This is a genomic window from Streptomyces sp. NPDC054975, assembly GCF_053609105.1.
In genome coordinates this window covers 1-44,014 of sequence record NZ_JBSGWV010000052.1, presented here as the reverse complement: position 1 = coordinate 44,014, position 44,014 = coordinate 1, and the positions used below count along the sequence as shown (strand labels likewise).

Annotated in this window: 31 protein-coding genes and 1 rRNA gene; 16 read left to right on the top strand and 16 right to left on the bottom strand. The window is 71.9% G+C overall.

Annotation, left to right across the window (positions count from 1 at the left end):
• Window positions 1-106: 106 nt before the first annotated feature.
• From prfB to ACWF79_RS29735, 3 genes are all read right to left on the bottom strand, one after another.
• Window positions 107-1,213, bottom strand: a complete 1,107-nt coding sequence (prfB, locus tag ACWF79_RS29745; protein ID WP_453731260.1) for a peptide chain release factor 2 — start codon at window positions 1,211-1,213, stop codon at window positions 107-109.
• 43 nt (window positions 1,214-1,256) lie between these two features.
• Complete coding sequence (locus ACWF79_RS29740; RefSeq protein WP_453731259.1) at window positions 1,257-2,507, bottom strand: serine/threonine-protein kinase; 1,251 nt, start codon at window positions 2,505-2,507, stop codon at window positions 1,257-1,259.
• A gap of 107 nt (window positions 2,508-2,614) precedes the next feature.
• Window positions 2,615-4,291, bottom strand: a complete 1,677-nt coding sequence (locus tag ACWF79_RS29735) for a protein kinase domain-containing protein (RefSeq protein ID WP_453731258.1) — start codon at window positions 4,289-4,291, stop codon at window positions 2,615-2,617.
• Between the two features lie 434 nt (window positions 4,292-4,725).
• Here ACWF79_RS29735 and ACWF79_RS29730 point away from each other — a divergent pair, with 434 nt between their 5' ends.
• The 4 genes from ACWF79_RS29730 (at window position 4,726) to ACWF79_RS29715 (ending at window position 12,387) form a co-directional block, all read left to right on the top strand.
• Window positions 4,726-8,508, top strand: coding sequence for an FHA domain-containing protein (locus ACWF79_RS29730; protein ID WP_453731257.1), 3,783 nt, complete (start codon window positions 4,726-4,728; stop codon window positions 8,506-8,508).
• Between the two features lie 144 nt (window positions 8,509-8,652).
• Window positions 8,653-10,053, top strand: coding sequence for an ABC transporter substrate-binding protein (locus ACWF79_RS29725; RefSeq protein WP_453731256.1), 1,401 nt, complete (start codon window positions 8,653-8,655; stop codon window positions 10,051-10,053).
• A 4-nt stretch (window positions 10,054-10,057) separates the two neighbouring features.
• The gene (locus ACWF79_RS29720) at window positions 10,058-11,386 is read left to right on the top strand and encodes a carbohydrate ABC transporter permease (RefSeq protein WP_453731255.1); all 1,329 of its coding nucleotides are present in this window, start codon (window positions 10,058-10,060) and stop codon (window positions 11,384-11,386) included.
• 197 nt (window positions 11,387-11,583) lie between these two features.
• Window positions 11,584-12,387 carry a carbohydrate ABC transporter permease gene (locus ACWF79_RS29715; protein WP_453731262.1) on the top strand — a complete coding sequence of 268 codons (804 nt, stop codon included), beginning with the start codon at window positions 11,584-11,586 and terminating at the stop codon, window positions 12,385-12,387.
• Window positions 12,388-12,581: 194 nt separating this feature from the next.
• Here ACWF79_RS29715 and ACWF79_RS29710 read toward each other — a convergent pair whose 3' ends face one another.
• A complete protein-coding gene (locus tag ACWF79_RS29710) occupies window positions 12,582-13,187 on the bottom strand; it encodes a TetR/AcrR family transcriptional regulator (protein WP_453731254.1) in 606 nt (201 codons plus the stop codon).
• Between the two features lie 148 nt (window positions 13,188-13,335).
• On the opposite strand from ACWF79_RS29710, the gene ACWF79_RS29705 reads away from it, so the two are divergent.
• The 3 genes from ACWF79_RS29705 to ACWF79_RS29695 all read left to right on the top strand — a co-directional run bounded on the left by ACWF79_RS29705 (window position 13,336) and on the right by ACWF79_RS29695 (window position 16,462).
• Window positions 13,336-14,277: an ABC transporter permease gene (locus tag ACWF79_RS29705; RefSeq protein ID WP_453731253.1), complete on the top strand. Its 942-nt coding sequence runs from the start codon at window positions 13,336-13,338 to the stop codon at window positions 14,275-14,277.
• A complete protein-coding gene (locus ACWF79_RS29700; protein WP_453731252.1) occupies window positions 14,270-15,073 on the top strand; it encodes an ABC transporter ATP-binding protein in 804 nt (267 codons plus the stop codon). The genes ACWF79_RS29705 and ACWF79_RS29700 overlap by 8 nt, the downstream gene beginning before the upstream one ends.
• Window positions 15,074-15,337: 264 nt before the next feature.
• Window positions 15,338-16,462: a glycosyltransferase 87 family protein gene (locus tag ACWF79_RS29695; RefSeq protein ID WP_453731261.1), complete on the top strand. Its 1,125-nt coding sequence runs from the start codon at window positions 15,338-15,340 to the stop codon at window positions 16,460-16,462.
• A 73-nt stretch (window positions 16,463-16,535) separates the two neighbouring features.
• On the opposite strand, the gene ACWF79_RS29690 is transcribed toward ACWF79_RS29695, so the two are convergent.
• Window positions 16,536-21,500 (bottom strand): NAD-glutamate dehydrogenase, encoded by a 4,965-nt coding sequence (locus ACWF79_RS29690; RefSeq protein WP_453731251.1) that lies wholly within the window; start codon window positions 21,498-21,500, stop codon window positions 16,536-16,538.
• 383 nt (window positions 21,501-21,883) lie between these two features.
• Here ACWF79_RS29690 and ACWF79_RS29685 point away from each other — a divergent pair, with 383 nt between their 5' ends.
• Window positions 21,884-22,438, top strand: a complete 555-nt coding sequence (locus ACWF79_RS29685) for a DJ-1/PfpI family protein (RefSeq protein WP_453731250.1) — start codon at window positions 21,884-21,886, stop codon at window positions 22,436-22,438.
• A 217-nt stretch (window positions 22,439-22,655) separates the two neighbouring features.
• Here ACWF79_RS29685 and ACWF79_RS29680 read toward each other — a convergent pair whose 3' ends face one another.
• Together ACWF79_RS29680 and ACWF79_RS29675 are read right to left on the bottom strand one after the other, a co-directional pair.
• On the bottom strand, window positions 22,656-23,318 hold the full coding sequence (locus tag ACWF79_RS29680; protein ID WP_453731249.1) for an HAD family hydrolase: 663 nt from the start codon (window positions 23,316-23,318) through the stop codon (window positions 22,656-22,658).
• A gap of 40 nt (window positions 23,319-23,358) precedes the next feature.
• Complete coding sequence (locus tag ACWF79_RS29675) at window positions 23,359-23,865, bottom strand: DUF6912 family protein (protein WP_453731248.1); 507 nt, start codon at window positions 23,863-23,865, stop codon at window positions 23,359-23,361.
• Between the two features lie 275 nt (window positions 23,866-24,140).
• On the opposite strand from ACWF79_RS29675, the gene ACWF79_RS29670 reads away from it, so the two are divergent.
• Window positions 24,141-24,755 (top strand): Rv3235 family protein, encoded by a 615-nt coding sequence (locus tag ACWF79_RS29670; protein ID WP_453731247.1) that lies wholly within the window; start codon window positions 24,141-24,143, stop codon window positions 24,753-24,755.
• 153 nt (window positions 24,756-24,908) lie between these two features.
• On the opposite strand, the gene secA is transcribed toward ACWF79_RS29670, so the two are convergent.
• The gene (secA, locus tag ACWF79_RS29665; RefSeq protein ID WP_453731246.1) at window positions 24,909-27,716 is read right to left on the bottom strand and encodes a preprotein translocase subunit SecA; all 2,808 of its coding nucleotides are present in this window, start codon (window positions 27,714-27,716) and stop codon (window positions 24,909-24,911) included.
• Between the two features lie 402 nt (window positions 27,717-28,118).
• Here secA and ACWF79_RS29660 point away from each other — a divergent pair, with 402 nt between their 5' ends.
• Both ACWF79_RS29660 and ACWF79_RS29655 read left to right on the top strand, forming a co-directional pair.
• Complete coding sequence (locus ACWF79_RS29660; protein ID WP_453731245.1) at window positions 28,119-28,712, top strand: GNAT family N-acetyltransferase; 594 nt, start codon at window positions 28,119-28,121, stop codon at window positions 28,710-28,712.
• Window positions 28,713-28,742: 30 nt separating this feature from the next.
• Complete coding sequence (locus ACWF79_RS29655; RefSeq protein ID WP_453731244.1) at window positions 28,743-29,906, top strand: winged helix-turn-helix domain-containing protein; 1,164 nt, start codon at window positions 28,743-28,745, stop codon at window positions 29,904-29,906.
• On the opposite strand, the gene ACWF79_RS29650 is transcribed toward ACWF79_RS29655, so the two are convergent.
• From ACWF79_RS29650 to mtrA, 6 genes are all read right to left on the bottom strand, one after another.
• Window positions 29,899-30,654 (bottom strand): response regulator, encoded by a 756-nt coding sequence (locus ACWF79_RS29650; RefSeq protein WP_453731243.1) that lies wholly within the window; start codon window positions 30,652-30,654, stop codon window positions 29,899-29,901. The genes ACWF79_RS29655 and ACWF79_RS29650 overlap by 8 nt on opposite strands.
• 215 nt (window positions 30,655-30,869) lie before the next feature.
• Entirely contained in the window at window positions 30,870-31,550 is a 681-nt protein-coding gene (hpf, locus tag ACWF79_RS29645) for a ribosome hibernation-promoting factor, HPF/YfiA family (protein WP_453731242.1), read from the bottom strand.
• 330 nt (window positions 31,551-31,880) lie between these two features.
• Complete coding sequence (locus ACWF79_RS29640; protein ID WP_453731241.1) at window positions 31,881-32,636, bottom strand: ComF family protein; 756 nt, start codon at window positions 32,634-32,636, stop codon at window positions 31,881-31,883.
• A gap of 72 nt (window positions 32,637-32,708) precedes the next feature.
• Window positions 32,709-34,571: an LpqB family beta-propeller domain-containing protein gene (locus ACWF79_RS29635; RefSeq protein ID WP_453731240.1), complete on the bottom strand. Its 1,863-nt coding sequence runs from the start codon at window positions 34,569-34,571 to the stop codon at window positions 32,709-32,711.
• Window positions 34,561-36,579, bottom strand: a complete 2,019-nt coding sequence (gene mtrB / locus ACWF79_RS29630) for an MtrAB system histidine kinase MtrB (RefSeq protein ID WP_453731239.1) — start codon at window positions 36,577-36,579, stop codon at window positions 34,561-34,563. The genes ACWF79_RS29635 and mtrB overlap by 11 nt, the downstream gene beginning before the upstream one ends.
• Before the next feature lies 1 nt (window position 36,580).
• Window positions 36,581-37,258, bottom strand: coding sequence for a two-component system response regulator MtrA (mtrA, locus tag ACWF79_RS29625; protein WP_055539974.1), 678 nt, complete (start codon window positions 37,256-37,258; stop codon window positions 36,581-36,583).
• A gap of 472 nt (window positions 37,259-37,730) precedes the next feature.
• Here mtrA and ACWF79_RS29620 point away from each other — a divergent pair, with 472 nt between their 5' ends.
• From ACWF79_RS29620 to ACWF79_RS29600, 5 genes are read left to right on the top strand one after another with little or no spacing between them, the layout of a single operon-like run.
• Window positions 37,731-38,957: a hypothetical protein gene (locus ACWF79_RS29620; RefSeq protein ID WP_453731238.1), complete on the top strand. Its 1,227-nt coding sequence runs from the start codon at window positions 37,731-37,733 to the stop codon at window positions 38,955-38,957.
• Between the two features lie 4 nt (window positions 38,958-38,961).
• Complete coding sequence (locus ACWF79_RS29615) at window positions 38,962-39,651, top strand: DUF4129 domain-containing protein (protein WP_453731237.1); 690 nt, start codon at window positions 38,962-38,964, stop codon at window positions 39,649-39,651.
• On the top strand, window positions 39,648-40,856 hold the full coding sequence (locus tag ACWF79_RS29610; protein WP_453731236.1) for a DUF4350 domain-containing protein: 1,209 nt from the start codon (window positions 39,648-39,650) through the stop codon (window positions 40,854-40,856). Before ACWF79_RS29615 ends, ACWF79_RS29610 begins: the two co-directional genes overlap by 4 nt.
• A complete protein-coding gene (locus ACWF79_RS29605) occupies window positions 40,853-41,836 on the top strand; it encodes an AAA family ATPase (protein WP_453731235.1) in 984 nt (327 codons plus the stop codon). Before ACWF79_RS29610 ends, ACWF79_RS29605 begins: the two co-directional genes overlap by 4 nt.
• Before the next feature lie 12 nt (window positions 41,837-41,848).
• Complete coding sequence (locus ACWF79_RS29600; RefSeq protein ID WP_453731234.1) at window positions 41,849-43,159, top strand: DUF58 domain-containing protein; 1,311 nt, start codon at window positions 41,849-41,851, stop codon at window positions 43,157-43,159.
• 70 nt (window positions 43,160-43,229) lie between these two features.
• On the opposite strand, the gene ACWF79_RS29595 is transcribed toward ACWF79_RS29600, so the two are convergent.
• Together ACWF79_RS29595 and rrf are read right to left on the bottom strand one after the other, a co-directional pair.
• Window positions 43,230-43,733, bottom strand: a complete 504-nt coding sequence (locus ACWF79_RS29595) for a hypothetical protein (protein ID WP_453731233.1) — start codon at window positions 43,731-43,733, stop codon at window positions 43,230-43,232.
• Between the two features lie 194 nt (window positions 43,734-43,927).
• A 5S ribosomal RNA gene (rrf, locus tag ACWF79_RS29590) occupies window positions 43,928-44,014 on the bottom strand; the annotation flags it as partial.

Below are 44,014 nucleotides of genomic sequence, written 5' to 3'. Positions count from 1 at the left end.
CGGGCCCCCCCCCGCCCTCCGCGCGCGGCGGGCGGGGCGCCCCCCCCGCGGCGGCGGCCCCCGGGGGGGGCGCCCGGGGGGCCCCGCCCCCGGGACGAGCGGAAGGCTACTTCTCCTGCTGCTTGCGCCAGCGGATGCCCGCCTCCAGGAAGCCGTCGATCTCGCCGTCGAGGACCGCCTGCGGGTTGCCGACCTCGAACTCCGTACGGAGGTCCTTGACCATCTGGTACGGGTGCAGGACGTAACTGCGCATCTGGTTGCCCCAGGAGCTGCCGCCGTCGCCCTTCAGGGCGTCCATCTTGGCGCGCTCCTCCTGACGCTGGCGCTCGAGGAGCTTGGCCTGGAGGACGTTCATGGCGCTCGCCTTGTTCTGGATCTGGGAGCGCTCGTTCTGGCAGGAGACCACGATGCCGGTCGGGATGTGCGTGATGCGCACCGCCGAGTCCGTCGTGTTGACGCCCTGGCCGCCGGGGCCCGACGCGCGGTACACGTCCACGCGCAGCTCGGACTCGTCGATCTCGACGTGATCCGAGGACTCGACGACCGGCAGGATCTCGACGCCCGCGAAGGACGTCTGGCGGCGGCCCTGGTTGTCGAAGGGCGAGATGCGGACCAGACGGTGCGTGCCCTGCTCGACCGAGAGCGTGCCGTACGCGTACGGGGCCTTGACCACGAAGGTGGTCGACTTGATGCCGGCCTCTTCCGCGTACGAGGTCTCGTAGATCTCGGTGCCGTAGCCGTGCCGCTCGGCCCAGCGCAGGTACATGCGCTGGAGCTGCTCCGCGAAGTCGGCGGCGTCGACGCCACCCGCCTCGGCGCGGATGTTGACCAGCGCCTCGCGCTCGTCGTACTCGCCGGAGAGGAGCGTACGGACTTCCATCTCGTCCAGTGCCTTGCGGACGGAGACGAGCTCCGTCTCGGCCTCGGCGCGGGTGTCCGGGTCGTCCATCTCCTCGGCGAGCTCGAAGAGCACCCCGAGGTCGTCGATCCGGCCACGCAGGGCCTCGGCCTTGCGGACCTCGGCCTGGAGGTGCGAAAGCTTGCTGGTGATCTTCTGCGCCGCCTCCGGGTCGTCCCAGAGGGACGGGGCCGCGGCCTGCTCTTCGAGCACGGCGATGTCGGCCCTCAGCTTTTCGAGGTCCAGGACGGCCTCGATCGACCCCATGGTCGAGGAGAGGGACTTCAGCTCTTCGGATACATCGACGACTGCCACGCGTCCAGCGTAACGGCTCGCCGCAAATGCCAGGTCCTCGCGCTTACGGCTGCGTCGACGTCTTCGAGTCCTGCGGCGGTACGTCGGTCTCCTCGGCGGTCGCCAGGTAGCCGCCCACCCCCAGCGCGCCCGCGACCACGACCGCCGCGATCGAGAGGGTGATCCGGCGCTTGCGGACCGTCTCCGCCTTGTGGCGGGCCGAGCCCGGGCGGCGGGCGCCCGACGGGCGGGGGGCGCGGGCCGTGCCCAGGGGGCCGCCCGCGAGCTCGTCGGGGGCGGGGACGCGCATGGAGGTGTGGGTGTCCCGGTTGGAGTCCGGAGACGCGCCGGGCACCAGGGGCACGGCGGCCCGCCGCGGCGCGTTCCCTCCGGCGGCCGTGCCCGCGCCCGTCGGGTACGGGTCCTCCTCGCGCGGTTCCGACGCCTGCTGCTCGGCGTCGTCGGGCTCGTCCACGTCCAGTGGCGGCAGCCCCGCGAGCAGCGGCAGGCACTCCCGCAACCTGCCGCCGAGCTCCGAGGCGCGCAGCCGGGAGGCCGGGGCCTTGGCCAGGCACTGGACGATCAGCTGCCACAGCTCCTCGGGGATGCCCGGCAGCGGGACGACCGTCTCCGTGACGTGGCGGCGCAGCACCGCGCCCGGGTGGCCTCCGCCGAAGGGCGTGAAGCCGGCCAGGAGTTCGTACAGGACGGTCGCGAGGGCGTAGATGTCGACGGCGGCGCGCGGCGGCAGGCCCTCGACGATCTCCGGGGCGAGGTAGTCCGGCGTGCCGATGATCCGCGTGGCCTTGGTGCGGCCCGGGGTGTCGATGAGCTTGGCGACCCCGAAGTCGGTGAGGAGCGCCGGGTGGGCGCCGCCGGGGCCGAGCGGGCCCTCCATGTCGAGCAGGATGTTCTCCGGCTTGACGTCCCGGTGGACGACTCCGGCGGCGTGCGCGGCGGCGAGTCCGTCGGCGACGTCGGCGATGATCGCGACGGCCGCCTCGGGGGCGAGCCTGCGCTCCCGGTCGAGCCGGGTCCGCAGGTCGGTGCCGCGGACCAGGTCCATGACGAGCGCCAGGTCGTTGCCGTCGACGACGAGGTCGCGGACGGCGACCACCCGGGGGTGGTCGAGGCCGAGCAGGGCGGTGCGTTCCTGGACGAAGCGGCCGACGAGCTCCTGGTCGGAGGCCAGGTCCTCGCGCAGCAGCTTGATGGCGACGGGACCCTCGGGGCCCTCGCCGAGCCACACCGTGCCGGCGCTGCCCCGACCGAGGATCTGGTGGGCCGTGTAGCGGCTGCCGATATTCCGTGCCAAGACTGCTCCCTCAGCGGCTGGCGGACGCGTCAAAGTTACGCGTCCGCAGCCGCCGGTCGTCACTTCCGAGGCGAAATCACCCTTCGGAAGTCGATAAATCGGCAGTACTACTGCCCTGTACCGCCGGTAGTAGTACCACTCGTACCGCCGGTACCGCTCCCCGAGTTCGCCAGCTCGGAGACCCAGTCGGTGAAGGAGGAGATTCCGTCGCCGATGGCCTGCCAGTAGCTCTTGCCCTCGGCGATCCAGCTCTGGAGCGGGGTCAGCTCCCAGATGAGCCAGCCCGCGACCACGAACAGCACGATCGAGAACAGGCAGCCCTTCAGGCAGCCGAGCCCCGGGATCCGCATCGGGTTGGCGCTGCGCCGGCGCGGCGCACGCGGCTCGCGAGGAGCCGGCGGCTGCGGGGCCTGCGGGGCGTACTGCTGCGGCTGGTGCTGCTGGGGCGCGTACTGCTGCGGCGGAGGCTGCTGCTGGTACCGGGGCTGCTGCTGAGGCTGCTGGTACTGCTGCTGTCCCTGGTGCCGCTGAGGCTGGTGCTGCGGCGGCTGCGGCTGCCGCTGCGGGCGGCGGCGCAGGGGGTCCTGGCTCGGGTCCAGGTACTGGATCTGCGTCTGCTCGTTGCGGTCGCGGGCGGCGGCCAGCTGGCTCTGCCAGGGGTGCGGCTGCTCCTCGTTCGGCGCGCCCTGCGGCGGCTGGGACGGTACGGGAGGCAGCAGCGCGGTCGGGTCGGCACCGCCCATCTGGCCGCCGCCCGGCCCGCTCGTGGGCAGGACGCTGGTCGGGGCGGCCGGGTCGAAGCGGCCGCCCGACCCGCTGGGCAGCATCTGGGTCGGGTCGGCGGCGCCGGGGGTCTCCGGGACCGGCGCGGGCGCCGGGTCGGGGGTGAGCAGCGCGCCGACGCCGTCGGCGGCCTCGATCTGCGCGGGCGTGGAGTGCACGCCGATGCCTGCGGCGACCGTACGCAGCCCACGGGCCAGGTTCTCGGCGCTGGGCCGACGCTCGGGGTCCTTGCTCAGGCAGCGCTCTATGACCGTCCACAGCGGTCCGGGCACGGTCGAGGGGCGCCGCGGCTCCTCGCTGAGGTGGCGGTGCAGCACTTCGAGGGCCGTGCCCCCGGCGAACGGGGGACGGCCGGTGACCAGCTCGTAGAGCAGGATGCCCGCGCCGTAGATGTCGACGGCGGAGGTCTGCGGGCGGCCCTCGGCGGACTCCGGCGCGACGTACGCGGGCGTGCCGACGAACTCGTGCGTCCGGGTCAGGCCCGGGGAGTCGGCGAGGCGCGCGATGCCGAAGTCCGTCAGCATCGGGTGCATCTGGCCGTCCTGCTCGGCGAGCAGCACGTTGGCGGGCTTGAGGTCGCGGTGGACGACGCCGTCGGCGTGGCTGGCGGCGAGCGCGTCGGCGATCTGCGCGGTGAGGAGCGCGGCGGCGACCGGGGTGAGCGGGCCGCTCTCGCGGATGTACCGGTGCAGGTCCGGGCCGTCGACGAGGTCCATGACCAGGGCGAGGACGTCGCCCTCCACGACCAGGTCGCGGGTGCGCACGATGTTGGGGTGGGTGAGCCGCAGCAGCACGGACCGCTCGCGCAGGAAGCGCATCACGATGTCCGCGTCGTTGGCCAGCTCCTCCTTGAGGACCTTGATCGCCACGGTCTCGCCGGGCTGGCCCTGGACGGCCGCCTCGGCGCCGGCCGCCTCTCGCTGGCGGGCTCGCCAGACGGTGCCCGTGGCGCCGCGGCCGAGCGGCTCCTCGAGCAGGTACTTGCTGCCGATTGGCCGCACGTCACGCGCTCCCTGCTGATCGTGGTCCTGAGGTCCCCGGGGTTCCTGTCATGAGTTGTGACCCGTCCGGGGTGTCCGACCCACTTTAGTGCCGCCGAACGGGTCAACGGTCGACCACAGGACGGCTGATTCCGGCATCCGACTTGTCCGAAAACAAGACGCACTCGTCGTCCCCGTGGTTGCCGCGAAGGTCGGAAGGCGTACTCAACCAGGCACTTTTTGGTCCACAGCCGACCATTCAAGATCACTTGGAGGCGACCCGCGGGCGGGTTGTCAGCGGCAGGTGCGAGGATGCACACAGCACGTCGCGTAGCGGGTCGGGAGCCCTCTGCGCCGTGCCGACCTGTACCGGACGACGCGTCCGTGCCGGGTGGGGGGAGGCACCGGGCGGTCCCCCTGCCGGGCACCACGCGCAGAAGGGACCGCTGACGGCGATGCAGATCCGGCTGACCGTCCTCGCGCCGCACGCCGGGCACGGCGCCGGCCGCGCCTGCGACGTGCTTGTCACCGCCCCGGCGGGGACGGCCCTGGCCGCCGTGGCCTCCGGTCTCGCCGCGGCCGTCTCCGGCCCGGACACGTCCCTGTCCGGTTCCACCGTGCTGTACGCGGGCCGGGAGCGGCTCGACGCGCGCCGCTGCTCGCTCGGAGAGCCCCCGCTGGTCGACGGCGCGATCCTCACGCTCCACGTCCCCGGCGAGGACGACCACCCGGGCGAGGACGCCTCGGCCCGGCTCCACGTGGTCGCGGGGCCCGACGCCGGCGGCGTGCACCTGCTGCACCGCGGTCCGATCAGAATCGGTCGTTCCATGGACGCGGACGTCCCGCTCGACGACCCGGACGTCTCGCGTGTCCACTGCACGGTGACGGTCGGGCACGACGGTCGCGTCACCGTCGCGGACCTGGGCTCGACGAACGGCACGACGCTGGACGGCGCCCCGGTCGGCGACCGCCCGGTCCGGCTGTCCCCGGGCGCCCTCCTGCGCCTCGGCGAGTCCGCCGTCCGCCTGACGGGCCCGGAGGACGGCGGCGCGGACTCCCTGCCGACGACCCCGGACGGCGAGGGCCACCTACGGGTGGAGCTGGGGGCGGGTGCGGCGGACGGGCACGACTCGGCTGCGAAGGCCGGCTCCGACCGGTACGGGACGGGCAGGGGTACGGGCACGAATTCGGGCCCAGGCACGGGCACGGCTCTGGACGGCGACAGCCCGTACGGCCAGGACTCACGGGACGCGACCCACGCGGGCTCACCCACGCACGCGCGCGCCGACGAGTTCGCGGACGGCGGCGAGGGCCCGGGCGAGGCGCACAGCAGGACCCGGCAGACCGAGCGCCCCACGGCCGCGCCGCGCGGCAGGCGCGGGATAGGAGCATGGGCCCGCCGCTTCGCCGGGGCCAGGGACGACGTCCAGCTCCCGGGCGCGGGCGACTTGGGTGCGGAGACCTCGCCCCGGCCCGGCGCGGGCCCGGCCGCCGGTCCCGCCGCGCCGACGGCCGAGACCTGGCCGGACCCGGCGGCCGTGCTGCTCACGGCGCTCGGTCCTGGCCCTCGGCTCTGGGAGCGCGGGGCGGACCATCCCGAGGCCCTCGTCGTCCGGCTCGGCACGACCGACCGGGCGGAGCTGTCCGGGGTGCCTGTCACTGTCGGGCTGCGCGAAGCGGGGTCGCTCGGGCTCGCGGGCCCCGGCGCGCGACTGGCCGGGCTCGCCCGCTCCGTGGTGGCCCAGCTCGCCGCCCTCCACTCCCCCTCCGACCTGGAGATCGTGCTGATCAGCGCGGACCGCGGGCGCTCCCTGGAGGAGCGGCGGCGGGCCTGGGGCTGGCTCGGCTGGCTCCCGCATCTGCGCCCGGCGCACGGCCAGGACTGCCGCCTGCTCCTCGCGTACGACCGCGACCAGGCCCATGCCCGTACGGCGGAGCTGACCCGGAGGCTCGACGACGGGCCGCTCGGGCCCGGCTGGCCGAGCGCCGACCGGGCGACGATCGCCGAGGCGGCGGCGCGGTACGAAGGGCCGGTCACGGTCGTGATCGTGGACGGCGACCCCGGCTCCGCGGCGCTGCGCGAGACCACCGCGCGGCTCGCCGGGGCGGGTGCGGCCGCCGGTATCCACCTGCTGTGCCTGGCCGAGGCACCGGCCGCGTCGCCCGTGTCTCCGGTCGCAGCGACGTACGAGAGCGCGTGCGCGGCCTCGCTCGCGTTCCGCGAGTGCGGGGCGGTCGCCCTGCTGAGCGGCGACGTGGCGACGGCGCTGCGACTGCTGCGTACGGCGGGTGGCCGGGCGGCGGGCCACGGGACCGTGGGCGTGGTGGACGCCGTGTCGGTGGCCTGGGCGGAGCGTTTCGGGCGGGCGCTCGCCCCCCTGCGTACGGACGCACCCGCCGCGCGGGGGCGGACGGCCGCGACGGCGCTGCCCCGGTCCGCGCGGCTCCTGGACGAGCTGGGTCTTGCCCGGGCCACACCCGCGTCGCTGCTGACGCGGTGGGCCGCGGCCGGAGACGGTACGGCGGTTCTGGGAGCCGGGCCGCGCGGCCCGGTCTCGGTCGATCTGACGGACGAAGGGCCCCATCTCCTGATCGAGGGGCCCGCGGGCAGCGGGCGCACGGAGCTGCTGCGCTCGATCGCGGCGTCCCTGGCGGCCGGCGGCCGCCCGGACCGGCTGGGGCTGCTCCTTGTGGACGGCGCGGGCGGTGAGCGCGGCGAAGGGCTCGCGGCCTGTACGGAGCTGCCGCACGTCACCGAGCACCTGGTGGCGTCCGACCCGGTGCGGATGCGTGAGTTCGCCCAGGCGCTGGGCGCGGAGCTGAAGCGCCGGGCGGAGATCCTGGGCGACGGCCACTTCGCGGACCGCCAGGCGGCGGCGCGCCTGATCGGCCAGCGTGCGCCGAGCGCGGCGGAGACCCTGCCCCCCGGCGCCCGCACGACGGCCCGCATCCCCGACGCCCGCACCCCCGAACCGCCCGACCGCCCCATCGGCCGCACCCTCCGCACCGGCGACGGCCCCGTAGGCGACTGCCCAGGCCCCACCGACACCCCGCCCGCCCGCACCCCGCACCCGGGCGCGGAGGACCTCCCGTACATCCCGAGCGGCAGAACCGCGCGCACGGGCGGCGAGGGCACGACCGGCGACCGCCCCAGCGGCAGGACGACGCGCGGCGGCGCGGAGGGCACGATCGGCGACCGCCCCAGCGGCAGGACCGTTCGCACGGGCGCCGACGACGTGACGTACCAGCCCAGCGGCCGAACGCCCCGCACAGGCGACGGAGCCCGTGCCGGCGGCCGAACGCAGCGCTCGGGCGTCGATGACCTCACGTACCTGCCCAGTGCGCGGCCGCCGGTCACCGGGGCCGGTGACCTCACCGATCGCCCGAGCGGCAGGACGTCCCGGCAGGGCGCGGGCGCGGACGACCTCACGTACCGCCCGAGCGGGCGGACGCACCGCGCCGACGCCGACGACCTCGCCGACCGCCCCAGCGGGCGGGTTCAGCGGCTCGGCGGTGCCGAGGATCTCGTGGAGCGGGGATCCGGTCGGACGCCCCGGCCGGGCGGGGAGCCCGACGCGCGCCGGACGCCCGACGCCCCACGGCCGGTGGACGCGGGCCGGACGGCCGACGTGCCGCAGACGCCCGACGCGCCCCAGGCCTCGGACGCCCACCGCGCATGGCCCCACACCGGCGACGACGCCGCCGCGCTGCCGCGCCTCGTCGTGCTGGTCGACGACTTCGACGCGCTCGTAGCGCCCGCGCTCGGTTCGCCCGGGCGGCCCGCCGCCGGGTCCGTCGTACGGGCGCTGGAAGCCGTCGCGCGCGGCGGAGCGCGCCTCGGGGTGCACCTGGTCGCGACCTCGTCGCGCCCCGACCGTACGGCGGACACGGAGCTGGCCCACGGCGCCCGGCTGCGGATCGTGCTCGACGCGGCCCCCGCCGCGCCCGGTCCGGACGACCCCGCGCCCGGCCGGGGACGGCTCGGGCACCCGGACGGCCGGGTCACCCCGTTCCAGGCCGGACGGGTCACCGGCCGCATCCCGCGCACGGCGACGCTCCGGCCGACCGTCGTCCCGCTGGAGTGGGAGCGGATGGGCGACCCGCCCACCCGCAGACCCGTCCGCGAGCTCGGCAACGGCCCCACCGACCTGGCCCTTCTCGCCAGCGCGCTGGACCGCGCCGCCCGGTCCCTGGACGCCACCCCGATCTCGCCGCTCACCCCCGCGACGCGTACCTGACAGCCCGAGCCAAGGCCTGACAGCACGTCACGAGCCCATCACGATCGCCCACTTGCCACGGAAGGCGGTATTGCGGGGCCCGGTCCCCCGGCGTAGACCTGAGCGCACGGGACACGCACCGCGCACGTGAGAGACGGGGCAGAAATGCGTACAACTCTTCGTACACACAGGACCGCAGGAGCCGCACGCACCGCAGGAGCCGCACGGACCGCTGCCACGGTCACCGCGCTCGCCCTCGCCGCCACCCTCGCCGGCTGCGGCAGTGGCGGGGAGAAGGACACGGGCACGAAGGAGCCCGGCCCGCCGGCCACCTCCAGCAGCGCCCTCACCCTGCCCGACCTCAAGGGCCAGAAGGTCGAGGTCGCCGCCGTCTGGACCGGCCCGGAGCAGGAGAACTTCACCAAGGTCCTGAAGGAGTTCGAGAAGCGCACCGGCGCCACCGTCACCTTCGTGCCCGCCCAGGACCCGATCGTGAACTTCCTCGGTACGAAGATCGCCGGCGGCTCCCCGCCCGACGTCGCGATGCTCCCCCAGGTCGGCGCGATCCAGCAGGCCGCCGCCCAGAAGTGGCTCAAACCGGTCGGCCCCGAGGCCGAGGCGCAGCTCGCCAAGAACTACTCCCAGGGCTGGCGGGACCTCGGCGCGGTGAACGGCACGCAGTACGGCGTGTACTTCAAGGCCGCCAACAAGTCCCTGATCTGGTACAACAACGCCGCCTTCGAGAACGCGGGCGCCACCGAGCCGAAGACCTGGAAGGAGTTCCTGGCGACCGCCGAGACGATCTCGGCCTCCGGCGTCACCCCGGTCTCGGTCGGCGGCGCGGACGGCTGGACGCTCACCGACTGGTTCGAGAACATCTACCTCTCCCAGGCGGGTCCGGAGAAGTACGACCAGCTGGCCAAGCACGAGATCAAATGGACGGACGCGTCCGTCAAGCAGGCTCTCACCACCCTCGCCGAGCTGTTCGGCAAGCCGCAGCTGATCGCGGGCGGCGCGGACGGCGCGCTGCAGACGGAGTTCCCCGTCTCGGTCACGCAGACCTTCACCGGCGGCGACCAGCCCAAGGGCGCCATGGTCTTCGAGGGCGACTTCTCGGCCATCAACATCGCGCAGACCAGCGCGAAGATCGGTACGGACGCGAAGGTGTTCCCGTTCCCCGCGGTGGGGGCGGAGTCCCCGGTCGTCACGGGCGGCGACGCGGCGGTGGCCCTGAAGGACACCAAGGGCGCCCAGGCCCTGCTGACCTTCCTCGCCTCCCCCGACGCGGCCGCGATCTGGGCGGGCGCGGGCGGCTTCCTCTCGCCCAACAAGAACCTGGACCTGAGCGCGTACCCGAACGACGTCCAGCGCGAGATCGCCAAGGCGCTCCTGGAGGCCGGGGACGACTTCCGCTTCGACATGTCGGACCAGATGCCGCAGTCCTTCGGCGGCACGCCCGGCAAGGGCGAGTGGAAGGCGCTGCAGGACTTCCTGAAGAACCCGAAGAACATCGCGGGAACGCAGGCGCGGCTCGAGGCCGACGCCGCCAAGGCGTACAAGAGCTGACGCCATGGCGACCGCGTCCAGGGCCCCCAAGGCCCGCACGGTCACGGGCACCCGCAGGACGATCGCGGCGGGGTTCCTCCTCCCCGCCCTGGTCCTGCTCGGCGCGCTCGTCGTCTACCCGATCGGGTACTCCGTCCAGCGCTCGTTCTTCGACAAGTCCGGGGACTCCTTCGCGGGCTTCGACAACTACATAGCCCTCTTCACCGACGACACGATCCTCACCGCCGTCCGCAACAACGCGATCTGGGCGGTGGTCGCCCCGACCGTCGCGACCGTCCTCGGCCTGATCTTCGCGGTGCTCACCGAACGGGTGCGCTGGGGCACGGCGTTCAAGCTGATCGTCTTCATGCCCATGGCGATCTCGATGCTGGCGGCCGGGATCATCTTCCGGCTGGTCTACGAGCAGGACCCGGACCGGGGCGTGGCCAACGCCGTCTGGGTCGGCGTCCACGACACCTTCGCCGAGTCCTCCGGCTTCCCTCGGGCACGCCCGCTGCCCGTCCACCCGCTCAAGGCGGCGGGCGGCGGCGCGTACATCACGAAGACCCCGGTCCGTACGGGAGAGGTGGCGCGGCTCCCACTGATCGGCGTACCGCCCGCGCAGATGCCGAAGGACGCCCGGCCGGCGCGCGAGCCGGACGCGGCGGCCGGGCAGGACGGCGGGATCACCGGCACGGCGTGGCTGGACTTCACCCGGGGCGGCGGCGGGAAGCCGAACGCCGTCGACGCGAAGGAGGTCGGCCTCAAGGGGCTGCGGATCGAGGCGGTGAAGGACGGGAGCGTGGTGGCCACGACACGGGCGGCTGCCGACGGCTCCTTCACCCTCCCGGCCGCCGCCGACGGCGCCCTGCTCCGGCTGCCCGCGAGCAACTTCCGCGAGCAGTACAACGGGGTGGAGTGGCTCGGCCCTTCGCTCGTCACCCCGGCGATCATCGGCAGTTACGTGTGGATGTGGGCCGGGTTCGCGATGGTCCTGATCGCGGCCGGACTGGCGAGCGTGCCACGGGAGCTCATGGAGGCGGCCCGGGTCGACGGGGCGAACGAGTGGCAGGTCTTCCGCCGGATCACCGTCCCGCTCCTCGCGCCGGTCCTCGCGGTCGTCCTCGTGACGCTGATGATCAACGTGCTGAAGATCTTCGACCTGGTGTTCATCATCGCGCCCGGCTCGGTGCAGGACGACGCGAACGTGCTCGCGCTCCAGCTGTACCGCTCGTCGTTCGGGACGGACGCGGATCTCGGGGTGGGCTCCGCCATCGCCGTGCTGCTGCTCCTGCTGGTGATCCCGGTGATGGCGTTCAACATCCGCCGGATGCGAAGGGAGGCCCGCAGGTGACGGCATCGAATGAAGGCAAGCCGGGCCCCGGGGCCGGCGAGCACGACCTCGGCCCCCGCGAGCCGGTACCCAGCCCCCGCGAGCAGGACCCCGCAGACCGCAAGCCGGGCCCCGGCCCCCGCGCGACCGCACCGCCGACCGCTCCGCCGACCGCCCCGCTCGGTTCGCGGCTGGCCTCCCGGGCCGCCGGGGGCGCGATGCGGGTCTTCCTCGTCCTCGTAGGCCTCTTCTGGCTGATGCCGACGGTCGGGCTGCTGCTCTCCTCGCTCCGCAGCCCCACCGACATCAGCGAGAGCGGCTGGTGGCAGGTCTTCAGCTCCCCCGCGCAGCTGACCGTCGAGAACTACTCCGCCCTCCTCTCCAACGAGACCATCACCCGCTCCCTCCTCTCCACCGTCCTCATCACCGTCCCGGCCACGCTCCTGGTCCTCGTCATCGGCTCCCTCGCCGGATACGCCTTCGCCTGGCTGGACTTCCCCGGCCGCGACTGGTGGTTCCTGGTGGTCGTCGGGCTGCTGGTGGTCCCGGTGCAGGTCGCGCTCATCCCGGTGTCGAAGCTGTTCGGGACGATCGGCATCTTCGAGACGACCTTCGGGGTCGTGCTCTTCCACACCGCGTTCGGGCTGCCCTTCGCGATCTTCCTGCTACGGAACTTCTTCGCGGAGATCCCGAAGGAACTGCTGGAGGCGGCCCGGCTGGACGGGGCCGGCGAGATCCGGCTCTTCACACGGGTCGTCATGCCGCTCGGCGGGCCGGCGATCGCCTCGCTCGGCATCTTCCAGTTCCTGTGGGTCTGGAACGACATGCTGGTCGCGCTGATCTTCGCGGACTCCGAGACGCCGCCGATCACGGTGGCGCTGCAGCAGCAGGTCCGGCAGTTCGGGAACAACATCGACGTGCTCGCGCCCGGAGCGTTCCTGTCGATGCTGATCCCGCTGGCGGTCTTCTTCGCCTTCCAGCGGCAGTTCGTGTCCGGGGTGATGGCGGGCGCGGTGAAGTAGCCACGCCCCGTCCCGGCCGGGGGGGGCGGCCTCGCGCGGACGCCGTGAAGGCCGCCCCGACTGCCGCCGTGAAGGCCGCCCCGGGAGACCGCTCGGCAAGCTCGCGGTCACGCCGTGAGAGCTCCCACGGCAGACCGGGCGGCTCCCGCGTCCACCGCGTGGGGCCGCCACCGCCCACCGGCCGACGCCCGCGCCTACGCCGTGAGCGCCGCCACCGCCGACCGGGCGAGGTCGTCCACGTACCCCTTCGGCAGCTCGCCGCGCACCACCACGAGCCGCCAGTAGAGCGGGCCCACGATGAGGTCGAGGGCGCGGTCCGGGTCCGCGTCCTCCGTGAGTTCGCCGCGCGCCACGGCCTCGCGGACGATCTGCGCCACGACGCCCTGCTGGCTGTCGAGCAGCGCGGCCTTGATCGCCTGGGCGATCTCCGGCTGCCGTGCGGCCTCCACCAGCAGGTCCGGGATGACCTGGGAGGCCACCGGGTGGCGCAGGGCGTGCGAGGCGACTTCGAGGAGCGCGCGGACGTCCCCGTGGAGCGAACCGGTCGCCGGGGCCGGCAGCCCTTGCGCCGCGAAGGCGCCGAGCAGGTCGAGGACGAGCGAGAGCTTGGACTTCCAGCGGCGGTAGACGGCGGTCTTGCCGACACCCGCGCGGCGCGCGATGCCCTCGATGGACATCCGGGCGAACCCGACGGCGGCGAGCTCGTCGAAGACGGCGGCGCGGATGGCCTCGGTCACGTCCTCCCGGAGCACGGCGGCTCCCGCGGGGGCGCGGCGGGGGGTTCCGGGAGGTGTCGTCATGAGCGGGATCCTAGCCAACGGCCACCGAACGTCACGACGAAACGGTTGCGTTGCGACGCACGACCGTCCTACTCTCGCCGTAGCGACGATACGGACCCGTTCCATCGTCGGTGACGCCCCACGCCCACCCCCCGTCGAAAGCGACCTCGTGACCACCGAGACGCTCCCGAAACCCGCCCCAGCCCCAGCCGCCGCCCCCATCCCCCAGGCCACCTCCACCCCGCAGGACCTCCGCGCGCTCGCCCTGCGCCACGGCCTGTCGGTCAGCGGCGCCCGCCCGAGCATCCCCGCGTACGTCCGCCAGCTCTGGTCCCGCCGCGCGTTCATCACCGCCTTCGCGACCGCCCGGCTCACGGCCCAGTACAGCAACGCGAAGCTCGGACAGCTCTGGCAGCTGATGACCCCGCTGCTCAACGCGGCGGTCTACTACCTGATCTTCGGCGTCCTGATGAACGTCCAGGAGGGCATCCCCGACTACGTCCCGTTCCTGATCACGGGCGTCTTCGTCTGGACCTTCACCTCCCAGTCGATCATGACCGGCACCCGCGCCATCAGCGGAAACCTCGGCCTCGTCCGCGCCCTGCACTTCCCCCGTGCGAGCCTCCCGCTCGCCCTGGCGCTCCAGCAGCTCCAGCAGCTGGTGCTCTCGCTCGCCGCGCTCGCCGGCATCCTGTTCTGCTTCGGCGAGTTCCCCCGCTGGAGCTGGCTGCTGACCCTCCCCGCGCTCACCCTCCAGGCGCTCTTCAACGCCGGAGTCGCGCTCGCCATGGCCCGACTGGCCGCCCGTACCCCGGACATCGCCCAGCTGATGCCCTTCCTGCTGCGCACCTGGATGTACGTCTCCGGTGTCATGTGGTCCCTCGACCACCTGGCACGGAGCGGCCGACTGCCCGAGCTGGTGATCACGGTCCTGCAGGGCAATCCGGCGAGCGTGTACATCGACCTGATGCGCTTCGCCCTGATCGAGAGCTTCACCGCCGGCCAACTGCCGCCACACGTCTGGGCGCTCGCCGCCGGGTGGGCGCTGGCGGCCTTCGTGGGCGGGTTCATCTACTTCTGGAAGGCAGAGGAGACGTACGGCCGTGGCTGAACAGACCCTGACCCCGTCGGCGGTCCCGACGGACGAGCGCACCCCCACCGTCGTCGCCGACGGCGTCCACATCACGTACACCGTCCACGGTGCCCGTACCGGCAAGGGCAGCGCCACCGCCGCGCTCAACCGGATCTTCGCGCGCCGCGCCACGCCCGGCGCCCGTAAGGTCCACGCGGTCAAGGGCGTCAGCTTCGCCGCGTACCGGGGCGAGGCGATCGGCCTGATCGGTTCGAACGGTTCGGGGAAGTCCACCCTCCTCAAGGCCGTCGCGGGCCTGCTGCCCGTCGACCAGGGCAGCATCTACACCCGCGGCCAGCCGTCCCTGCTCGGCGTGAACGCGGCGCTGATGAACGACCTGACCGGCGAACGCAACGTGGTGCTCGGCGGGCTCGCGATGGGCATGACCCGCGCGGAGATCGAGGCCCGCCACGACGACATCGTGGACTTCTCCGGGATCAACGAGAAGGGCGACTTCATCTCGCTGCCCATGCGGACGTACTCCTCCGGCATGGGCGCCCGCCTCCGCTTCTCGATCGCGGCGGCCAAGAGCCACGACGTGCTGCTGATCGACGAGGCGCTGTCCACGGGCGACGCCCGGTTCCGCCGCCGCAGCCAGAAGCGGATCGACGAGCTGCGGGCCGAGGCGGGCACCGTCTTCCTCGTCTCCCACTCCAACTCCACCATCACCGAGACCTGCGACCGGGCGTTGTGGCTGGAAGCGGGCACCTTGCGGATGGACGGTCCGGCGAAAGAGGTCGTGGCGGCGTACGAGGCGTTCACCAAGAAGGGCTGACAAAACACCCGATATACCCCCAGACCGCAATAGAGTGCGGTTTCGATGACGACGCATCGCGACCACACCCCTCAGCCGCAGCCGGAGCCGGGATCCGACCCGGGAGCCGAGCGGGCCCCCGACACGTCCACCTGCGCCCCCGCGCCCCCCGACCTCACCGGCTCCCCCTTCGAGTCGGAGACCTTCACCTCCGCGACCTTCGTCAACGTCGGCCGCGGCCCCGCCCTCGCCCTCACCGTCGTCTGGACCCTCACCCGCGCGGGCATGCTGCTGCTCCTGCTGCGCGACAACCTGGGCGTCGGCGGGGTCAGCCGCGAGGTGTACGTCCTCTACCAGATCTGGTACCGCCAGTTCGCCGAGGGCACGTTCCCCGTCGACGACGTCACCTGGCAGTACCCGCCGGGCGCCGGCCTGGTCATCATGTCCCCCGGCGTGCTCCCCTGGCTCACGTACTTCCAGGCCTTCGTCGCCCTCACCCTCCTCGCCGACGCGGTGGTCGCCCTGGCCCTCGCCCGCGCCGACAGCGACCGCGTCACGCACGGCGCCTGGGTCTGGGTCGCCGGCCTCCCGCTCCTCCTGCACATCCCCCTGGCACGCTACGACGTCCAGGTCACCGCCCTCGCCGTGCTCGCGCTGCTCGCCCTCGCCTCCCGCCGGGCCGCCGCGCACCGGATCGGCGGCGTCCTCGCCGGGCTCGGCGCGCTCGTGAAGGTGTGGCCGGTCCTGACCCTGATCGGCACGCCCCGGGGCCGTACGACCCGCGACTCCTGGATCGCCGCGGCTACCACCGCCGCCGCGCTCCTCGGCGTCCTCGCGCTCTGCTTCTCCCACTCGCTCGGCTTCCTGCGTCAGCAGGGCAGCCGGGGCATCCAGATCGAGTCCCTCGGCGGTACCGCGATCGCCCTCGCGCGGGCGGCCGGCATCTGGCCCGGCACGGTCCAGTACCGCTACGGCGCCTTCGAGTACGTCGGCCCGTACGTCTCCAGTGTGGGCCGGGTCGCCCTGCTCCTGACCGCGTTCGCCTTCGTCTGGCTGCTGGTCTGGCGCCTGCGGGCGCGCACCTGGAACGAGGCGACCCCCCTCGACGCGGCGCTCGCCGCCGTCCTGCTGTTCACGGTCACCAGCCGCGTGATCAGCCCGCAGTACATGATCTGGCTCCTCGGCCTCGCCGCCGTCTGCCTGACGTCCCGCAGGACCGTGATGCGCCCGGTGGCCCTGCTGCTCCTCCCGGCGGCCGGGCTCAGCTCACTGGCGTACCCGGTCTTCTACGACGAGGTGGTGGCCGGCACCTGGGACGGCGTGGCGGTCATGGTGGCCCGCAACACGCTGCTGCTCGCGGCGGCCCTGCTGGCGGCGCGCCGACTGTGGACGGCGACGGCGAAAACCTGACTGAACGGGAGGGGCCCCGCCGGAAGACCGACGGGGCCCACTCACGTACGAACTGCGCTACCTACGAACTGCCTCAGCCGTGCGACCGCAGCAGCTGGCGCATCGTCCGCATCGCCACCGACAGGTTCGCCAGGTCGAAGGTCTCCGAACTCTGGATCTCCTCCAGCGTGGTACGCGCGCGGCCGAGGATCGCCGCGTTCTTCTGCTCCCAGGCCTTGAACCGCTCCTCCGGCGTCGAGGTCCCGTTGCCCGCCGACAGCACGTCCGCCGTGAGGGCGGCGTGCGCGGCGAAGAGGTCCTCGCGGATGGAGGCGCGGGCCATCGACTGCCACCGGTCGGCGCGCGGCAGCTCGATGATGCGGTCCATGAGCTGGGTGATCCGCAGCCGGTCGGCCAGGTCGTAGTAGACCTCGGCGACCGCCATCGGGTCCTTGGCCGTGCGGTCCGCGATCGCGACGATGTCGAGCGTCGGGAAGGCGGAGGAGAATCCGGCGACCCGCAGGGCGAGGATCTCCGGCACGCCGACCGCCGTCAGCTCGTCCAGGATCGACTGGTACCACTCCAGGTCCGCGCCGCGCAGCAGCTGCGGCAGCTTCGCCCAGACCTCCTCCACGCGCTCACCGAAGAACTCGATGGTCTCGGCGAGCTGGAGCGGCTGCGGACGGTTGCCGAGCAGCCAGCGCGTGCCGCGCTCGACCAGTCGGCGGGAGTGCAGCCGCATCCGGGTCTGCACGTCGGCCGGGACCCGGTTGTCGAGCGCCTCGACGGCGTCCCAGACCTCACCGAGCCGGAAGATGGCGCGGGCGGCGGTCTGCGCGCGGACGATCTCCTCGATCGACGCGCCGGTCTCCTCGCGGAGGCGGTGCAGGAAGGTCGAGCCACCGGTGTTGACGGTGTCGTTGACCAGGACCGTGGTGATGATCTCGCGGCGCAGCGGGTGGCTGTCGACCGTCTCGGCGAACTTCTCGCGCAGCTGCGTCGGGAAGTACGCGTGGAGCAGCCCGCGCAGGTACGGGTCGTCCGGCAGCTCGGTGTGGATCAGCTCGTCGGCCACCGTGATCTTGGTGTAGGCGAGGAGGACGGCGAGCTCCGGCTGGCTCAGGCCCTTGCCGTTGTTGAGCAGCTCGCGGATCTGCCGGTCGTTGGGCAGGAACTCCAGCGAGCGGTCCAGGGCCCCGTCACGGCCCAGGCGACGCATGAAGCGCTGGTGGGCGTGGAGCAGGGACGGCGACTGGGCGACGGCGTTGGCCAGGGCCACGTTCTGCGCGTAGTTGTTGCGCAGGACGAGCGAGCCGACCTCGTCGGTCATCTCGGCGAGGATCTTGTTGCGCTGCTTGACGGTCATGTCGCCTTCGGTGACAAGCCCGTTGAGCAGGATCTTGATGTTGACCTCGTGGTCGGAGGTGTCCACGCCGGCGCTGTTGTCGATGGCGTCGGTGTTGACCTTTCCGCCCGTGCCCTCGGGGCCGCCCTTGCGGGCGAACTCGATGCGGCCGAGCTGGGTCAGACCGAGGTTGCCGCCCTCGCCGACGACCTTGACCCGCAGGTCCTCGCCGTTGACGCGGATGGCGTCGTTCGCCTTGTCGCCGACGTCGGTGTGCGACTCGGTGGACGACTTGACGTACGTACCGATGCCGCCGTTCCACAGCAGGTCGACGGGCGAGTGCAGGATCGCCTGCATCAGCTCGGCCGGGGTCATCTTGGTGACGCCGGCGTCGATGCCGAGGGCCGCGCGGATCTGCGCGTTGACCGGGATCGACTTGGCGGTACGGGGGTGGATGCCGCCGCCCGCGGAGAGGAGCTCGGTGTTGTAGTCGGCCCACGAGCTGCGGGGCAGCTCGAAGAGGCGGCGCCGCTCGGCGTACGAGACGGCCGCGTCCGGGTTCGGGTCGATGAAGATGTGGCGGTGGTCGAAGGCCGCGACGAGCCGGATGTGCTCGCTGAGCAGCATGCCGTTGCCGAAGACGTCACCGGACATGTCGCCGACGCCGACGACGGTGAAGTCCTGCGTCTGGGTGTCGTGGCCGAGCTCGCGGAAGTGCCGCTTGACGGACTCCCAGGCACCGCGGGCGGTGATGCCCATGCCCTTGTGGTCGTATCCGGCCGAACCGCCGGAGGCGAAGGCGTCGCCGAGCCAGAAGCCGTAGGAGACGGCGACCTCGTTGGCGATGTCGGAGAAGGTCGCGGTGCCCTTGTCGGCGGCGACGACGAGGTAGGTGTCGTCCTCGTCGTGACGGACCACGTCGACCGGCGGGACGACCTCGCCCGCGACCAGGTTGTCGGTGATGTCGAGCAGCGCCGAGATGAAGGTCTTGTACGAGGCGATGCCCTCGGCCAGCCAGGCGTCACGGTCCACGGACGGGTCCGGGAGCTGCTTGGCGACGAAGCCGCCCTTGGCGCCGACGGGCACGATGACGGTGTTCTTCACCATCTGCGCCTTGACCAGGCCGAGGATCTCCGTACGGAAGTCCTCACGCCGGTCGGACCAGCGCAGGCCGCCTCGGGCGACCTTGCCGAAGCGCAGGTGGACGCCCTCGACGCGCGGCGAGTACACCCAGATCTCGTACGCCGGACGGGGCGCGGGGAGGTCGGGGATGGCCTGCGGGTCGAACTTCATCGACACGTAGGCGTGCGGAACGCCGTCCGCGGCCTCCTGGCTCTGGAAGAAGTTCGTCCGCAGCGTCGCCTTGATGACGGTGAGGAACGAGCGCAGGATGCGGTCCTCGTCCAGACTCGCGACCTGGTCGAGGGCGGCGTCCAGCTCCTCCAGGAGCGCGTCGATCAGCTCGACGCCGGCGCGCTGGCGCTCCGGGGACATCCGGGCCTCGAAGAGGGAGACGAGCAGCCGGGTGGTGTGGACGTTGTTGCGGAGGGTGTCCTCCATGTAGTCCTGGCTGAACGTCGAGCCGGCCTGCCGCAGGTACTTGGCGTAGGCGCGCAGCACCATGGCCTGACGCCAGGTCAGCCCGGCGGAGAGCACCAGCGCGTTGAAGCCGTCGTTCTCGGCCTCGCCGGTCCAGGTCGCGGCGAACGCCTCCTGGAACCGCTCACGGGCGTCGTCGGAGAACGACTGGCCGTTGGCGGTCGGGGTGGGCATCCGCAGACCGAAGTCGTAGACCCAGGCGTGCGTGCGGTCGGCGCAGCGCAGCTCGTACGGACGCTCGTCGATGACCTCCACACCGAGCCGGTTGAGCACCGGGAGCACGGCCGAGAGGGAGATCTGGTCGCCCGACTTGTAGATCTTGAAGCGGCGCTCGCCGGGGCCCGCGCCGACCGGCTCGTACAGCGAGAGCGCGAACTCCTTGCCGGTGCGGCCGAGCTGCTCCAGGTGGACCAGGTCGGCGACGGCGGCGCGGGGCGAGTGGTCGGCCTTGTAGCCCTCGGGGAAGGCGTTGCCGTACTTGCGCAGCAGCTCGGCGGCGCGCTCCTCGCCCATCTCGGCGTTGAGGGCCTCGGCGAAACCGTCGGCCCACGAGCGGGCGGCCTCGACCAGCCGGGCCTCGATGCGGTCCTTGTCGGCGTCGGTGAGGTGGCTCAGCTCGGTGCCGGGCGCGACGCGGACGACGAAGTGCAGCCGGGTGAGCACCGACTCGGTGCTCATCAGGGTGAAGTCGACGCTGGTCCCGTCGAGCTCCTCCTTGAGGATGTCGGTGAGCCGCTCGCGAACGGTGGTGTTGAAGCGGTCGCGCGGCAGGTAGACGAGGGCCGAGTAGAAGCGGCCGTACTCCTCCTGGCGCAGGTAGAGCCGGAGCCGGCGCCGCTCCTGGAGGTACAGGACGCTGGTGACGATCTCGCGCAGCTCGTCCGGCGGGGTCTGGAAGAGCTCGTCGCGCGGGTACGTCTCCAGGATCTGGAGCAGGTCGCGGCCGTCGTGGCTGTTCGGCGAGAAGCCGGCGCCGTCCAGGACCTCCTGGACCTTGCGGCTGATGACCGGAACGCGACGGACGGACTCCGTGTACGCGGCGGACGAGAACAGTCCGAGGAACCGCCGCTCACCGACGACGTTGCCCTTGGCGTCGAACTTCTTGACGCCCACGTAGTCGAGGTAGGAGGGCCGGTGCACGGTGGCGCGGCTGTTGGCCTTGGTGAGGATCAGCAGCTTGTGCTCGCGCGCCTTGGCGCGGGCGTCGGCGGGCAGCCGGCTGAAGGACGGCGACACGGGGTGGGCGTGGTTCGCGTCCTCGCCGCTGTGGTGCGGGTCGGAGCGCAGGACACCGAGCCCGGTGCCCGGGACGGCGGCCAGCGCGTCCCCGTCGACCAGCTCGTACTCGCGGTAGCCGAGGAAGGTGAAGTGGTCGGCGGCGAGCCAGCGCAGCAGCTCGCGGGCCTCCTCGACCTCGGTGGGGCGCAGGTCGTCGGCGGTGGGCTCGTTCGGGAGCTCGTCGGCGATGCGCAGCGCGGCGTCGCGCATCTTCTCCCAGTCCTCGACGGTCTCGCGGACGTCGGAGAGGACGCGGAGCAGGTCGGTGGTGATCTGCTTGAGGTCGGCGCGGTCGGTCTCGCGGTCGACCTCGACGTGGATCCAGGACTCGGTGAGCACCTCGTGGGCCTGCTCGCCCTGGGTGTCACCGGCCATGACCTCGATGAGCTTGCCGGTCAGGTCACGGCGGACGCGCACCTGCGGATGGATGACGACGTGGATGCCACGCCCCTGGCGCGAGAGCTCGTTCGTCACGGAGTCGACGAGGAAGGGCATGTCGTCGGTGACGACCTCGACGACGGAGTGGCTGCAGGTCCAGCCGTTCTCCTCGACCGTCGGGGTGTGGACGCGGACGTTCGCGGTGCCCTGGGGGCGGTTCTCCGCGAGCCGGTAGTGCGAGAGAGCGGCGCCGAAGACGTCCACCGGGTCGCGATAGGTGAGGTCCTCGGGCGCGGTGTGCAGGTAGTAGCGCTGGAGGTAGTCGAGCACGGTGTCCCTGTCCGGGCGCTTCCCGTTCTCGGGCCCCGTCGGAAGTTGCCCCCCGACCGGGCCGGTCTCAGCTACCCGGGCGGCCCGCGCGAGCAGCTCGGCCTTGGCTTCGTCCAGCTTGGTCTGCATGTCCTCTGGCTCCTGTCGCGCGCCATTGCGTGACGTCGGTGGAAGAAAGGACACAACGCCACGACGCGGTGTTACCGGTCGGAGTCGACGTTATGCCGCGATGAGAGATGTCCGAGCCGTTATCAGCCATTTCTGGCGCCGCGCCCGGGACGGGAGAATCAGCGAACGCCATGTCGGCCCGGCCGCGGAAGCGCTCCGGGCGATGGCCGGGGGCTTCGCTGCCCCCTCGGCGTATCGCGCTGATCACGGGAAAAGCCTATCGCTCCCGACCCCCCGGTCGTCATGAGCCGTATGTGTACAAAAGCAGGGGTGGAAGTTTGACGTTATGGACAGCGACACAGTGTCCTGGGGGCAGGACCGAGACCCGAGACCCGGGAGTCGCCATGACAAAGATCTTGATCGTGACAGGGGACGCGGCGGAGTCACTGGAGGTCATGTATCCCTACCAGCGGCTTCTGGAGGAGGGCTACGAGGTCCACATCGCGGCCCCCGCCCGCAAGCAGCTGCGCTTCGTCGTCCACGACTTCGAGCCGGGCTACGACACGTACACGGAGAAGCCGGGCTACACCTGGCCCGCCGACCTGGCGTTCTCGGAGGTGGACCCGGGCGACTACGTGGCGGTGGTGATCCCGGGCGGCCGCGCGCCGGAGTACCTCCGCAACGACCCGGAACTCCGCAAGATCCTGAAGTCCTTCTTCGACGCGGACAAGCCGGTGGCCCAGATCTGCCACGGCCCCCTCCTGACGGCGGCGATCGGCGGCCTGGAGGGCCGCAGGGTCACGGCGTACCCGGCCCTGGAACTGGACATGCAGGCAGCGGGCGCGACCTTCCAGGACACCGAGGTGGTGGTCGACGGCACCCTGATCTCCTCCCGAGCCTGGCCGGACCACCCGACGTGGATGCGCGAGTTCCTGAAGACCCTCAGAGCCGCGTCCTGAGGACGCACCACACAGCGGCCGAAGGTCGGACACGCCCACCGCGCGCGACGCACCGGCAGCCGCCGACGGCGCGGGACCACCCACGGGAGGACCCGCACCTCTGCCGTCCCACCCGCACCGCCCGTGCGGGTGGGAACGCCGGCCCGGCCGAAGGCCGGGCGCACTCCAACCGGGCCGCACCCGCCCGCCTACCTACCGCAACGCCCCAGCGCGCCGCCTAGACCAGCTCCTCCGCGACAGCCACCGCTTCCGCCAGCGAGTCCACCACCGGCACCCCCACCGCTTCCAGCGACGCACGGCTGTGCGACCCGCCGGTGTACAGCACGGCCCGCGCCCCCACATGCGCCGCCGCCCGCGCATCGTCGGCGGCGTCCCCGATGACGACCACCCGCTCGGCGACCACCGAACCACCGAGCGCCTGCAGATGACGCACCATGTGCGCCGACTTCCCCTCCGTCGACGACCCGGTCCGCCCGTCCACGCGCACGAACCGCTCCTCGATCCCGTGCCGACGCACCAGCGGCACCAGCTGTGCGTGCGGCGCCAAGGAGAGCAGGGACTGCGTGAACCCGGAGACCTGCCGCGCGGCCAGCAGCTCCGCCGCCCCGGACGTCAGCCCGCACGAGTCGGCCCGCTGCCAGTAGTGCCGATGGAACGCGTCGTCCATCACGAGCCACTCGGCGTCCGTCGGGAGCCGCCCCATCAACCGCTCGTAGAACTTCGGCACAGGCACCGTGTACAGGTCCCGGTACCGCGCGAGCGTGATCGGCTCCAGCCCCAGCTCGGCGAAGGCGGCGTTCGTCGCGCCGATGACCGCCTCGATGTCGTCGAGCAGCGTGCCGTTCCAGTCCCAGACCAGGTGCTTCCCGTGCTTCCCCATGCGAAGAAACGGTACCGGCCCGGACCGACAGGGCGGGTGGTCAGCCCAGCAGCCCAGGAATCTCCTGCACCCCGAACCAGAGCAGCTCGTGGTCCTCCGCCCCGTCCACCGTGAACTGGGCGTCGTCGTCCCCCTGGTCCGCCGCACCGAGCGCGTCCGCCGCGGCCGAGACGTCCGCCTCGGCGTCGTCCGCGTCGGCGTGCACGGCAGCCGCCTTGGCCAGCGGTACGGCTCCGGCGATACGGACCTCGCCCAGCGAGCCGACGTCCAGCCCCCGGTCGGGGTCGACCACGGCTTCCTTGTCCGGCACGTCGACGGCGACGACGATCCGGCGCCGCGCGGCGTCGGGGTCCCCGGCGAGCAGCCGCAGGGAAGCGGCGGCGGCCCGGCTGAGCGCCGCGTACTCGAGCTCCTCGATGTCGTCGGAGACGTACCACTCGCGCAGCGCGGGCGTGACGGCGTAGGCGGTCAGCGGACCGGGCCCCAGCTCGCCCGCCTTGTGCGCCTGTGCGAGACCGGGGAGGGTCAGGGGGACGTACACGCGCATGGCTGGCCGCTTTCGTAGTCGGAAACGCCCTCAGGATACGTGCGGAGTACCCCTTCGGGGTCTCCAGGCCGCCGTCTCCTCGGTCCACCCGAGGGATCCCCGCACCCCTCCCCGACAGACCCAGCAGGCGCCCTCGTCACCCTGATAGGTGAACCTCCCGACCACCCGCCCAGCGGCCCACGCCGCCTTGCGGCGCCCGGAACCACCGCCGTACAAGATCCCCAACAGAAGTTACCGCTCGGTAGACCACCGGGCGCGAGGGATCGGGGACCCCCATGGCCGGCACCACCACGACGCGCACGCCCGAGGCCACCGCCGCGACAACCACCCCCAGCACCCACACCCCACCAGTCACCACACCGACCACCACCCCACGCCCCGCACCCGCCGCCACCACCCGCCCCCGAACCCCCCGCCCGCGCTCCGCCCCACGCGGTCCCGCCGGCACCGGCCCGCGCGGCTCCGCCGGGGCCCGCCCCGGAGCGGCGGCTCCACGCGCCCGTACGGCTCCCCGCGTCCTTCCCACCCACGCCTACTTCGCCGAGCGCCTGCTGCTCGTCCTGAGCGGTCAGCGGCCGGTCCACTGGATGCTGGGCCAGACCGTGGGAGAGGCGTACGAGCAGCTGGTCCAGCTCGCCCCCACGACCCCCTTCGGGGGACACGGCATCCGCCCGGTCGTCCGAAGCTGCCGCGCGCAGACCACCCCTGGCCCGCCCGGCATGCCCGGCACCCCTGGCGCCCTGGAAGCCTTCGCCTGCATCGCCACGGCCGGTGGCGTACGGGCCATGGCCTTCCGCCTGGAACTCGGCGCCGACCGCCGCTGGCGCTGCGCCGCCGTGGAGCTGGACGGCCTCCACGCGCGCGTGCCGACCCAGACCACCCGCACATGACACAGCCCCACACACACGCACAACCCCGGCCCACCCCCACCACCGCCGAGCTCCCACGAGACCAGCCCACCACCCCACCACGGCCGAGCCCCCACGCACGACGAAGGGGCCGGCCACCCCTCGGGTGACCGGCCCCTCCTCCCCTCGGCGGGGTTACTTCTTGCGGCGACGCCCGCCCGTGCTCTTCTGCGCCTTGCGCCGCTCCGCACGCGTCATGCCGTCGCCGCCGGCCGAGGCGTCCTCGCTCACGAAGTCGCCCTCGACGACACTGCCGTCACCGTCCACCTTCGGCGCGGTGAAGTGCAGGCGGTCCGGCCGCTGCGGGGCCTCCAGGCCCTTGGCGCGGATCTCCGGACGCCCGGCGGGAGCCGGCACCGTGTCCTTGGTGAGGGAGGGAGCCGCGTCCTGCACCGGGACCTCCTCGACCTGCTGCTCGACCTGGACCTCCAGGTTGAACAGGTAGCCGACGGACTCCTCCTTGATGCCCTCCATCATCGCGGTGAACATGTCGAAGCCCTCACGCTGGTACTCGACCAGCGGGTCCTTCTGGGCCATCGCGCGCAGGCCGATGCCCTCCTGGAGGTAGTCCATCTCGTAGAGGTGCTCGCGCCACTTGCGGTCGAGCACGGAGAGGACCACGCGGCGCTCCAGCTCGCGCATGATGTCCGAGCCGAGCGACTTCTCGCGGGCCTCGTACTGCTCGTGGATGTCGTCCTTGACGGACTCGGCGATGAACTCGGCCGTGATGCCCGCGCGGTCCCCGGCCGCGTCCTCCAGCTCCTCCACGGTGACCTTCACCGGGTAGAGCTGCTTGAACGCGTTCCAGAGGCGGTCGAGGTCCCACTCCTCCGCGAAGCCCTCGGCGGTCTCCTGGCGGATGTAGTCGTCGATCGTGTCGTCCATGAAGTGCTGGATCTGCTCGTGCAGGTCCTCGCCCTCCAGGACGCGGCGGCGCTCGCCGTAGATGACCTCACGCTGCCGGTTGAGGACCTCGTCGTACTTCAGGACGTTCTTACGCGTCTCGAAGTTCTGGGTCTCGACCTGGGACTGCGCGGAGGCGATCGCGCGCGTGACCATCTTGTTCTCGATCGGCACGTCGTCCGGCACGTTGGCCATGGCCATGACGCGCTCGACCATCTGGGCCTTGAACAGACGCATCAGGTCGTCGCCGAGGGAGAGGTAGAAGCGGGACTCGCCCGGGTCGCCCTGACGGCCGGAACGGCCGCGCAGCTGGTTGTCGATCCGGCGCGACTCGTGGCGCTCGGTGCCCAGCACGTACAGCCCGCCGAGCTCCTTGACCTCCTCGAACTCCGCCTTCACGGCCTTCTCGGCGCGCTCCAGGGCGGCGGGGAGGGCCGCGGCCCACTCCTCGACGTGCTCGACCGGGTCCAGGCCCTGCTGGCGCAGCTCGGCCTCGGCGAGGTCGTCCGGGTTGCCGCCGAGCTTGATGTCGGTGCCTCGGCCGGCCATGTTCGTGGCGACGGTGACGGCGCCCTTGCGGCCCGCCTGGGCGACGATCGTGGCCTCACGGTCGTGCTGCTTGGCGTTGAGCACCTCGTGCTGGATGCCGCGCTTGGAGAGCTGCTGCGAGAGGTACTCGGACTTCTCGACCGACGTCGTACCGACGAGGATCGGCTGGCCCTTCTCGTGCTTCTCCGCGATGTCGTCGACGACGGCGGCGAACTTGGCGACCTCGGTCCGGTAGATCAGGTCCGACTGGTCCTTGCGGATCATCGGCTTGTTCGTCGGGATCGGGACGACACCGAGCTTGTAGATCTGGTGGAACTCGGCGGCCTCGGTCATGGCCGTACCGGTCATGCCGGAGAGCTTGTCGTAGAGGCGGAAGAAGTTCTGCAGGGTGATCGTGGCGAGCGTCTGGTTCTCGTCCTTGATGTCCACCCCTTCCTTCGCCTCGATCGCCTGGTGCATGCCCTCGTTGTAGCGGCGGCCGGCGAGGATACGGCCGGTGTGCTCGTCGACGATCATGACTTCGCCGTCCATGACGACGTAGTCCTTGTCCTTCTTGAACAGTTCCTTGGCCTTGATGGCGTTGTTCAGGTAACCGACGAGCGGGGTGTTCACCGACTCGTACAGGTTGTCGATGCCCAGCCAGTCCTCGACCTTGGCGACGCCGGACTCGTGGATGCCGACGGTCCGCTTCTTCTCGTCGACCTCGTAGTCGCCGGTCTCCTCGATGCCCTTCAGCGGGTTCCCGGCCTCACCCCTGGTGAGGCGGGTGACCAGCTTGGCGAAGTCGCCGTACCACTTGGTGGCCTGGTCGGCCGGGCCGGAGATGATCAGCGGCGTACGGGCCTCGTCGACCAGGATCGAGTCGACCTCGTCGACACAGGCGAAGTTGTGGCCACGCTGGACGAGCTCCTCCTTCGACCACGCCATGTTGTCGCGCAGGTAGTCGAAGCCGAACTCGTTGTTCGTGCCGTACGTGATGTCGCAGGCGTACTGCTCACGGCGCTGGGCCGGCGTCATGTTGGCCAGGATGCAGCCGACCTTCAGGCCCAGGAACTTGTGGACGCGGCCCATCATCTCGGAGTCGCGCTCGGCCAGGTAGTCGTTCACCGTGATCAGGTGCACGCCCTTGCCGGACAGCGCGTTCAGATAGGCCGGGAGCGTACCGACGAGGGTCTTGCCCTCACCGGTCTTCATCTCGGCGACATAGCCGAGGTGGAGGGCGGCGCCACCCATGAGCTGCACGTCGTAGTGACGCTGGCCGAGGACGCGCTTGGCCGCCTCGCGGACGGTCGCGAAGGCTTCGGGGAGCAGGTCGTCGAGGCTCTCACCGTCGGCGTACCGCTGCTTGTACTCATCGGTGAGCGCCCGCAACTCGGCGTCGGAGAGGTTGACGAAGTCCTCTTCGATGGAGTTGACCTGGTCCGCGATGCGGTGCAGTTTGCGCAGGATCTTGCCTTCGCCTGCACGCATGAGCTTGTTGAAGACGGACACTGAGGCTGGTCTCCTTGCCGGTCGGGCCTGGCACTGGGTCGTGTGATGGACTCGGGCGCGGGCACGGCAGGTGGTCCCCACCGCAACGGCCATCGTAAGCGAGACCGCCGCCGCGCCGGGAGGCCGAAGGGCCGGAGCGTCACCGCTGCCCGGAATGAGAACGCACGAGACGCACCGAAGGTGCCGCAGCACCCGAAAAGTGTTCGCTCCCGGAACCGGCGCCCGACCCGCCTCCGGGCAGGAATCCGAGCGGAACCGGCATCACGTCGGAACGGCCTCCGGGCAGGAACCCGGGCGGAACCGGCATCACGTCGGAACGGCCCCCGGGCCCGAATCCCCGATCCTTCCCCCAGGGCACGAAAACTGCTCGCCACCACCCCCTCCACTGACCAGAATTCCGTCATGGAGCCGACGACACTGACCACGGACCGCCTGACCCTCGCCACGTTCAGGCCCGAGGACCTCGACGAGGTCCTCGCCCACTGCCAGGACCCCGACATTCAGCGCTGGACGACGGTGCCCTCGCCCTACGTACGTCAGGACGCCGAGTTCTTCCTCAACCGGATCGTCCCGGACGGCTGGCGGAACGACACCGAGTACTCCTTCGCCGTACGGCTCCGCGAGGGCGGCCCGCTCCTCGCCGCCGCCGCGCTCCACCACCCTCGCTCGGGCAGCTGGGAGGTCGGCTTCTGGACGGCCAAGGAGCACCGGGGCCGCGGATACATGACGGAGACCGTCCTCGCCCTCGCCCGCTGGGCCTTCACCGACCTGGCCTGTACGCGCCTGGAGTGGCGGGCCGAGGTCGGCAACGTGGGCTCGCTGGCGACGGCCGAGAAGGCCGGTTTCCGGATCGAGGGCATGCTGCGGGCCTCGCTGCCGAACAAGGGCGTCCTGCGGGACTCCTGGGTCGGCTCGCTGCTCCCGTCGGACCTCGGCCTGCCCGGCTCGCTGCCCTACCTGCCGGCTCCCCAGCCCGCTTCGCCGTCCGAGGCATGAGTGTCAGTGCCGCCCTCTAGGCTGCGGATCATGACCACAGTGCCGCCGCCCGTCGTCGAACTGTCCGCGGACGAAGCCCGCCGGATCGCCCTGCGGGCCCAGGGATTCCTGGGCGCGCCCGACCGCCGCGCGGGCGTGCGAGGCGTGCTGCGCAGCCTCGGGGCCGTCCAGCTGGACACGATCTCCGTCCTGGCCCGCTCGCACGAGCTCATCCCGTACGCCCGCCTGGGCGCCGTGGGCCGTAGAGCGGTCGAGGAGGCGTACTGGACCGACGGCCACGCCTTCGAGTACTGGTCGCACGCGGCGTGCATCCTGCCCGTCGAGGAGTGGCCGCACTTCGCCTTCCGGCGCCGCGCCTACCGCTCGCGCCCGCAGTGGTACCACGAGCTGGCCGACGGGGCGTACGAAGCGGTGATCAAGCAGCTGCGGACCGAGGGCCCGCAGACCGCGACGGAGCTCGGCGGCGCGAAGAACAAGGGCGAGTGGTGGGACTGGTCCGAGTCGAAGGTCGCCGTCGAGCGGGCCCTGATGTACGGCGAGGTGGTGTGCACCGAGCGCCGCGGCTGGAAGCGGGTCTACGACCTGGCCGAGCGGGCGATCCCGGACGCCGTGCTCCACGACGACCTGGACGACACCGAGTGCCTCCGGCGGCTGGTGCGGCAGGCGGGCGAGGCGCTCGGGGTGGGCACGCGCGCGGACATCGCCGACTACCACCGGCTGAAGAACGAGCAGTTCGACACGGTCGTCGAGGCCTCGGGGCTCGTCCCGGTCACGGTGGCGGGCTGGTCCAAGCCGGCCTGGGCGGACCCGGCGGCGCTGGCGAGCCCGCCGCGCGGCCGGCACCGTACGACGCTGCTGTCGCCGTTCGACTCGCTGATCTGGGAGCGGGCGCGCGCGGAGCGGATCTTCGGCTTCACGCACCGCCTGGAGGCGTACATGCCGAAGCAGAAGCGCGTCCACGGCTACTTCGCGATGCCGCTCCTCGCGGGCGGAAAGCTGCTGGGCCGCGTCGACCCGGCGCGCGAGGGCCGCACGCTGGTGGCCCGGCAGGTGTCGCTGGAGTCCCCCAAGGCGGTCGCGCCGATGGCTCAGGCCCTGCGCGAGGCGGCCGAATGGGTGGGCTGCGACACGGTACGGATCGAGCGCACGGAGAGCCCGGCCCTGGCCGACGCCCTGACGGCAGCCCTCACCTGATCTCGAGGATCTTCTCCCGCATCGCGTAGACCACCGCTTCCATCCTGGAGTGCAGCTGCAGCTTCTCCAGGATGTTCCGGACATGGTTCTTCACCGTGTTCTCCGAGATGAAGAGTTCCTTGGCGATGTCCCGGTTGTTCATCCCGGTCGCGACGAGCTTCAGCACCTCCAGCTCGCGGTCGGTCAGCCGGGGCGCGGGCACGAGCCGGCGCTCGTCGGTCCGCTGGATCATCGACTTGAACTCGGTGAGGAGCTTGGAAGCCATCGAGGGACTGATCTGCGACTGGCCGTCGGCCACCGCGCGAATCGCGGTGGCGACCTCGTCCGTGGAGATCTCCTTCAGGAGATATCCGGTCGCGCCCGCCTTGATCGCGTCATAGAGGTCGGCCTCCTCGTCGCTGATCGTGAGCATGATGATCTTCGCGCTGGGGGCCACCTCCTTGATGGACGTGCAGGCCTCGATGCCACCCCGTTTGGGCATCCGTACGTCCATCAGCACGATGTCGGGCAACAAATCCGCGGCCTTGTCGACCGCCTCGGCCCCGTCACCCGCCTCTCCGACGACCTGGATGTCCTCCTCCTGCGCGAGGACGATCTCCAGACCCCGCCGAAAGAGGGCATGGTCGTCCACCACAAGGACCCGGATCGGCTCTTTGCGGGAGGCCCCACTGTCCGAATCCGATCCCTCGGGGATGGCCGCGCCATCGGACTCCCGCCCGCTGTGCACCGGCCCGAAGCGGTCCGCCATCGTTCCTCCCCCTGAAGGCCGTGGCCTGAATTCGTGTTCGGTCCTCCAACCGCTGCTCGTGGAGCACCGGTTGGCGTGCACGCCATGATTTCATGCCCGGGCGACGACGCGGCGATCCCGTGGTCGCACGGGGGTGCCCCTGGGGGCGCATGGGGCGCTCCAGGGGCACCAGGACGGACTGTTGTGGGGTGTGTGGGGTGCCTGCGGGCTGCGGGTCAGCCGCCGAGGGCACCGCCGACGCCGCCGCCCTCGGCGAGCGGGTCGCTCTCCAGGTGGATGACGCCGTAGTCGTACGCGTGTCGCCGGTAGACGACGCTCGGCTGCTTCGTGTCGGAGTCGACGAAGAGGTAGAAGTCGTGACCGACGAGTTCCATCTCGTAGAGCGCCTGGTCGAGGGTCATCGGGGCGGCCCTGTGCGTCTTCTCGCGGACCACCAGGGGGCCTTCGCCCTGCACTTCGATGGAGCCCATCATCGTGGTGGGCACGGCGCCGGTCTCGTCGGCGACCAGCTGGCCGTTCCCGTTGAGCTGGGCGACACCCGGCACCACGTCGGCGACCTCGGCGGCCGACAGACGGCCGTTGCCACGGCGGGTGTACCTCTTGTCGTGCTGCTTGCGCAGCCGCGCCTCCAGCTTGCCGTGGGCAAGGTCGAGCGCTGCGTACGGGTCGCCTGCTGCCGCTTCCGCCCGGATCACCGGGCCTCGGGAATGGACGGTGATCTCCACACGGTCGGACCGGTCGGCCTGCCGCGGGTTGTGCTCCTTGGACACCTCGACGTCGAGGCTGATCACCTTGCCGTCGAGCTTCTGGATCTTCTCCAGCTTCAGCTTCTCGGCCACGTGCTTGCGGAACCGCTCGGGCACCTCGGTCTTGCGGCCCTTGACGACGATGTCCACGCAGAACTCCGTTCCCGGATCGCTCAGATCGGCTCGTTCGCCACTGAGCATCTCCCTTTGCACCAGACTCCGGTGAATGCCGGAGTCTCGGACTTGGCGACGTTCACCTCCTCCTCCCCAGTCGGCAAGATCCCCACCCCACCAACCTGAGGTTAATTCGCCCTGAACTCCTGTCCTCTAGGCGCACCCGTGCATTCGGTGAGGCGTAGCATTCGCCATTCCTCACAACCGAACATAGCTCGTTCGGTCGGGTGTCGGCACCCGCTGCGGCCACATACCTCCGTACGGGTGTTTTCACCTCTCACCACCTGCAACGATGCAAGTCACCGGTCAGTTCCGGTTTATGTCGAACGACGACGGAGAACAGGCGACCACCGCCGCCGTCGGTCGTACGCTTCCTCTTTCCACATCGCCTCCGATCAATCCCGGAATGAACGGCGGGTGTACGGCACTCAGTGCCCGCGCCGCCTCCGTCAGCGAGGCGCCGGTGGTCATCAGGTCGTCGACCAGGACCACCCGGCCGCGCTCCACGAGCCGAGCGCCGCCCGCGACGACCTCCAGCGCCCCGGCCAGGTTGGCGAACCGTCCCGGGGCGGCGAGCCCGGACTGGTCGGCGACGGCACGGCGCTGCCGGAGCACGGGAATCACCCGTGCGGCCCGCCCCCGACGGCGCAACCGGCCTGCCGCGGCCAGCGCGATGCGCCGGGTCGGATCGTGGCCACGCGCCCGCACCGAGCGCCGGGAGGAGGGCACCGGCACAAGGAGAAGGGGACCGGCCCCCGGCCCGTCACAGCGCCCGACAGCCGCCTCCACGGCGCCCGCCAGCGCGGAGCCGAGCGGTCCGGCCAGCCAGAGCGCCCCGCGCTCCTTGTGGGCGAGCAGCACGGACCGTACGGCGTCCGCGTACGGCGCGGCGGCATGGACCACCGGCAGCCCGGCCGGCTCGGGCAGGGGCCTGACCCGGCGCGGCCCCGGGCCCGTCAGCTCGTTCCGGCACGGCGGGCACAGCTCCGTACGGGGCCTGCCGCAGCCTCCGCAGGCGACCGGCAGCACCAGCCCGGCGATCTCGCGCCACCACCCCCGCATGGCTCCACTGTCCTCCTGCCGGACCCACCCGGCCACCCCTGTGGACAACGCCCACAGGGCGGAGGACGGCGGCTATCCGGGGTAGACGGGAGCGGTGCCCGCGATCTTGACGAGGCGCTGCCAGTTCGCGCCCGTCACCAGCCGCACGATGCCGTCGTTGCCCGAGTCGGCGATCACCGGCGCCTTGTCGTCGTTGGGCGCGGCCACGGCCGTCACCCCGTTGAGGCCCGGGAGCACCGAGGTCGCCGATGTCGCGCCGTCGGTCTGGATGTAGCGGACCTGCTGGACCCCTCCGGCTTCCTTGCCGACCACCACGAGCCGGCTCGGACCGGCCCAGGACACGGCCGTCACCGTCTCCATGCGCGGCGCCACCGGCTGCAGGTCCACGACCGACACCGTCGGCCGCGAGGCGTCGCCCTCGCGCTCCACCCGCCCGATCTTCAGGGTCGTCCGGCCGTCCTTCTCCTTCAGGAGCAGGGCGATCCGCACGCCGTCCGCGGAGACCCGCAGGGCCTCCACGCGCGCGCCGCCGGTCAGCCAGGGCGCCCGTACCTCCACGGGGGCGCCCTCACCGTCCGGAACGGTCCACAGCTTCGGACCGGCAGGGTTGCGGTCCGCGACCCACAGATCCCCGCGGCCGTCCCAGCTCGGCGCGGACAACCGGTCCTCGGGCCGTGCCGCGGTGCTCGTCACCAGCGCGGGGCGCAGCTCCTGGTCGGTGAGGATCGACGCCACGCGCAGCTCCCGCCCGTCCTTGCCGACCCCGGCCGCACGACTCTCGTCCCGGTCGACGGCGACCGACCGCAGCGGCGTCGCGCCCTTGCCGAACGGCCCCAGCGTCGCGTCCGCCTGCGCGTCCTCCTTGCCGCCGATCGGGAGCGTCTTCAGCATGCCCTCGTCGTCGACGAAGAACGGGTTCTCCGCCCGTCCCGAGTCGCGCACCGGGGCGAACTCCTCGGCCTGCGCCTTGGACAGCACACACAGCCGCCCGCCGTCCGAACCCCGCTGCAGCTCCACCTGTTCGACCCGTACGGACGTCAGATCGCCGAGGGTGAACAGCAGCTGGGCCGCCATCTCCCGGCACACCTCCCCGCCCACCCCGTCGGCCTTGGAGTTGAGCGGCACCTTCAGCGTGGACTGGTCGTCCGTCGCGAGCGTGGTGACGCCGTCCTTCAGCTGCGTACCGGACGGAAAACGCGAATCGACCGCCGGCTTCAGCCAGTTCGTCGGCCCCTCCAGGAGCGCCCTGACGGTCTGCGTCACCGGGTCCATCTTGGTCACCGGGTCCTGCCGCTGCCGGATGTACACCGGGTCGGCGACGACCCAGTCCTCTCCGGACGCGAAGTAGTAGGTGTTGACGGAGCGGTAGTTCCGCTGGAAGTCGGCCTCGCTGAGCACCAGTCCGGGGGGCAGGTGGTCGATGCGCCACTCCTTGCCCTTGCCGTCGGCGGCGGGCTGCTGCACGACGTGGATGAAGTCCCGGTAGTCGGTCGCCTTCCTCGGCTGGTAGGCGTGCCGGGCGTCCACGGTCGCGATCTGCCGGCCGCGGATCGGGTAGGACCGTCCCTGCGTCTCGGGGTCGGCCAGATGGTCGGCCTGCTCACGGTCCGGTGCCGTGGTGAGCACGGTGATGCTCTGAGCCGGCTTCCAGGACTGCGCGGCCTGCTTCGTCAGGTACTTCTTGGCCGTCGCGAAACCGGGATCGTCACTGGTCATGGCCTCCAGGAAGCCGTCGACGATCTCGTCGGGCTCGGCGTTCTCCCGCGGCTGCACCGCGTAGACGCGCACCTGCGAGTCGCCCGGGTTGGACGCCTTCACCGGCCGTACGTCCCCGCTGTCGGGCATCGTCGCGCATCCGGCCACCAGCAGCCCGCCGCACGCCAGCAGCACGCTCGGCCTGGCCGCCTTCCGCCCTCCTCGGAAGTCAGCGCCCACGTGTCCCGTCCTCTCCCTCGGCGTGCGTCGACGCCATCGCTTCACCGCTGTCGGCCTCGGCCGCCGCTCTGGCGACCACCCGGGACCCACTGCCGGGCAGCGCCGTCGGGTCCACCGTGGCCCGCGCCGCGGGCGGCACACGCGGCGGTACGGGCAGGGCCGGACGGTCTCCCGCCGGCTGTACCGGCAACGTCACCTGGCGCGCCGCGCCGTCCCGGCTCTCCCCCTGGGCCTGCCCCTGGGTCCCGGGCCGGGCCTTGGCCTGCTCCCGGTGACGCCGGGAGTCCTCCGGCTCCAGCGGGATCGGCGATCCGCGCAGCGGCTCGTCCGCGGTGCGCGGCAGGGTGAGCCGGAACTGCGAGCCGCCACCGGGCTCGCCCCAGGCCTGCAGCCAGCCGCCGTGCAGCCGCGCGTCCTCGACGGCGATGGACAGGCCAAGGCCCGTCCCGCCGGTGGTACGCGCGCGTGCCGGGTCGGCCCGCCAGAACCGGTTGAACACCCGGGTCGCCTCGCCCGGCTTGAGGCCCACTCCGTAGTCCCGTACGGCGACCGCGACGGCCCCGCCGGCCGCGGCCAGCTTGACGACGACGTCCCGGCCCTCGCCGTGCTCGACCGCGTTGACCACCAGGTTGCGCAGCACCCGCTCGACACGGCGGGCATCCGCCTCCGCCACCACGGGCTGCTCGTCGCCGACGACCACGATCCGGCCGCCCTTGCGCTCGGCGAGCGGCTCGGCGCCGCCGATCACCCGCCGTACGACCTGACGCAGGTCTATCGGCTCGGCCTCCAGGGCCGCCGCACCCGCGTCGAAGCGGCTGATCTCCAGCAGATCCGAGAGCAGTGACTCGAAGCGGTCCAGCTGGTCGCCGAGCAGCTCGGCGGAGCGCGCGGTGACCGGGTCGAAGTCGACCCGCGCCTCATGGATGACGTCGGCGGCCATCCGTACCGTCGTCAGCGGGGTCCGCAGCTCGTGCGACACGTCCGAGACGAACCGCCGCTGCATCCGCGAGAGCTCCTCCAGCTGCTGGATCTTGAGCTGAAGGTTCTGCGCCATCTTGTTGAAGGCCTCACCAAGGCGGGCGATGTCGTCCTCGCCGGTGACCTTCATCCGCTCCTGCAGACGCCCGGCCGACAGCCGCTCGGCGACCCCTGCCGCCATCCGCACGGGGGTGACGATCTGGCGCACCACGAGCCAGGCGATGGCGCCGAGCAGGACGACCACGAACAGCCCGGCGGTCGCCAGCGTGCCCTTGACCAGGGTGAGGGAGTCCTCCTCCTGCGTCAGCGGGAAGAGGTAGTACAGCTCGTACTGGGTGCCCTCGGCGTCGTTGAGCCGCTTGCCGACCACGAGCCCCGGCTCGGAGCTCTTGCCGTTGGTGTAGTGGATCTTGGTGTACGTCTGGAAGGTGCCGGCGCCCTGGGCCACGGAGTGCCGCAGGTCGGCAGGGATGCTCGTGGCGGGATCGACCTCGCCGGAGGCACGGGCGCCCCGGCTCGCCGGCCCGTCGGAGTCCTCCAGGGAGAGCGCGACCACGTTGAACGCGCTCTGACCACCACTGGCGAGCTGCTCCACCAGCGTGGAGCGCCAGGTCAGCGAGGAACCGGCCCGGCCGCCGTCCTGCCCGCCCGGCCCCGACGGCGTGGTCGCCGCCTTGTCCTGGGCGGCGGAGAACCCCCCGGCGGCCTGGCTCTGGGCGGCCTTCTCCTTGGCGTCGAGAAGCCCGTTGCGGACCTGGCCGATGACGACCAGGCCAAGCAGCAGCACCACGCCGAGAGACATCAGCAGGGTGCCCGCGACCACCCGCAGCTGAATGTTCCGCCGCCACAGCCGTACGGCGGGCAGCAGAGGACGACGCACCCAGCGCGCGAGGAGCCGGAGCGCCGACCCTCCCGGCGCCCCGTCCTGGAGCAGACGGCCGAATCGCGAGCCCCCCCGCCCCGGTCCGGCAGCCCGCCCCGACCGGACTCCTCGGTCCCCGGCCTTCGGAGCAGCACTGCCCGTACTCATGTCAGCTCGGCCCCGCCTTGTAGCCGACACCACGGACGGTCACCACGATCTCCGGCCGCTCCGGGTCCTTCTCGACCTTCGAGCGCAGCCGCTGGACGTGCACGTTCACCAGCCGGGTGTCGGCCGCGTGCCGGTAGCCCCAGACCTGCTCCAGCAGGACCTCACGGGTGAACACCTGCCACGGCTTGCGCGCCAGCGCGACGAGCAGGTCGAACTCGAGCGGCGTCAGCGCGATGGACTGCCCGTCCCGCTTCACCGAGTGCCCGGCCACGTCGATGACCAGGTCACCGATGGCGAGCTGCTCGGGCGCGGGCTCCTCCGACCTCCGCAGCCGCGCCCGGATCCGGGCGACGAGCTCCTTCGGCTTGAACGGCTTGACGATGTAGTCGTCGGCCCCGGACTCGAGCCCCACGACGACGTCGACGGTGTCGCTCTTGGCCGTCAGCATGACGATGGGCACCCCGGACTCGGCCCTGATGAGCCGGCACACCTCGATGCCGTCCCTTCCGGGCAGCATGAGGTCCAACAGCACCAGGTCCGGCTTGACCTCCCGGAATGCGGCGAGCGCCTTGTCGCCGTCCGCGACGAACGACGGCTCGAACCCTTCACCCCGCAGCACGATGCCGAGCATCTCGGCCAGTGCGGTGTCGTCGTCGACGACGAGAACGCGTCCCTTCATATCGACATCATCCCATTTCCGTATCAGTCTCAAGGCGGCTGGTGAGATACCTCACTGACCTGCGGTGACGTCCGCGGTTGCCCGCCGCTCACGGTCGGTGCCTGTGGGTGTCGATGTCAGACATGGATGTCACCCCCGTAGCCCCCGTCGGCCGTGCTGAACCGTACCCCGAGCGGCCTCGCTCAGCCCACGGAACCGCTCCGCCCGGATCACACGCTCTCGCCCGCACGCGTGCGTCGCCCCGCCGCCGATGCGGTTTGTACGCACTGATCAGACAACCGCCCAGTCTGCCCCCCGGCCCGCGCCCGCAGGCTCCGACGATGAAGGTACGAAGGTGATACCGGGCCCCGCCCACCGGCGGGTCCCTCGTGGCACGATGGCTCACGGCCCGCCGCCTCGACAGGGGAGAACGGCCACTGTGCCCGTGCCGGCTCGCCGAACCGGCCCCGCGACCATTCCGAGGTGGACGACCGTGAACGACACTCCGGGCTGGACCTCGCCCGGATCTGCTCCCTCCGACGGCCAGGACGGTTCCGGGGTCCCCCGGCCCGCGACGCCCGGTGACGCGAACGGCTCCGCACCCCAGTGGTCCAAGGACCAGCCGCCCGCCGGACAGTGGTCCCCGCCGACCGCACCGGTCCCCGGGCAGGCGCCCGGGCCACGGCCCGGACAGGGCTGGGGCGGCCCTCCGCCGCACGGGAACTGGGGCAGGCCCCCCGCCGCCAAGCCCGGTGTGATCCCGCTGCGCCCCCTGGGCATGGGCGAGATCCTCGACGGCGCGGTGTCGACGATGCGTACCTACTGGCGCACCGTCCTCACGATCACGGTCACCGTCGCGGTGATCTCCCAGACGGCCGACGTCCTCGTCCAGCGCTTCCTCGTCCCGACGCCCCCCGAGTTCAACCCGGACGCGGCCCCGGACGAGGCCTTCGCCCAGCTCGGCGAGTCCCTGCAGTCGAGCCTCATCGCCTCGATCCCCGCGATCCTCATCCTTCTCATGGCGACCCTGGTCAGCGCCGCACTGCTCACGGTGGTCATCAGCCGCGCGGTCCTCGGCCGCCCGGTCTCGATCGGCGCCGCCTGGCAGGAGGCCCGCCCCCGGCTGCTCCAGCTCCTCGGGCTGACCCTCCTTCTGCCGTTGATGAGCGCGGGCATCATGTTCGTCGCCCTGCTGCCCGGCCTCCTCGTCGGCTCCGCTGCCGGCGGCGCGCTCGCCTTCCTCGGCGCCCTGGGCGGTCTCGTGGTCGTCATCTGGCTGATGGTCCGCTTCAGCCTCGCCTCCCCCGCCCTGATGCTGGAGCGGCAGGGCATCGTCCCGTCGCTGAAGCGCTCCGCCAAGCTGGTGCAGGGCTCCTGGTGGCGGATCTTCGGCATCACGCTGCTGACCCAGCTGATCCTCTTCCTGGTCGCGATGATCATCGCGATCCCGTTCTCGATCGTCGGCATCGCCATGGACGGCGAGGGCTTCGGCGGCCTGCTGTCCGGGTCCACGCCCGAGTTCGGCTGGACGTTCCTGATCATCACCGGCATCGGCGGCGTCGTCATCAACGCGATCACGTACCCGATCTCGGCCGGCGTGACCGTTCTCCTCTACATCGACCAGCGCATCCGCCGCGAAGCACTGGACCTCGAACTGGCCCGCGCCGCCGGTGTCCCCGGCTACGGCCCCGCCCCGGGCGATCCGGCCACCGGGAGCTGACGGGGTGATCGACACGGGGGGCACGATCACGGCGCGGCGACCGGTCCTGGGCGCCGACGACGTACCGGTGGACGTTCCCCGCGTCCCCGCACGGGAGGCGGCGGAGCGGGAACTGTCCAAACCGATGTACCACGAGAACGAGCCCAGCCTCCTCGAACGCGGCCTCGACCGCTTCTGGGAATGGGTCGGCGGCCTCTTCGACGCGGCGGCGGGGGCAACCCCCGGCGGCCTGCTCGGACTTCTCGTGATCGTGCTCGTCGTGCTCGCCCTGGTCGCCGGAGTCTGGTGGCGGCTCGGCACCCCGCAGCGCCTCCACGCCACCGGGGACTCCCTCTTCGAGGACGGCCCCCGCACCGCCGACGACCACCGGGCAGCCGCTGCCCGGCACGCCGCGGCCGGCCGCTGGAACCAGGCCGTCCAGGAACGGATGCGGGCCATCGTCCGCTCCCTGGAGGAGCGCACCCTGCTCGACCCCCGCCCGGGCCGCACCGCCGACGAGGCAGCCGCCGAGGCCGCCCGCACCCTGCCCTCGCACACCGACGAACTCCGCGCCGCCGCCCGCTCCTTCGACGACGTCACATACGGCGGCCGCACCGCCGACGAGCCCGCGTACCGTCGCGTCGAGGAGTTGGACACGGCCCTGGAGCGGACCAGGCCGACCCTCGCCACCGCCTCCGCGGGAGCACCCGAATGAGCCGGCCCCGCACCAGCACCACCTCCACCTCGCTCGCCCCCCGCCAGCTCTGGACCCGGGCCCGCGGCGTGCTCCTCGTCCTCGGCCTGATCGTCATCGGCGGCGTCGTCCTGGCGACCGTGCGCTCCGCCGACCACCACGGACACCTCGACCCCCGCTCCGCCGACCCCAACGGCAGCCGAGCCGTCGCCGAGATCCTCAAGGCCCAGGGCGTCACCCTCCAGGTGGTCACCACGCTCGACGAAGCCACCTCCGCCACCGGCGCCGACAGCACCCTCCTGGTCACCACACCGGACCTGCTGACCGACCATCAGCAGTCCACTCTGCACCGGAGCACGACCGCCACCGGCGGCCGCACCGTCCTCGTCGGCGCCGGAGTCAGCTCCCTCCCCACCCTCGCTCCCGGCGTCACCGCGGCCCCCAGCACCTCGGTGAAGTCCCGCGAACCCGACTGCTCCCTGCCCGCCGCCGTCCGCGCCGGCAGCGTCGACCTCGGCGGCGAGCGCTACACCACGGCCCTCGCCGACGCGACCAGCTGCTACCCCGCCGACGGGCAGCCCACCCTCGTGCTCCTCCCGAACCCCGGAGGCGGCGACACGGTCCTCCTCGGCTCTCCCGAAATCCTCACGAACGAACGTCTCGACCAGCAGGGCAACGCCTCGCTCGCCCTGCAACTCCTCGGCTCCCGCCCTCATCTCGTCTGGTATCTCCCTTCGCTCTCCGACGCTTCCGTCACCGAGGGCTCCCCCGAGGGCGACACCCCCAGCACCACCGACAGCTTCTTCGCACTCATCCCCTCGGGCTGGCTGTGGGGCACGCTTCAACTCGCCCTCGCCGCCGTCCTCGCCGCCATCTGGCGAGCCCGACGCCTCGGCCCCCTGGTGACCGAGCCCCTGCCGGTCGCCATCCGCGCCTCCGAGGCCACCGAGGGCCGCGCCCGCCTCTACCGCAAGGGCAACGCACGCGACCGCGCCGCCGCCGTCCTACGCGCCGCGACCCGTGCTCGGCTCTCCCCGCTCCTCGGCGTCGCCGCCCAGGACGCCCACTCCCCCGAGACCCTGCTCCCCGCACTCTCCACCCGGTTCACCGGAACCGGTGCGGACCTCAGGGACCTTCTCTTCGGCCCGGCTCCGGCCGACGACGCCGCACTCATCCGCCTGGCCGACCAACTCGACGCCCTCGAAAGAGAGGTACGCACTTCATGAGCGCCCCGACCCCCGCGACCCCTACGACCTCGGACGACGCCCGCGCCTCCCTGGAGGCCCTGCGCACCGAGATCGCGAAGGCCGTGGTCGGCCAGGACCCCGCCGTCACCGGACTCGTCGTCGCCCTCCTCTGCCGGGGACACGTCCTCCTCGAAGGAGTCCCCGGCGTCGCCAAGACGCTCCTGGTCCGCGCGCTCGCAGCCACACTCGAACTCGACACCAAGCGCGTCCAGTTCACCCCCGACCTGATGCCGAGCGACGTCACCGGCTCACTGGTCTACGACGCCCGCACCGCCGAGTTCTCCTTCCAGCCCGGCCCCGTCTTCACCAACCTGCTGCTGGCCGACGAGATCAACCGCACGCCGCCCAAGACCCAGTCCTCCCTCCTCGAGGCCATGGAGGAGCGTCAGGTCACCGTCGACGGAACACCCCGCCCGCTCCCCGACCCGTTCCTCGTCGCCGCGACCCAGAACCCCGTCGAGTACGAGGGCACCTATCCCCTCCCCGAGGCCCAACTCGACCGCTTTCTGCTGAAGCTGACGGTCCCTCTGCCCTCGCGCGAGGACGAGATCAACGTCCTGAATCGGCACGCGAACGGCTTCGACCCACGCGACCTCCAGGCCGCCGGGGTCCGTCCGGTCGCCGGCCCCGCCGAACTCGAGGCCGCCCGCGACGCCGTCGCCAAAACCTCGGTCTCCCCCGAGATCGCCGGCTATGTCGTCGATATCTGTCGTGCCACGCGTGAATCCCCCTCACTCACCCTCGGCGTCTCCCCCCGAGGTGCCACCGCCCTGCTCTCCACCGCTCGCGCCTGGGCCTGGCTCACCGGCCGGGACTATGTCACCCCGGACGATGTGAAGGCCCTCGCGCTCCCCACACTCCGCCACCGCGTCCAGCTGCGGCCCGAGGCCGAGATGGAGGGCGTCACCGCCGACTCCGTCATCAACTCGATCCTCGCCCACGTCCCCGTACCCCGCTGAGAACGGCGCCCCATGGCCCTCACCGGACGAACCGCACTGCTCGCGGCCCTCGGATCACTCCCCGTGGGCATCCTCGCCCCCAGTTGGACGGGGATGCTCGCGGTGAACGCGCCCCTCTCACTCGCAATTCTGTGCGACTACGTGATGGCCGCGCCAGTGCGAACGCTGCAGTTCACTCGAAGCGGTGACACAACAGTTCGACTGGGTGACGGCGCAGAGGTCCACCTCACGGTCACCAACCCTTCCCGCCGCCGCCTCCGCGCCCGGATCCGCGACGCCTGGCCTCCCAGCAGCTGGTTCCCCGGCACCGAACAGTCCGCCTCACGCCAGACGCTGGCCGTCCCCCCGGGCGAACGCCGACGCCTCACGACCTCCCTGCGTCCCACCCGCCGAGGCGACCGCCACGCCGCCCGCGTCACGGTCCGCTCCTACGGCCCCCTCGGCCTGGCCGCCCGCCAGGGCAACCACACCGTGCCGTGGACGCTCCGCGTCCTGCCCCCTTTCACCAGCCGCAAGCACCTGCCCTCACGCCTGGCCCGCCTCCGCGAGCTCGACGGCCGCACCAGCGTCCTCACCCGTGGCGAAGGCACGGAGTTCGACAGCCTCCGCGAGTACGTTCCCGGCGACGACACCCGCTCCATCGACTGGCGGGCCACCGCACGACAGACCACCGTCGCCGTCCGCACCTGGCGCCCCGAGCGCGACCGACACATCCTGATCGTCCTCGACACTGGCCGCACCTCGGCCGGCCGCGTCGCAGACGTCCCGCGCCTCGACGCCGCGATGGACGCCGCCCTCCTCCTGACCGCCCTGGCCTCCCGCGCCGGCGATCGCGTCGACCTCCTGGCCTACGACCGCCGCCTCCGCGCCCAGGTGCAGGGCCGCTCGGCCGGCGACGTCCTGCCGGCCGTGGTCAACGCCCTGGCCCCGCTCGAACCCGAACTCGTGGAGACGGACGCCCGTGGCCTCGCCGCCACCGCCCTGGCCCGAGCCCCACGCCGCTCGCTCCTCGTCCTGCTGACCAGTCTCGACGCGGCCCCGATCGAGGAGGGCCTCTTCCCCGTCCTCCCGCAGCTCACCCAGCGCCACACCGTCCTCGTGGCCTCGGTCGCGGATCCGTACACCGACGACATGGCGGCCCGTCGAGGCACGATCGAGGGCGTCTACGAAGCCGCGGCCGCCACCCAGGCCCAGGCTCAGCGCCACCGCACGGCAGACCAACTCCGCCGCCACGGCGTCACGGTCGTCGACGCCACGCCGGACAACCTCGCCCCCGCCCTGGCGGACGCATACCTCGGCCTCAAGGCCGCCGGCCGCCTCTAGCCCACAACGACCGATGGCCGGCGCGGAGAACAACACCGCACCGGCCATCGGTCTCTCGTAGCGCCATGGCTCAACGGAACACGACGGAAGCCTCTCCGGCCGCGGCGCTGAAGGACCCCGGGCACAGGAACGAGCCCGAGACCTTGGAGGCCGTGAACGGCGTGTTCAGATACTTCCTCGTGTCCCCGTCCCGCTTCCAGACGATGTTCGTCACCTTGTAGCGGCAGGAGACGAACGACTGCTGGCCCGTGAGGTCGATGGCGTCGGTCGTGGCCGTGCCTGCGGTGTCGTCGAAGGTGAAGGTGGGGTTGTTGTTGAGCGATGCGGTGATGCCACCGCCGCAGGTCAGGTTGCCGCCTGGCTTGTTGATCGTGGACCGGTCGACGGTGAGCGCGCTCGGCGGATTGGCGCTGGCGCCGGCATTGGTCCAGCTACAGGTGTTTCCCGAGACGACGATCACGCCGTCGACCTTCGCCTCGGCGACGGCACCGTTCGCGTAGGCCGACGTGGGAACACCGATGCCGACCGCGATCACCAGCGCGGCCAATCCAGTCAGGGTGGGGGTGGACTTCATGTCGCTCTCCTTGCCACAGCTTGTGGGTGGGGGAAACCCGGGTTGCTCGGTGGAGCCGTCCGGATTCGGAGTGCGCACGTAGAGTGCCACAACCAACGCGACATGTCATGACCACTTCAAAAACTGGCCGAAAGTTGCCCAACGCAAAAATGCCTCAACCCCCGGACAAGGTCCAGGGGTTGAGGATAAAAATTGTTCGGCGGCGTCCTACTCTCCCACAGGGTCCCCCCTGCAGTACCATCGGCGCTGAAAGGCTTAGCTTCCGGGTTCGGAATGTAACC

What these genes read in the sequence shown, in the direction of transcription:
- ACWF79_RS29730 (WP_453731257.1), top strand. Translation starts at nt 4,726, where the DNA reads ATGCAGATCCGGCTGACCGTCCTCGCGCCGCACGCCGGGCACGGCGCC.
- ACWF79_RS29725 (WP_453731256.1), top strand. Translation starts at nt 8,653, where the DNA reads ATGCGTACAACTCTTCGTACACACAGGACCGCAGGAGCCGCACGCACC.
- ACWF79_RS29720 (WP_453731255.1), top strand. Translation starts at nt 10,058, where the DNA reads ATGGCGACCGCGTCCAGGGCCCCCAAGGCCCGCACGGTCACGGGCACC.
- ACWF79_RS29715 (WP_453731262.1), top strand. Translation starts at nt 11,584, where the DNA reads ATGCGGGTCTTCCTCGTCCTCGTAGGCCTCTTCTGGCTGATGCCGACG.
- ACWF79_RS29710 (WP_453731254.1), bottom strand. Translation starts at nt 13,187, where the DNA reads ATGACGACACCTCCCGGAACCCCCCGCCGCGCCCCCGCGGGAGCCGCC.
- ACWF79_RS29695 (WP_453731261.1), top strand. Translation starts at nt 15,338, where the DNA reads ATGCTGCTGCTCCTGCTGCGCGACAACCTGGGCGTCGGCGGGGTCAGC.
- ACWF79_RS29690 (WP_453731251.1), bottom strand. Translation starts at nt 21,500, where the DNA reads ATGCAGACCAAGCTGGACGAAGCCAAGGCCGAGCTGCTCGCGCGGGCC.
- ACWF79_RS29685 (WP_453731250.1), top strand. Translation starts at nt 21,884, where the DNA reads ATGACAAAGATCTTGATCGTGACAGGGGACGCGGCGGAGTCACTGGAG.
- ACWF79_RS29680 (WP_453731249.1), bottom strand. Translation starts at nt 23,318, where the DNA reads ATGGGGAAGCACGGGAAGCACCTGGTCTGGGACTGGAACGGCACGCTG.
- ACWF79_RS29675 (WP_453731248.1), bottom strand. Translation starts at nt 23,865, where the DNA reads ATGCGCGTGTACGTCCCCCTGACCCTCCCCGGTCTCGCACAGGCGCAC.
- ACWF79_RS29670 (WP_453731247.1), top strand. Translation starts at nt 24,141, where the DNA reads ATGGCCGGCACCACCACGACGCGCACGCCCGAGGCCACCGCCGCGACA.
- ACWF79_RS29660 (WP_453731245.1), top strand. Translation starts at nt 28,119, where the DNA reads ATGGAGCCGACGACACTGACCACGGACCGCCTGACCCTCGCCACGTTC.
- ACWF79_RS29655 (WP_453731244.1), top strand. Translation starts at nt 28,743, where the DNA reads ATGACCACAGTGCCGCCGCCCGTCGTCGAACTGTCCGCGGACGAAGCC.
- ACWF79_RS29650 (WP_453731243.1), bottom strand. Translation starts at nt 30,654, where the DNA reads ATGGCGGACCGCTTCGGGCCGGTGCACAGCGGGCGGGAGTCCGATGGC.
- ACWF79_RS29640 (WP_453731241.1), bottom strand. Translation starts at nt 32,636, where the DNA reads ATGCGGGGGTGGTGGCGCGAGATCGCCGGGCTGGTGCTGCCGGTCGCC.
- mtrB (WP_453731239.1), bottom strand. Translation starts at nt 36,579, where the DNA reads ATGAGTACGGGCAGTGCTGCTCCGAAGGCCGGGGACCGAGGAGTCCGG.
- mtrA (WP_055539974.1), bottom strand. Translation starts at nt 37,258, where the DNA reads ATGAAGGGACGCGTTCTCGTCGTCGACGACGACACCGCACTGGCCGAG.
- ACWF79_RS29610 (WP_453731236.1), top strand. Translation starts at nt 39,648, where the DNA reads ATGAGCCGGCCCCGCACCAGCACCACCTCCACCTCGCTCGCCCCCCGC.
- ACWF79_RS29605 (WP_453731235.1), top strand. Translation starts at nt 40,853, where the DNA reads ATGAGCGCCCCGACCCCCGCGACCCCTACGACCTCGGACGACGCCCGC.
- ACWF79_RS29600 (WP_453731234.1), top strand. Translation starts at nt 41,849, where the DNA reads ATGGCCCTCACCGGACGAACCGCACTGCTCGCGGCCCTCGGATCACTC.
- ACWF79_RS29595 (WP_453731233.1), bottom strand. Translation starts at nt 43,733, where the DNA reads ATGAAGTCCACCCCCACCCTGACTGGATTGGCCGCGCTGGTGATCGCG.